At 63.2% G+C, this 56,635-nt stretch carries 48 protein-coding genes and 1 other RNA gene (1 of these 49 cut by a window edge); 24 read left to right on the top strand and 25 right to left on the bottom strand.

Features of this window, described 5'->3' with window-relative positions:
* Positions 1 to 8 precede the first annotated feature (8 nt).
* The 3 genes from Cth01_RS05735 (at position 9) to Cth01_RS05725 (ending at position 3,122) form a co-directional block, all read left to right on the top strand.
* The gene (locus Cth01_RS05735) at positions 9 to 1,088 is read left to right on the top strand and encodes a Rieske 2Fe-2S domain-containing protein (protein ID WP_045838722.1); all 1,080 of its coding nucleotides are present in this window, start codon (positions 9 to 11) and stop codon (positions 1,086 to 1,088) included.
* A gap of 30 nt (positions 1,089 to 1,118) precedes the next feature.
* Positions 1,119 to 2,087, top strand: a complete 969-nt coding sequence (locus Cth01_RS05730) for a PDR/VanB family oxidoreductase (RefSeq protein WP_034404245.1) — start codon at positions 1,119 to 1,121, stop codon at positions 2,085 to 2,087.
* Between the two features lie 93 nt (positions 2,088 to 2,180).
* Positions 2,181 to 3,122 (top strand): 2-hydroxyacid dehydrogenase, encoded by a 942-nt coding sequence (locus Cth01_RS05725; RefSeq protein ID WP_045838721.1) that lies wholly within the window; start codon positions 2,181 to 2,183, stop codon positions 3,120 to 3,122.
* A gap of 288 nt (positions 3,123 to 3,410) precedes the next feature.
* On the opposite strand, the gene Cth01_RS05720 is transcribed toward Cth01_RS05725, so the two are convergent.
* The 3 genes from Cth01_RS05720 to Cth01_RS05710 all read right to left on the bottom strand — a co-directional run bounded on the left by Cth01_RS05720 (position 3,411) and on the right by Cth01_RS05710 (position 6,490).
* Positions 3,411 to 4,448 (bottom strand): DctP family TRAP transporter solute-binding subunit, encoded by a 1,038-nt coding sequence (locus Cth01_RS05720; protein ID WP_003068083.1) that lies wholly within the window; start codon positions 4,446 to 4,448, stop codon positions 3,411 to 3,413.
* 183 nt (positions 4,449 to 4,631) lie between these two features.
* Positions 4,632 to 5,930: a TRAP transporter large permease gene (locus tag Cth01_RS05715; protein WP_045838720.1), complete on the bottom strand. Its 1,299-nt coding sequence runs from the start codon at positions 5,928 to 5,930 to the stop codon at positions 4,632 to 4,634.
* The gene (locus tag Cth01_RS05710) at positions 5,927 to 6,490 is read right to left on the bottom strand and encodes a TRAP transporter small permease (RefSeq protein WP_003068089.1); all 564 of its coding nucleotides are present in this window, start codon (positions 6,488 to 6,490) and stop codon (positions 5,927 to 5,929) included. The genes Cth01_RS05715 and Cth01_RS05710 overlap by 4 nt, the downstream gene beginning before the upstream one ends.
* 424 nt (positions 6,491 to 6,914) lie before the next feature.
* Between Cth01_RS05710 and Cth01_RS05705 the strand changes: the two genes are divergently transcribed.
* The 5 genes from Cth01_RS05705 to Cth01_RS05685 all read left to right on the top strand — a co-directional run bounded on the left by Cth01_RS05705 (position 6,915) and on the right by Cth01_RS05685 (position 11,615).
* A complete protein-coding gene (locus Cth01_RS05705) occupies positions 6,915 to 7,865 on the top strand; it encodes a LysR substrate-binding domain-containing protein (protein ID WP_034354456.1) in 951 nt (316 codons plus the stop codon).
* 430 nt (positions 7,866 to 8,295) lie between these two features.
* A complete protein-coding gene (locus Cth01_RS05700; protein ID WP_003051113.1) occupies positions 8,296 to 9,195 on the top strand; it encodes a transporter substrate-binding domain-containing protein in 900 nt (299 codons plus the stop codon).
* Between the two features lie 113 nt (positions 9,196 to 9,308).
* Positions 9,309 to 10,061, top strand: a complete 753-nt coding sequence (locus tag Cth01_RS05695) for an amino acid ABC transporter permease (RefSeq protein WP_003068095.1) — start codon at positions 9,309 to 9,311, stop codon at positions 10,059 to 10,061.
* 1 nt (position 10,062) lies between these two features.
* Positions 10,063 to 10,734: an amino acid ABC transporter permease gene (locus Cth01_RS05690; RefSeq protein ID WP_003068096.1), complete on the top strand. Its 672-nt coding sequence runs from the start codon at positions 10,063 to 10,065 to the stop codon at positions 10,732 to 10,734.
* A gap of 143 nt (positions 10,735 to 10,877) precedes the next feature.
* A complete protein-coding gene (locus Cth01_RS05685; RefSeq protein WP_034354453.1) occupies positions 10,878 to 11,615 on the top strand; it encodes an amino acid ABC transporter ATP-binding protein in 738 nt (245 codons plus the stop codon).
* Positions 11,616 to 11,686: 71 nt separating this feature from the next.
* Here Cth01_RS05685 and rocF read toward each other — a convergent pair whose 3' ends face one another.
* Together rocF and ocd are read right to left on the bottom strand one after the other, a co-directional pair.
* Positions 11,687 to 12,640 carry an arginase gene (gene rocF, locus Cth01_RS05680; RefSeq protein ID WP_045838719.1) on the bottom strand — a complete coding sequence of 318 codons (954 nt, stop codon included), beginning with the start codon at positions 12,638 to 12,640 and terminating at the stop codon, positions 11,687 to 11,689.
* A gap of 13 nt (positions 12,641 to 12,653) precedes the next feature.
* A complete protein-coding gene (ocd, locus tag Cth01_RS05675) occupies positions 12,654 to 13,760 on the bottom strand; it encodes an ornithine cyclodeaminase (RefSeq protein WP_045838718.1) in 1,107 nt (368 codons plus the stop codon).
* Between the two features lie 162 nt (positions 13,761 to 13,922).
* On the opposite strand from ocd, the gene pyrC reads away from it, so the two are divergent.
* The 6 genes from pyrC (at position 13,923) to Cth01_RS05645 (ending at position 19,153) form a co-directional block, all read left to right on the top strand.
* Positions 13,923 to 14,969, top strand: a complete 1,047-nt coding sequence (gene pyrC / locus Cth01_RS05670; RefSeq protein WP_045838717.1) for a dihydroorotase — start codon at positions 13,923 to 13,925, stop codon at positions 14,967 to 14,969.
* Positions 14,970 to 15,118: 149 nt separating this feature from the next.
* Positions 15,119 to 16,000: an NYN domain-containing protein gene (locus Cth01_RS05665; protein ID WP_045838716.1), complete on the top strand. Its 882-nt coding sequence runs from the start codon at positions 15,119 to 15,121 to the stop codon at positions 15,998 to 16,000.
* Between the two features lie 14 nt (positions 16,001 to 16,014).
* The gene (locus Cth01_RS05660) at positions 16,015 to 16,833 is read left to right on the top strand and encodes a DUF3025 domain-containing protein (protein WP_082085638.1); all 819 of its coding nucleotides are present in this window, start codon (positions 16,015 to 16,017) and stop codon (positions 16,831 to 16,833) included.
* A 73-nt stretch (positions 16,834 to 16,906) separates the two neighbouring features.
* Positions 16,907 to 17,779, top strand: a complete 873-nt coding sequence (htpX, locus tag Cth01_RS05655) for a protease HtpX (RefSeq protein WP_003068113.1) — start codon at positions 16,907 to 16,909, stop codon at positions 17,777 to 17,779.
* Positions 17,780 to 17,903: 124 nt separating this feature from the next.
* Positions 17,904 to 18,272, top strand: a complete 369-nt coding sequence (locus tag Cth01_RS05650; RefSeq protein WP_003068115.1) for a YXWGXW repeat-containing protein — start codon at positions 17,904 to 17,906, stop codon at positions 18,270 to 18,272.
* A gap of 86 nt (positions 18,273 to 18,358) precedes the next feature.
* On the top strand, positions 18,359 to 19,153 hold the full coding sequence (locus Cth01_RS05645) for an oxepin-CoA hydrolase, alternative type (RefSeq protein WP_045838715.1): 795 nt from the start codon (positions 18,359 to 18,361) through the stop codon (positions 19,151 to 19,153).
* Between the two features lie 18 nt (positions 19,154 to 19,171).
* Here Cth01_RS05645 and Cth01_RS05640 read toward each other — a convergent pair whose 3' ends face one another.
* The 5 genes from Cth01_RS05640 to Cth01_RS05620 all read right to left on the bottom strand — a co-directional run bounded on the left by Cth01_RS05640 (position 19,172) and on the right by Cth01_RS05620 (position 25,658).
* On the bottom strand, positions 19,172 to 19,741 hold the full coding sequence (locus Cth01_RS05640) for a hypothetical protein (RefSeq protein ID WP_034354426.1): 570 nt from the start codon (positions 19,739 to 19,741) through the stop codon (positions 19,172 to 19,174).
* 173 nt (positions 19,742 to 19,914) lie between these two features.
* Positions 19,915 to 21,699, bottom strand: a complete 1,785-nt coding sequence (locus tag Cth01_RS05635; protein ID WP_045838714.1) for an NAD(P)/FAD-dependent oxidoreductase — start codon at positions 21,697 to 21,699, stop codon at positions 19,915 to 19,917.
* Positions 21,700 to 21,919: 220 nt separating this feature from the next.
* Positions 21,920 to 23,857 (bottom strand): TRAP transporter large permease, encoded by a 1,938-nt coding sequence (locus Cth01_RS05630; protein WP_045838713.1) that lies wholly within the window; start codon positions 23,855 to 23,857, stop codon positions 21,920 to 21,922.
* The gene (locus Cth01_RS05625; protein WP_003068125.1) at positions 23,854 to 24,426 is read right to left on the bottom strand and encodes a TRAP transporter small permease subunit; all 573 of its coding nucleotides are present in this window, start codon (positions 24,424 to 24,426) and stop codon (positions 23,854 to 23,856) included. Before Cth01_RS05625 ends, Cth01_RS05630 begins: the two co-directional genes overlap by 4 nt.
* A 116-nt stretch (positions 24,427 to 24,542) precedes the next feature.
* Positions 24,543 to 25,658, bottom strand: a complete 1,116-nt coding sequence (locus Cth01_RS05620) for a TRAP transporter substrate-binding protein (protein WP_034354417.1) — start codon at positions 25,656 to 25,658, stop codon at positions 24,543 to 24,545.
* Between the two features lie 339 nt (positions 25,659 to 25,997).
* Between Cth01_RS05620 and Cth01_RS05615 the strand changes: the two genes are divergently transcribed.
* Positions 25,998 to 26,963, top strand: coding sequence for a dioxygenase family protein (locus Cth01_RS05615; protein WP_233425112.1), 966 nt, complete (start codon positions 25,998 to 26,000; stop codon positions 26,961 to 26,963).
* A gap of 8 nt (positions 26,964 to 26,971) precedes the next feature.
* Here Cth01_RS05615 and Cth01_RS05610 read toward each other — a convergent pair whose 3' ends face one another.
* From Cth01_RS05610 to Cth01_RS05595, 4 genes are all read right to left on the bottom strand, one after another.
* The gene (locus Cth01_RS05610) at positions 26,972 to 30,403 is read right to left on the bottom strand and encodes an AAA family ATPase (protein ID WP_045838712.1); all 3,432 of its coding nucleotides are present in this window, start codon (positions 30,401 to 30,403) and stop codon (positions 26,972 to 26,974) included.
* Positions 30,400 to 31,644, bottom strand: coding sequence for an exonuclease subunit SbcD (gene sbcD, locus Cth01_RS05605; RefSeq protein ID WP_045838711.1), 1,245 nt, complete (start codon positions 31,642 to 31,644; stop codon positions 30,400 to 30,402). The genes Cth01_RS05610 and sbcD overlap by 4 nt, the downstream gene beginning before the upstream one ends.
* Before the next feature lie 30 nt (positions 31,645 to 31,674).
* Positions 31,675 to 31,851, bottom strand: coding sequence for a hypothetical protein (locus Cth01_RS24230; protein ID WP_233425111.1), 177 nt, complete (start codon positions 31,849 to 31,851; stop codon positions 31,675 to 31,677).
* A 103-nt stretch (positions 31,852 to 31,954) separates the two neighbouring features.
* Positions 31,955 to 32,221 (bottom strand): DUF2164 domain-containing protein, encoded by a 267-nt coding sequence (locus tag Cth01_RS05595; RefSeq protein ID WP_012839864.1) that lies wholly within the window; start codon positions 32,219 to 32,221, stop codon positions 31,955 to 31,957.
* A 241-nt stretch (positions 32,222 to 32,462) separates the two neighbouring features.
* On the opposite strand from Cth01_RS05595, the gene Cth01_RS05590 reads away from it, so the two are divergent.
* Together Cth01_RS05590 and Cth01_RS05585 are read left to right on the top strand one after the other, a co-directional pair.
* Entirely contained in the window at positions 32,463 to 33,437 is a 975-nt protein-coding gene (locus tag Cth01_RS05590) for a quinone oxidoreductase family protein (RefSeq protein ID WP_045838709.1), read from the top strand.
* Positions 33,438 to 33,452: 15 nt separating this feature from the next.
* A complete protein-coding gene (locus Cth01_RS05585) occupies positions 33,453 to 34,397 on the top strand; it encodes a LysR family transcriptional regulator (protein ID WP_045838708.1) in 945 nt (314 codons plus the stop codon).
* A gap of 78 nt (positions 34,398 to 34,475) precedes the next feature.
* On the opposite strand, the gene Cth01_RS05580 is transcribed toward Cth01_RS05585, so the two are convergent.
* From Cth01_RS05580 to cysK, 3 genes are all read right to left on the bottom strand, one after another.
* Positions 34,476 to 35,717, bottom strand: a complete 1,242-nt coding sequence (locus Cth01_RS05580; RefSeq protein ID WP_233425110.1) for a helix-turn-helix transcriptional regulator — start codon at positions 35,715 to 35,717, stop codon at positions 34,476 to 34,478.
* 386 nt (positions 35,718 to 36,103) lie between these two features.
* The gene (locus Cth01_RS05575) at positions 36,104 to 37,948 is read right to left on the bottom strand and encodes an ABC transporter ATP-binding protein (RefSeq protein ID WP_045838706.1); all 1,845 of its coding nucleotides are present in this window, start codon (positions 37,946 to 37,948) and stop codon (positions 36,104 to 36,106) included.
* Between the two features lie 256 nt (positions 37,949 to 38,204).
* On the bottom strand, positions 38,205 to 39,125 hold the full coding sequence (gene cysK / locus Cth01_RS05570; protein WP_012839856.1) for a cysteine synthase A: 921 nt from the start codon (positions 39,123 to 39,125) through the stop codon (positions 38,205 to 38,207).
* Positions 39,126 to 39,281: 156 nt separating this feature from the next.
* Here cysK and Cth01_RS05565 point away from each other — a divergent pair, with 156 nt between their 5' ends.
* Positions 39,282 to 40,223: a LysR family transcriptional regulator gene (locus Cth01_RS05565; protein ID WP_003068150.1), complete on the top strand. Its 942-nt coding sequence runs from the start codon at positions 39,282 to 39,284 to the stop codon at positions 40,221 to 40,223.
* 174 nt (positions 40,224 to 40,397) lie between these two features.
* On the opposite strand, the gene Cth01_RS05560 is transcribed toward Cth01_RS05565, so the two are convergent.
* From Cth01_RS05560 to Cth01_RS05550, 3 genes are all read right to left on the bottom strand, one after another.
* Entirely contained in the window at positions 40,398 to 41,762 is a 1,365-nt protein-coding gene (locus Cth01_RS05560; protein ID WP_045838705.1) for an amidase, read from the bottom strand.
* A gap of 15 nt (positions 41,763 to 41,777) precedes the next feature.
* Complete coding sequence (locus Cth01_RS05555) at positions 41,778 to 42,455, bottom strand: DUF2848 domain-containing protein (RefSeq protein WP_034377128.1); 678 nt, start codon at positions 42,453 to 42,455, stop codon at positions 41,778 to 41,780.
* Between the two features lie 74 nt (positions 42,456 to 42,529).
* Positions 42,530 to 43,849 carry an MFS transporter gene (locus Cth01_RS05550; RefSeq protein ID WP_045838704.1) on the bottom strand — a complete coding sequence of 440 codons (1,320 nt, stop codon included), beginning with the start codon at positions 43,847 to 43,849 and terminating at the stop codon, positions 42,530 to 42,532.
* 405 nt (positions 43,850 to 44,254) lie between these two features.
* Here Cth01_RS05550 and Cth01_RS05545 point away from each other — a divergent pair, with 405 nt between their 5' ends.
* Positions 44,255 to 44,419, top strand: a complete 165-nt coding sequence (locus Cth01_RS05545) for a hypothetical protein (protein WP_223305621.1) — start codon at positions 44,255 to 44,257, stop codon at positions 44,417 to 44,419.
* Here the strand turns inward: Cth01_RS05545 and Cth01_RS05540 are convergent.
* Positions 44,403 to 45,317: a DMT family transporter gene (locus Cth01_RS05540; RefSeq protein ID WP_034391330.1), complete on the bottom strand. Its 915-nt coding sequence runs from the start codon at positions 45,315 to 45,317 to the stop codon at positions 44,403 to 44,405. The genes Cth01_RS05545 and Cth01_RS05540 overlap by 17 nt on opposite strands.
* Positions 45,318 to 45,408: 91 nt before the next feature.
* Here Cth01_RS05540 and Cth01_RS05535 point away from each other — a divergent pair, with 91 nt between their 5' ends.
* Positions 45,409 to 46,233, top strand: coding sequence for an AraC family transcriptional regulator (locus Cth01_RS05535; protein WP_045838703.1), 825 nt, complete (start codon positions 45,409 to 45,411; stop codon positions 46,231 to 46,233).
* A 21-nt stretch (positions 46,234 to 46,254) separates the two neighbouring features.
* Positions 46,255 to 46,615, top strand: an RNA gene (gene rnpB, locus Cth01_RS05530) — RNase P RNA component class A.
* A gap of 44 nt (positions 46,616 to 46,659) precedes the next feature.
* Here rnpB and Cth01_RS05525 read toward each other — a convergent pair.
* The 4 genes from Cth01_RS05525 to Cth01_RS05510 all read right to left on the bottom strand — a co-directional run bounded on the left by Cth01_RS05525 (position 46,660) and on the right by Cth01_RS05510 (position 53,223).
* Entirely contained in the window at positions 46,660 to 49,128 is a 2,469-nt protein-coding gene (locus tag Cth01_RS05525) for a TonB-dependent siderophore receptor (RefSeq protein WP_045838702.1), read from the bottom strand.
* A gap of 153 nt (positions 49,129 to 49,281) precedes the next feature.
* Positions 49,282 to 50,598: a sigma-70 family RNA polymerase sigma factor gene (locus tag Cth01_RS05520; protein ID WP_045838701.1), complete on the bottom strand. Its 1,317-nt coding sequence runs from the start codon at positions 50,596 to 50,598 to the stop codon at positions 49,282 to 49,284.
* Positions 50,599 to 50,694: 96 nt separating this feature from the next.
* Entirely contained in the window at positions 50,695 to 51,462 is a 768-nt protein-coding gene (locus Cth01_RS05515; RefSeq protein WP_045838700.1) for a pseudouridine synthase, read from the bottom strand.
* A 66-nt stretch (positions 51,463 to 51,528) separates the two neighbouring features.
* Positions 51,529 to 53,223 (bottom strand): MBL fold metallo-hydrolase, encoded by a 1,695-nt coding sequence (locus Cth01_RS05510; protein WP_045838699.1) that lies wholly within the window; start codon positions 53,221 to 53,223, stop codon positions 51,529 to 51,531.
* A 159-nt stretch (positions 53,224 to 53,382) separates the two neighbouring features.
* On the opposite strand from Cth01_RS05510, the gene Cth01_RS05505 reads away from it, so the two are divergent.
* The 3 genes in view from Cth01_RS05505 to Cth01_RS05495 are tightly spaced (at most 60 nt apart) and all read left to right on the top strand, a layout consistent with a single transcriptional unit that may run on beyond the window.
* Positions 53,383 to 54,165, top strand: a complete 783-nt coding sequence (locus Cth01_RS05505; protein ID WP_003069038.1) for a crotonase/enoyl-CoA hydratase family protein — start codon at positions 53,383 to 53,385, stop codon at positions 54,163 to 54,165.
* A 38-nt stretch (positions 54,166 to 54,203) separates the two neighbouring features.
* Positions 54,204 to 56,108: a feruloyl-CoA synthase gene (locus Cth01_RS05500; protein WP_045838698.1), complete on the top strand. Its 1,905-nt coding sequence runs from the start codon at positions 54,204 to 54,206 to the stop codon at positions 56,106 to 56,108.
* Between the two features lie 60 nt (positions 56,109 to 56,168).
* Positions 56,169 to 56,635, top strand: partial view of an SDR family NAD(P)-dependent oxidoreductase gene (locus Cth01_RS05495; RefSeq protein WP_045838697.1) — the 5' portion only. It continues 301 nt past the right edge of the window; 467 of the gene's 768 nt are visible here — the first part of the coding sequence; its start codon is at positions 56,169 to 56,171; the stop codon falls past the right edge of the window.

Raw genomic sequence — 56,635 nt, 5'->3', positions numbered from 1 at the left:
AGACTTCGATGAACCAGATTTCTCAACCCATGAGCGCGGCCCTGCCGGCCTTTCCGCTGGATCAATGGTATGTAGCGGGCTTTGCCTGGGAGCTGAAGGACCAGCCGGTGGCGCGTACCTTGCTGGGCCAGCCGGTGGTCCTGTTCCGCACGGAAGATGGCCGGGTCGCGGCGCTGGAGGATCGCTGCTGCCACCGCGAGCTGCCGCTGTCCTGCGGCACGGTGGAAGCTGCGGGTCTGCGCTGCGGCTACCATGGACTGCTCTTCAGCCATGAGGGGCAGTGCCTCGAAATACCGGGCCAGGAACGGATTCCCGCCAAGGCCTGCGTGAAGTCCTTCGAGCTGCGCGAGCGCGACCAGATTCTCTGGATCTGGATGGGCGCGACGCCGGATTCCGTGCCGGGAACGGAGCCGCCGGCCTATGCCGTGCACAGCGACCCGCAATATCGTTTTGGCGGCGGCGTGTACCACTACGACGCTCCGTATCAGCTGATTCACGACAACCTGCTGGACCTGAGCCATCTGGGCTATGTGCACCTCAAGACCATAGGCGGCAACGCCCGCGTGCATATGAACGCGGATCTCAAGGTCAGCCAGGACGGGGACAGCGTGAAGGTGGTGCGCTGGATGCCGGATTCGGACCCTCCACCTACTTATGCACAGGCCTGGCCTTTTCAGGGCCGCATCGACCGCTGGCAGGAGGTGGAATTCCACCCCTCGCATGTGCGTATCTGGACCGGTGCCATGGATGCGGGCCAGGACAGGCTGGACAACCCGGAGCGCGAAGGATTCCATATGCGCGGCTTTCACGGCGTGACGCCGGAGACGGAGACCAGCGCGCATTACTTCTGGACGATTGCGACCAATCCGCATCCGCAGATGCAGGACACGACACAGCTGGTGATCGATCAGACGGCGGCCACTTTCGAAGAAGACAAGGTGGTCATCGAAGCCCAGTTCCGCAACCAGCAGCGGTTTGGTTCACGCGCCGTGGTGGATATCCACGTGGATGTGGGGCCCAACCGTGCGCGGCGCGTGATTGAGCGGTTGCGCCAGGCCGGCGCGCAAGCCTCGCAGGCGGTGGCCTAGCGGCGCACAAGCAAAAGAGAAGTACCCGAGATGAAGACTGAAACCACGTTCGAGGTGCGCATTGCGCACAAGCAGGAGCAGGCTGCCGGTATCTGCAGCCTGGAATTGCGAGCTCTGGAAGGCGCCAGCCTGGCGCCGTTCAGCGCCGGCTCGCACATCGATGTGCACCTGCCTGGCGGGCTGGTGCGCCAGTATTCGCTGAGCAACGATCCCGCCGAGCTGGATCGCTATGTGATTGCCGTGCTGCGCGAGCCCGCTTCGCGCGGTGGCTCGGCGGCCGTGCACGAACAGCTGCAGGCCGGCCAGCAGATCACCATCAGCCTGCCGCGCAACCATTTCGAGCTGCATGCGCCGGCCCGCAAGCATTTGCTGCTGGCAGGCGGCATAGGCATCACGCCGATTCTGGCGATGGCGCGCAAGCTGGCGAGCGACGGTGCGGATTTCGCACTGCACTACTGCGGCCGCTCGCGCGAGCGCATGGCGTTTGCCCAGACCATCGAGACTGCGCAATGGGCTGACAAGGCGCAGATCCATGTGGATGACGTGAATGGAAAGTCTTCGCTGGGATTGAGCGAATTGCTGCAGCAAAGAGAGCAGGGGCAGCATCTGTATGTGTGTGGGCCCAAGGGCTTCATGGACGCCGTGCTCGACACGGCGCGAGAGTCGGGCTGGCCTGCCGAGCAGCTGCACTACGAGTTCTTTGCCGCCGAAGTGGAGCACCGCGCCGACGACGAAAGCTTCGAGGTGGAAGTCGCCAGCAGCGGGCAGGTGGTGCGCGTCACGCCGGCGCAGACCGTGGTGCAGGCGCTGGAGTCCATCGGCGTCTGCGTCCAGACCTCGTGCGAGCAGGGCGTCTGCGGCACCTGCCTGACACGCGTCATCTCGGGTCAGCCCGATCACCGCGATATGTATCTGACCGAAGACGAGCAGGCGGCCAATGACCAGTTCCTGCCTTGCTGCTCGCGTGCCAGGTCCGGCCGTCTGGTGCTGGATCTGTGAGAAGCGGATCGGGCAGGCTTTGACCATGCGCGGGCAGGGCTGGCGCAGCCTGCTCAAAATAGGCGTTTTCCATGAAAGCGCCGCGTTCCCGCCATGAAGCCTGCCCTGCTAGTTCTGAATCTCCAGGTCCCCGCCCATCTGCAGCAGATGGAGCAGACCTTTGCCGACTTTGATGTGATCTATGCGCCCGAGGCCGATCAGGCCGAGGCCGCAATCGCCGCCCACGGTGCTCGCGTGCAATGCGTGTGCACGATTGGCGCGACGGGCCTGTCGGCAGCGCAGATGCAGCGCATGCCCGGGCTTTCTCTGGTCTGCGCCATGGGCGCGGGTTACGAGAACATCGACGTGGCCTATGCCAAGGCGCACGGGATTGCCGTCGGCAACGGCGTGGGGACCAATGACGACTGCGTGGCCGACCACGCCATGGGTCTGCTGATCGCCGCAGTGCGCGGCATCGTCAAGCTGGACAAGGCCACGCGTGCCGGCATCTGGCGCTCGGCCCTGCCGCTGCCGGCCAATGTCTCGGGCAAGCGCCTGGGCATCGTGGGGCTGGGCCAGATCGGCGCCAAGATCGCCAGGCGCGCGGCCGCGTTCGATATGTCCGTTGGCTATCACAACCGCAAGCCCCGCGAGGGAGTCGAGCACCAGTACTTCGACGATCTGCTGGCGCTGGCTGCCTGGGCCGATGTGCTGCTGGTGGCCACGCCGGGCGGCGCGGGCACGCGCCATCTGATCAATGCCGAGGTGCTCGATGCACTGGGCGAAAAAGGCGTGCTGGTGAATATCGCGCGCGGCTCGGTGGTCGATACCCAGGCGCTGGCCGACGCCGTGCGTGCAGGTCGCCTGGCCGGTGCCGGGCTGGATGTCTACGAAAGCGAGCCGTTGCCGCCGCAGGAACTCATCGATCTGGACGCCGTGGTGCTGACGCCCCATGTGGGCGGCTGGTCGCCCGAGGCGGTGCAGAACTCGGTGGATCGCTTCATCGCCAATATGCGCTGCCATCTGGATGGCAAGCCCTTGGTCTCGCCCATCTGAGTGCTATTGAATTGAAAGCTTCTTGCGCTTGATGTTGTTGTATTTCAATACGATCTGGCATTGAAAATTCCTTATATCAAGCGCTTGTAGCTTTGATATTCATAGCAATAAAAATCCCCGCCACGGCAAGCCGTGCGGGGATTTTTACTATCTGCGGCGCCGTGCAGCTGGCGCGGACCAAACCAGTGACACCAAGCAAGGGCCGCCCCGCAGCGAGGGTGTCGTCCCCCTCCCGAAGAGAGAGGGGGAAGCCGCGGGGCTGCCTAGGCGTAGCGGCTCAGGGGGAGTTTATTTCTGACTAGCGGCAATGGCCTTTTCGGCCTTGTCGACCAGCGGTGCGCCGATCTGGCTCTTCCACTTGTCGAACACGGGGCGCGTGGCCTTCACAAAGGCTTCGCGCTCGGCAGCGTTAGGCGTGGTCACGGTCACGCCCAGGCCGGCCAGGTCCTTGAGCAGGGGCTTGTCGGCTTCGACCAGGCCCTTGCGAGCGATGGCGATTTCTTCCTTGGCGGCATCCAGCGCGGCTTGCTTGACGATGGCCTGGTCAGCCGGTGTCCAGCTGTTCCAGATGTCCTTGTTCACCACAAAGATCAGCGGATCGTTCATGTAGCCCCACATGGTCAGATGCTTCTGGCCCACGGACTGCAGCTTGGCTGCCATGTACACGCCGATGGGGTTCTCCTGGCCGTCCACGGCGCCGCTGGCCATGGCGGGCTGGGCATCGGCCCAGCTCATCTGCGTGGGATTGGCGCCCAGGGCCGTGAAGGTGTCCAGGAACAGGGGCGAGCCCACGACGCGGATCTTCATGCCCTTGAGGTCGGCAGGCGTCTTGATGGCGTGCTTGGAGTTGGAGATTTCGCGGTAGCCGTTCTCACCCCAGGCCAGAGGCACGACGCCGCCTTTTTCCAGGGTCTTGAAGATTTCCTGGCCCACTTCGCCCTGGGTCACGGCATCCACGGCCTTGAAGTTGGGGAAGAGGAAGGGCATGGAGAACAGGTTCAGCGACTTGACCTGTGGCGACCAGTTGATGGTCGAGCCCACGGCCATGTCGATCACGCCCTGGCGCAGCGCGGAGAACTCGCGCGTCTGGTCGCCCTGCACCAGCGAGGTGCCGGGGTAGAGCTTGATGTTGATGCGGCCCTGAGTGCGCTCGCGCACCTTGTCGGCCCACAGCTCGCCGCCCTTGCCCCAGGGAAAGGCCGTGCCCAGCACCAGGGACATGCGGTATTCGCTCTTGTACTTGGTCTGTGCCATGGCCATGGGCGATGCAAAGGCCAGAGCGGCGGCAGTGGCCACGGCGGATGCGAGGAAGGTACGAAGTTTCATTTGGTTTGTCTCCCTTTTAGAAACGAAAAAATGCTTTGCTTGTTGGATGCATTGCACATGGAATCAATACGGCTCATCTCAGCGGACACCGCGCAAGGGCCGAAGCTGGCCGCGCCGCCCCCTCCCGCGAAGCGAGAGAGGGGGGGAAGTGGTGGGGCCGCCTAGTCATAGCCGCTCAGGGGGTCAATAGCCAAGTCTTGCGGGCAGCCAGAGCGCCAGCTGCGGGAAGGCAATGACCAGAATCATCACGGCGAACATGGACAGCAGCATCCAGCCTACCCAGCGCACGGTGGACTCCATGCGCACGCCCGCAATGCGGCAACTGACCATCAGGTTCACGGCCAGCGGCGGTGTGAACTGGCCCAGTGCCACCTTGAGTGTGAGGATCACGCCAAACCAGACAGGATCCCACTGGTAGTGGTTCATGATGGGCAGCAGCAGCGGCACAAAGATCAGGAAGATCGAAATGCCGTCGAGGAACATGCCCACGGTGATCAGCAGCAGGATCAGCAGGCCCAGCACGCCGTATTCGCCGAGACCGGAGCTCACGATGGCATTGGCCACGGGATCGATCACGCCCAGGGTGGACAGCGAGAAGGCAAAAATGCCGGCCAGCGACACCACCAGCAGGATCACGGCCGACAGCTCGCCCGCTTCGCGCAGAATCGGGAACAGGTCGCGCACGCCGATGGTGCGGTGAATCACCATGCCCACGAACAGCCCGTAGAACACGGCAACCACGGCGGCTTCGGTGGGGGTGAACCAGCCCATGCGCATGCCGCCCAGGATCAGCACCGGAGCGGCCAGGCCCCAGGAGGCCTCGCGCAGGCTTTTCCAGAACGGCGGGCGGGGCATGGAGGCTTCGAGCGCACCCATCTTGTGCTTGCGCGACATCCACACGGCGGGAATGATGAGTGCAATACCCGCCAGCACGCCGGGAATCATGCCGGCCGCGAACAGGGCCGGCACCGAAGCGCCTGGCACCAGTACCGAGTAGATGATGAAGGCCACCGAAGGCGGAATCAGAATGTCCGTTGCTGCGGCTGCTCCGACCACGCTGGCGGAGAAGCTCTTGGGATAACCGGCGCGGCTCATGGCGGCAATCATCACGCCGCCCACGGCCGCTGCATTGGCCGGCCCGGAGCCGGAGATGCCGCCCAGGAACATGGCCACGGCAATCGCCACCAGCGGCAGCATGCCGGGGCCGCGGCCCACGATGGCCACGGCAAAGTTCACCAGCCGCAAGGCAACGCCCGAGCGATCGAAGATGGAGCCCACGAGCACGAACATGGGAATGGCCAGCAGCGGATATTTGCCCAGCCCGGCATAAAAATTCTGCGGCACGGCCAGCAGACCGAACCACTGTGTATCGGCATTGGCCAGGGCAATCGCGGCCGCACCGGCCAGACCGAGGGCGGCGCCTATGGGCACGCCAATGAACATCAGGCCCAGAAAGGCCACGAACAGCAAGGTGGCGATCATGCGATCTCCTTGCTGTGGTCTTTTTCCACGGGTTCGTCAGGGAAGGCGCCGGGCTTGCCCTGGCGGATGAACAGGCCGATGGCGCGTGCAGTGATCAGTGCCGAGACCACGGGCAGCCAGATCGAATACCACCATTGGGGCAGGCCGATGCCGGGCGAGGTCTCCTCGAAACGGAAGTCGTCCCAGACCACGCGCACGCTGAGCACGGCAATGATGGCAAACAGCAATGCCACCATCAGAGAGCCGAACCGGGCCAGTGCCTTGCGGCGCTGGACGGAGCCGCTGTCCGAGAAAAACTCGATGCGGATATGCTGATTGCGCGCCACGGCGGCAGAGCCTGCGACCAGGGCCAGCAAGATCATCAGAAAGACCGAGATTTCCTCGGTCCAGGCGAAGGAGGAGTTGGTGAAGTAGCGCACCAGCACATTGGCAAAGGTGATCAGGGCCAGAGCGGCCATGATGATCACGGTCAGCCAGTCTTCAATGCGCAGGGAACGAGGCTCGTCCGGGCGCGCGCCGGCATCGGCTGCACCATCGGTCTCGGGAGGAGTGGAGGACATGAACGCGGAAAGTCAGAAAAACACACAGGAGTCAGGGCAGCTCGCCTGAATGGCGTGATCCGCGCGCACTCGATGAGAATGCCCTTATGTTCACGACTTACGCAAAACGGGTTCCGGCAAGACGATTGCCTCAGGAGGCAGGCCGCGTTGCATTCTTGTTTGCGTAAGTCCTTATGTTGTTCCTTGACCTTCACGGCGTTGTGCGCCGGGATGGCTTGGAGCGAGTAGACACACCGGATAGATGTGAACAAATATTATCAAGGTATCTATGTCGCAGGGCTTACGTCCGGCGGCAGGCATTACCCTAGGGTCTGGCGACCAAGGCATGACTCATCGTTGAGTCTGTGTTTTGTCCCGTTTACTAGCCAACAAGGATTACCTCCGTTGCACAGCTTTGGTGCAGGGCAGCGGATAATGAGAGTCTATGGAAACCAAATGGCTTGAAGATTTTGTCAGCCTTGCTGAAACCCGCAGTTTCAGCCGCTCGGCCCAGCTGCGCCACGTTACGCAGCCTGCGTTCTCGCGCCGCATCCAGGCGCTGGAGGCCTGGGCGGGCACGGATCTGGTCGACAGAAGCTCGTATCCGACGCGTCTGACGCCAGCAGGCAAGACCATGTACGAGCAGGCGCTGGAGATACTGCAGTCCCTGCAGAGCACCCGCACCATGTTGCGTGCCCACGTCAGTGCGGGCAAGGGCATGGTGGGCTTTGCCGTGCCGCATACCTTGGCGTTCACGTTCTTCCCGAACTGGGTTTCGGCCGTGCACGAGAAGTTCGGTCCCTTCCGCAGCCGTCTGTTCGCACTCAATGTGCATGATGCGGTGATGCGTCTCGTGGAAGGTGGCTGCGATCTGCTGATTGCCTACTACCACTCTTCTCAGCCCTTCCAGCTGGACCCTTCGCGCTATGAGATGGTGAGCCTGGGGCATGAGGTGCTGGCTCCGTACTCCAAGCCGGACGAGAACGGCAATCCCATCTTTGCCCTGCCCGGCCGCCAGGGCCAGCCCTTGCCATACCTTGGCTATGCCGCTGGCGCTTATCTGGGGCGGGTGACGGAGCTGATCCTCAAGGAGGCGGCCGAGGCCGTGCACCTCGAGCGCGTCTATGAAACCGATATGGCCGAAGGCCTCAAGGCCATGGCACTGGAAGGTCATGGCGTGGCCTTTCTACCCTACAGCGCGGTACGCGGCGATCTGGAGTCCGGTCGACTGGTGCGTGCAGTGCCCGAAGGCGTGACCGGTTTTCAGATGGACATGGAAGTGCGGGCCTATCGGGAAAAACCCACGGGCGATGCCCCTCAGGGAGGAGCTGCCGCGCTCTGGAACTTCCTCAAGGAGCAGGGCGAGATTGCGGGTGGCGAGGTCAAGGCTGTGTAACCTGATCGAGTGTTGCTTTTCTTCCAAAAGGGCCAGTTGGCCCTTTTTTTGCTTGTGTGACCAGCTTGCCGTGATTTCAGGTGTTTTACTGGTGAAAACCCTAATGTTATGCATCGGGTTAATACTGAATATGCAAGTTGTGCATAAGGATTTTTGCCATCGGCATTGGCTTGTGAAATCACGAAAGCATTAGAGTTCGCAGCTTGCACAAAAAGAGGCGCTGCTTTGCAACACAAGATTGAGGCGGTAAGTAGGTGGTTGCCTTCCTGAATCACCTACGGGAAAAGTCTTAGAAATGATTGCATTTCAGCCATCTTCATGACTGCACAATGTGTGCAGTACATTTGTTAACGCAACCTGTCCACCCTCACAAAGGGCGATGCGTTAAGGAGTGGCAAGCGTTTTTGGTCCTTACCAATAGGAGATCCGTATGAAGAAGCATTTGTTGGCCATCGCCGTAACCGCACTGGCAACTGGCACCGTGTTTGCCCAGGCCAATGACACCTTGGCCAAGATCAAGTCCACCGGCAGCGTCACTCTGGGCGTGCGTGAATCGTCCGGCCTGGGCTATACGCTGGGCAATGGCAAATATGTAGGCTTCCATACCGAAATGGGTGAGCGCATCCTCAAGGACATCCAGAAGCAACTGGGCCTGACAGCGCTGGAAGTGAAGTACCAGCCCGTGACCTCGCAAAACCGTATTCCTCTGGTGCAGAACGGCACCGTGGACATCGAGTGCGGCTCCACCACCAACAACACGGCTCGTCAGAAGGATGCAGCCTTTGCCTTCACCACCTATGTGGAAGAAGTGCGCATTGCCACCCGTGCCAACTCCGGCATCACCGGCATCAAGGACCTGAACGGCAAGACCATCGTGACCACGACGGGTACGACTTCCGTGCAGACCCTGCGCAAGAACAAGCGCGCTGACGGCCTGACCTTCAAGGAAGTCATGGGCAAGGACCACGCCGACAGCTTCCTGATGCTGGAAACCGGCCGCGCCGATGCCTTCATCATGGACGGCTCCATCCTGGCTGCCAATATCTCCAAGTCCAAGGCTCCCAACGATTACAAGATCGTGGGTGAAGTGCTGTCGGTGGAACCCATCGCCTGCATGATGCGCAAGGACGATCCCGCCTTCAAGAAGGCTGTGGACGAATCCATCGTGCGTCAGATCAAGGATGGTTCTCTGACCAAGCTGTACGACAAGTGGTTCCTGCAGCCCATTCCTCCCAACAACGTGAAGGTGGGTCTGCCACTGTCGGCAGCGACCAAGGATGCGTGGGCTCACCCCAACGACAAGCCCATGGAAGCTTACGAAGTCAAGTAATCCCGCCTATAGGTGTACCGCCCCTTCTGCCAAGCGGTTAGAAGGGGCTTTTTTGTTGCGAGGGCCGGTGTGAGCGTTTGCCCTCATAAACCAAGAATGAAAGAGGTGCTCGTATGAGTTGGGATTGGCAGGTGTTCTGTCAGGACACCATTACCCAAGAGGTCGGGCAGAGTTGTTTTGGCAAGAACGGTGACATCACCTATCTGGATTGGATGATGTCGGCCTGGGGCTGGACCGTGTCGGTGGCATTGCTGTCGCTGGTCATCGCTCTGGTGCTGGGCGCAGTCATCGGTACCTTGCGTACCTTGCCCGATCGTCCGTGGATAGTGCGCCTGGGCAATGCCTGGGTGGAGTTGTTCCGCAATATTCCCTTGCTGGTCCAGGTGTTCATCTGGTACCACGTGGTTCCGGCCATCTTCCCCGCAATGAAGTCCCTGCCGGGCTTTGTGCTGGTGGTGTTTGCGATCGGTTTCTTCACCTCTGCCCGTATTGCCGAGCAGGTGCGCTCCGGTATTCAGGCTTTGCCGCGGGGCCAGCGCTACGCCGGCATGGCAGTAGGTTTCACGACCTTCCAGACCTACCGCTATGTGCTGCTGCCGATGGCGTTTCGCATCATCATTCCGCCGCTGACCAGCGAGGCCATGAACGTGTTCAAGAACTCGTCCGTGGCGTTTGCCGTGTCCGTGGCCGAGCTGACCATGTTCGCCATGCAGGCCCAGGAAGAGACGGCTCGTGGCGTCGAAATTTATATGGCTGTGACAGGTCTGTATGTGATTTCTGCCTTCATCATCAACCGCATCATGGCCTTCATCGAGAAGCGTTCTCGCGTGCCCGGTCTGATTGCAGCCAGCGGTGGAGGCCACTGATATGAATCTCAACCTCGACTGGTCGTTTTTCTCGTGGGACCTGTTCAGCAACTTTGTGCTGAAGGGGCTGTATTTCAGCGTGTCCTTGACCGTGATCGCCACGCTGGGCGGCATCTTCTTCGGCACCTTGCTGGCGCTGATGCGCCTGTCGGGCAAGAAGTGGCTGGACCTGCCTGCCACCATCTATGTCAACGGCATGCGCTCCATCCCGCTGGTGATGGTGATCCTGTGGTTCTTCCTGCTGATGCCCATGCTGATCGGCAAGCCCATCGGCGCGGAGACTTCGGCCATCATCACCTTTGTGGCGTTCGAAGCAGCATATTTCTCTGAAATCATGCGCGCCGGCATCCAGTCCATTCCACGTGGACAGGTGTTTGCCGGCCAGGCACTGGGCATGACCTATGGTCAGAACATGCGTCTGGTGGTGCTGCCTCAGGCCTTCCGCAACATGCTGCCCGTGCTGCTGACCCAGACCATCATCCTGTTTCAGGATACCTCGCTGGTCTATGCGATCGGTGCCTACGACATGCTCAAGGGCTTCGAAATCGCCGGCAAGAACTTCGGCCGACCCATCGAATCCTATCTGGCGGCTGCCGTGACCTATTTTGTGATCTGCTTTGCACTGTCTTGGTTCGTCAAGCGTCTGCACAAGAAGATTGCCATTATTCGATGAAACACCCCCTGAGTCGCTTCGCGCCCTCCCCCTCAAGGGGGACGACGGCCTCGGCTGCGGGACGGCCCTTGCTGGCTGTCCCAGGCCTGACCGAGCCCGCTGCAGGCGCTGCGATGGATCACTGACAAAAGTCGGAGTGAAAAATGATTGAACTCAAGAACGTTTCCAAGTGGTACGGCAGCTTTCAGGTGCTGTCCGATTGCTCCACCAATATCAACAAGGGCGAGGTGGTGGTGGTGTGCGGCCCTTCGGGCTCCGGCAAGTCCACGCTGATCAAGACCATCAATGCTCTGGAGCCTTTCCAGAAGGGCGAGATCTTTGTGGACGGCACGGCAGTGCACGATCCCAAGACCGATCTGCCCAAGCTGCGCAGCCGCGTGGGCATGGTGTTCCAGCACTTTGAGCTGTTCCCCCACCTGTCGGTGACGGAGAACCTGACCATCGCACAGATGAAGGTGCTGGGCCGCAGTGCTGCAGACGCCAAGACCCGTGGCCTCAAGATGCTGGACCGCGTGGGCCTGACCGCTCACAAGGACAAGTTCCCCGGCCAGCTCTCCGGCGGTCAGCAGCAGCGCGTGGCCATTGCGCGCGCTCTGTCCATGGATCCCATCGTCATGCTGTTCGACGAACCCACTTCGGCACTGGACCCCGAAATGGTCGGCGAAGTGCTGGACGTGATGATGGGCCTGGCCCATGAAGGCATGACCATGATGTGCGTGACCCACGAAATGGGATTTGCGCGCAAGGTGGCCAGCCGTGTGATCTTCATGGACGTGGGCGGCAAGATTCTGGAGGACTGCAGCAAGGAAGAGTTCTTCGGCCATCCCGAAAACCGTCAGCCGCGTACTAAGGAATTCCTCAACAAGATCCTGCAGCATTGATACCGCAGGCAAGCCGCAAAAAGGCGCTCGCAGGAGCGCCTTTTTTCATGGCGGCCGGGCCGGACTGCCGGTCAGCATTGCAGCACGCCGCGGGGGGCGCGCATCAGCGTGCTTTGACCAAACAGGCTTTGCACCAGGTCCACCACCAGCTCCGCCGTCTGGTTGCGCAGGTCCAGGGCCGGGTTGAGCTCCACAATGTCCAGCGAGGCAAGACGGCCGGAGTCGGCAATCATTTCCATGCACAGCTGGGCCTCGCGGTAGGTGGGGCCGCCGCGTACCGGCGTGCCGGTGCCGGGAGCAATGTCAGGATCGAGAAAGTCCACGTCAAAGCTCAGATGCAGGTGGATGTCCCTGTCGTTGCTTCCCAGCAGGCTGACCAGGGCGCGGCGCATCACTTCACGCATGCCCAGTTCGTCGATGGCCCGCATGTCGTAGACCTCCAGCCCCAGCTCTCGGATCATGTGCTTTTCGCTCTCGTCCACGCTGCGCAGGCCGATCTGGCAGAACGATGAGGCGGGCAGGGCGGGAGTCGTGCCCGACAGCGAGGCCAGTTCCGTCGGTCCCAGTCCGCAGAGGCTTGAAACCGGCATGCCGTGCAGATTGCCCGTGGGCGAACTTTCGGGGGTGTTGCAATCCGAGTGGGCATCCAGCCAGAGCACGCGCAGCTGCTTGCCCGTGGCGCGGCAATGGCGGGCCACGGCGCTGATGGAGCCTGTGGCCAGCGTATGGTCGCCACCCAGCAGTATGGGCAGCCGGTGTTGCTGCAGCACCTGCAGCACCGCGTCATGGGCGATCCGGTTCCAGCTCAGGCATTCGGCCAGATTGCGCAGACCCTGGGCATCGCGCGCGCCACGCGGGTTGGCGGGGCCGCTCAGATTGCCCAGATCGTTGACCTGCACCCCCAGCCGTTCAAGGGCTGGACCGAGCTGGGCCACACGCAGGGCATCTGGCCCCATGGCCGCGCCAAGGCGCGAGGCACCGATATCGGTGGGCAGACCGATCAGTGTGGACGATGTGTATGCCATGAGCCGCTCCGCTTCAGGCCGTCTTACGGGCCGCAAGATTGATGATCTGGGGACTGGCTGCCTGTCTCACCATGGCAAACAGATCCTTGGGGTCGGCGAGCTCCGGCACCAGCTCGATCTGTGACAGCAGGCCTGCGCCTTGCGCCAGGCTATGCATGGTGCGCAGCGCCGAGTAGTCCTCCAGCGCGAAGCCCACGGAGTCGAACAAGGTGATCTGGGCGTCCGATGTCCGGCCCGGCGCCAGCTTCTGCAGCACGCGCCACAGCTCGGTCACGGCAAAGTCGGCGGGCATTTGCTGCAGCTCGCCCTCGATGCGCGTCTGCGGCTCGTACTCGACAAAGACCTGCGCACGCTGCAGGGCGCTGGCATCGAACTCTGTCTTGCCGGGGCAATCACCGCCCACGGCATTGATATGCATGCCGGGCTCCAGCAAATGCCCGGGGATGATGGTGGCGCGGGTCTTGTCGGCGGTGGCGGTGGTCACGATGTCCGTGCCGGCCACGGCGTCTCGCACGCTGGTGCAGACGATGGCCGTAGCGGAAAAATCGGGCAGGAACGGCTGCAGGTTGTGCAGCAGCTTTTGCGAGGCCGCAGGGTCGATGTCGAACAGGCGCAGCTCGCGCACGCCCAGCAACTCCATGAAGGCCAGAGCCTGGAATTCGCTTTGCGAGCCATTGCCGATCAGCGCCATGCTGCGGTTGCCGGCGCGCGCCAGATGGCGCGCAGCCATGGCGGATGTGGCGGCGGTGCGCAAGGCTGTGGTCAGCGTCAGCTCGCTGACAAAGCGCGGCATGCCGGTGGCGACATCGGCCAGCGCGCCGAAAGCCATCACGGTGGGAAGGCCCAGGCGTGGATTGTGCGGGTGGCCGTTGACGTATTTGAAGGCGTAGTCTCGCGCATCGGCCACCGGCATCAGCTCGATCACGCCGCTGGCTGAATGGGCGGCTGTGCGCGCGCTTTTGTCGAAGTCCTGCCAGCGGCCGAAGTCGGCCTCCAGGGCTTGGCTGATCAGGCGCAGCACCTGGGTGATGCCGATGCGCGCGACCAGCCGGGCTGCGTCGCTGGCGCTGAGAAAGTCGGTCCGGAATGGTGTGCCGGCCAGAGCTTGAGGAACAGACATGAGACTTCCTCCTTGACCCCATTTTTGAGGATTTCAGCGCCAAATGCCAGAGGAATGCCTGGGAAATACCCAAGAACTGGACCCATGACCGCGCTGTGCGCAGGTCCAGGACAGGACCCGCATGGGTTTGAGTGCGGGCCTGTCGCCAGCGAAGATGGGACAATGTCGGCCATGACTCAGACCATCACGATTACCCGCCCCGATGACTGGCACTTGCACGTGCGCGATGGCGATGCCATGCGCTGCGTGGTGCCGCACACTGCCCGCCAGATGGGCCGTGCCATCATCATGCCCAACCTCAAGCCTCCGGTCACCACGGCGGAGATGGCTGCGGACTACCGCGCCCGCATTCTGTCGGCCGTGCCTGCAGGCAGCCAGTTCCAGCCGCTGATGACGCTGTATCTGACGGACAACCTGGGCCCTCAGGAAATCGTGCGCGCCAAGGAGGCCGGCGTGGTGGCCTGCAAGCTCTATCCCGCAGGTGCCACGACCAACTCCGACCATGGCGTGACCGATCTGCGCAAGATCTACCCGACGCTGCAAGCCATGCAGCGCGAAGGCCTGGTGCTGCTGGTGCATGGTGAAGTCACCGATCAGAGCATTGACCTCTTCGACCGCGAAGCCGTGTTCATCGAGCAGCAGCTCAAGCCTCTGCGCAAGGATTTCCCCGAGCTCAAGATCGTCATGGAGCATGTGACGACCAAGGAAGCCGCCGAGTACGTGGCTGAGGCCGATGATTTCCTGGCGGCCACCATCACGCCCCAGCATCTGCTGTTCAACCGCAACGCCATCTTCCTGGGCGGCGTGCGCCCGCATTTCTATTGCCTGCCGGTCCTCAAGCGCGAAACCCATCGCCTGGCCCTGGTGCAGGCCGCGACCAGCGGCAGCCGCAAGTTCTTCCTGGGCACGGACAGCGCACCCCATGCAGCGCATCTGAAGGAAGCCGCGACCGGCTGCGCCGGCTGCTACAGCGCCCACGCCGCCATCGAGATGTATGCCGAGGTGTTCGACGGCGTTGGCGCCCTGGACAAACTGGAAGCCTTTGCCTCCTTCAACGGCGCCGACTTCTATGGCCTGCCCCGCAACACCGACACCATCACCCTGGTCAAGGAAAGCTGGACACCGCCCGTGAGCTTTGAATACGGCGAAGGGGCGCAGCTCAAGCCGCTGCGCTTTGGCGAAGCGCTGCCCTGGAGGATGCTGGATTAAGAACAGTAGCTGCAAGCGCCTGTATTCGCTTGAATTGCGGCGTTTTAAAGTCTGAAATCAAGAAAGGAGTTGCGCAAGCTGCTCCTTTTTTAATTTGGCTTTGAGCATGGCCTCGGTTAGGCTTGGCCAAACAGCGCTCAGGAGATTGCATGCCCAACGATGTCCAGCCCAGGATTGCCTTGCTGATCGATGCGGACAACGCGCCCGCAGAGATGATTGACGAGATATTGACCGAGCTGTCCACCTTCGGCCTGATCAATATTCGCCGTGCCTATGGCAACTGGACCAAGGCCGGTCTGCATGGCTGGCAGAGCAAGCTGCTCGAATATGCCGTGCGGCCCATGCAGCAGTTTGACTACTCCAAGGGCAAGAACGCGACCGACATGGCCATGACGGTGGATGCCATGGAGCTGCTCTATACCGAAAAGCCCGATGCCTTCGGCATCGTTTCCTCGGACGCCGACTTCACGCCGCTGGTCATGCATTTGCGCGCCAAGGGCGCTGCTGTCTATGGATTCGGTGCGGAGCAGACGCCCAGGGCTTTCGTCAACGCCTGCTCGCGCTTTCTGTATTTCGATGCGCTCAAGGAACTCGGCGACGGCATTGTCAGCCGCAGCGAACGCCGCGAGGCGCTGGAGGCCGATGCAGTGTCACGTGCAGTGCCTGCAGCAAGCCAGCCATCCGAGCAGACCCTCCCTGTCAGCAATGGCAAGGTGGCAGGTGGCACGGGCGCTGCGGCCCCGGCATGCACCACGTTGCGCGTGCCTTCGCACATGCTCAAGGAAGACAGGCAGCTCATTGCCATGCTGCGCGATGCCGTCAAGGCGACGCAGGACGAAGCCGGCTGGGCACGTGTGGCTGCGGTGGGTACGCATATCGGCAACAAGCTGTCGTTTGATGCGCGCAACTATGGCTATGCCTCGCTGACCAAGCTCATGGCCGCGACCCAGGTGTTCGAGTTGCGTGACGAGGGCACGGCCAGGGTGGCGGTGCGCGATCTGCGTGGGCATCAGGACGAGGTGCTGCCTTGATGCAGCCAGCCGCAATGCAGTCAGTGGATTGGGCCATTGACTGGCAGGCGCCCTGGCTGGCACCGCTGCAAGCGCTTGGACGTCAGGTTCATGACCGGGTGCTGGGCGGTGCCGGCGTGGCCCGGGCCTTGCAGGAGGTGGCTGCCGCCCAAGGACTGCTGCCGGGCTGGCAGTTTGTCGATCAGCTGCAGCTGCCTGCCGGTCAGGCCTATGAGGCATTCATCCACAGAGAGCGCAGCATTCCCACGCGCGACAATATGCATGACTTCTTCAACGGCCTGATCTGGCTGCACTGGCCGTTGCTCAAGCAGCGGCTCAACGCGCTGCAGGCGGCCGAGATAGAGCGCCAGGGCGTGGGGGCGCAGCGCGGGCGCCTGCGCGATTCGATCACGGTGCTGGACGAGAACGGCGGCTTGCTGCTCGCGCCGCAGGCACTGTGCGATGCGCTGCGCGACAAGCGCTGGCAGGAGCTGTTTGTGGGCCGGCGTGCGCTGTGGGAGCAGTCGCGCTTTCTTCCCATAGGCCATGCTCTGCTGGAAAAGCTGGTTCAGCCGCGCAAGGCCATCACCGCGCATGTGATCTGCGTGCCGCTGGGGCAGGCTCCAGGGCTGGCATCGCTGGCCGAGGCCGATGGCTGGCTGGACCATCAGTTGCGGACCCAGTCTTGCAATCTGGCCGGCAAGCCCTATCTACCAATTCCCATATTGGGAATCCCGGACTGGTGCCTGCAAAACCAGAACTTTTCCTTCTATGATGACTCTCTAGTTTTCCGAGCCCCACGTACCGCACAAACAACACAACAACGGGTACTGCCAGAAACAGAACTGGCTTGATGCGCATTCGTCCTGCACAGGCGGTGCCTCAGGGGTTCTGGTCATTTTGTCCCCTGTGTGGAGTACACCCTCGATGAAACGTATTGCCTTATTTCTACTGACCAATATCGCCGTGGTGGCGGTATTGGGCATCGTCGCCAGCCTGCTGGGCGTCAACCGTTACCTCACTGCCAACGGCCTCAATCTGGGCGCCCTGCTGGGTTTTGCCTTCATCATGGGCTTTGGCGGCGCCATCATCTCGCTGCTGATCTCTAAGCCCATGGCCAAGTGGACATCGGGCGTGCAGGTCATCAACGAGCCGCGCAACGCCGACGAGGCCTGGATCGTCAACACCGTGCGCGGCTTTGCCGAAAAGGCTGGCATCGGCATGCCCGAGGTCGGCATCTATGAGGGCGAGCCCAACGCCTTTGCGACTGGCGCCTTCAAGAACTCGGCCCTGGTGGCCGTGTCCACAGGTCTGCTCGAAGGCATGACGCGTGAAGAGGTCGAGGCCGTGATCGGTCACGAAGTGGCCCACATCGCCAATGGCGACATGGTGACCATGACGCTGATCCAGGGCGTGATGAACACCTTTGTGGTCTTCCTCTCGCGCGTGATCGGCTATGCGGTCGACTCCTTTCTGCGCCGCAACGACGAGCAAAGCTCCGGCCCAGGCATCGGCTACATGATCACCACCGTGGTGCTGGATATCCTGCTGGGCTTTGTCGCCGCCATGATCGTTGCCTGGTTCTCGCGCCAGCGCGAGTTCCGTGCGGACGCGGGTGCCGCGCAGCTCATGGGTCGCAAGCAGCCCATGATGAATGCGCTGGCCCGTCTGGGCGGCATGCATCCGGGCGAGCTGCCCAAGAGCGTGGCGGCCATGGGCATTGCCGGTGGCATCGGCCAGTTGTTCTCTACCCACCCGCCCATCGAGCAGCGCATTGCTGCACTGCAGAACGCCCGCTAAGCGTACGCATGTGTAAACGGCAGTAGCCGGTCTTTACCGCTGCTTCACAAGCCCCTGTCAACAACCGGCAGGGGCTTTTGCGTTGTAGGAGCATATACATGTCCCCGGACTTTCAGGAGTTGCGATGTCCTTCATCTCTCAAACCATGACCCGCCGACTGCTGCCGGTCTTGCTGCTGGGCGGCTCCGCTGCCCTGCTTACGGGCTGCGTGGTGGCCCCGGCCTATCCGGCTTATGGAACCGAGGTGGTTGCGGGCGACGTCTATGCACCCATGGCCCCGCCTCCCCTGATCAACGAGGTGATCCCGGTGGCTCCCTCGCCGGCTTATGTCTGGATCGGCGGCTCCTGGGGCTGGGGCGGCGGGCGCTACAACTGGCGTCCCGGCCGCTGGGCCATGCCGCCACGTCCCGGCTACGGCTGGCATGAGGGTGGGTGGAATCATGGTCCTGGCGGCTGGCATCACGGCGGCGGCCATTGGGGACCGCGCCGCTGAGGGCGTCCGCTAGGTGACAAGAGAGGGCATCCGCCCGCTAGGCGGGCCGTGCCTGCATCGCTAGAGTCGGATGCAGGAGGTTTGCCGTGAATCCTGCTCTTGTCACCCGCCGCGAAGGCGCTGTTCTCATCCTCTCCAATAACAACCAGGCAGCGCGCAATGCGCTGTCGCCCGAGTATTACCACGCGGTCATGGAAGCGCTGCGTGCGGCCGGCACCGATGCCTCGGTGGCCGCCGTGATTCTGACGGGCGAGGGCGGTCATTTCTGCGCTGGCGGCGATCTGAACCAGCTGGCAACGAGGCGCGAGATGCCGCTGGCCGAACGCCGCCTAAAGCTTGAGGATCTCAACCATCTGATTCGTGCCATACGCGACTGCCCCAAGCCTGTGATCGCGGCGGTGGAGGGCGCTGCCGCTGGTGCAGGCCTTTCTCTGGCCATGGCATGCGACATGCTGGTGGCGGCAAGGTCGGCGGTTTTCTCGGTGGCCTATGTGAAGGTCGGCCTCACACCCGACGGTGGCGCGACTTCGTTTCTGGCCGAGTTCATGTCCCGTCAATTGCTGACCGAGCTCTGCCTGACGGGCGAGCGCATCAGCGGCGAGCGCATGCATGCGCATGGCTGCATCAACCGTTTGACGGAGCCGGGCCAGGCCCTGGCTCAAGCGCTGGAGCTGGCGCGGCAACTGGCCCAGGGGCCGGAAGTGGCGACTGCGCGTATCAAGGCACTGTGCCGGGTGGCACACCGCCACAGCCTGGAGCAGCAGCTGGCGCTGGAGGCCGACCATATGGTCGAGGCCCAGGGCAGCGAGGAGTCTCGCGAAGGCATTGCGGCCTTTCTGGAAAAGCGTGCGCCTGATTTTGCCAGGCTGCGCGGAGCCTGACAGGTCGTTCCCTGCGGCCTAGCGAACCGTGTAGTTGAGCTGGAACATCACGCCGGCATTGCCCAGCACATTGATCTGGGTGCCCCAGTTGCTGTTGAAGTCATAGCCCACGGCCGGAATGGCCGTGATGCCCCAGCCATGCCTGTTGTTGAACGGGATCTTCTTGTTGTACGGAAACTTGTAGCCGTGAATGATGCCGCCCGTGACCTTGAAGAAAAGGCCTGGCACGCTGTCAAAAGGCCTGAATCGCCAGCCGTAATAGGCGTACTGGCTGGGCTGGCCGAATGAGTTCCTGAAATAGGCAAATCCCGCGATATGGCGCTCGTCCAGCTCCTTCTCGGCCTGGATCAGCCAGACATAGGCGTGCTTTTGTTCGTCGGGCTCGAAATCGTTTTCCTTTTTGGCATCGGAGAAATGCCAGTCCAGGGGGGCGTAGCCGAGCATCCAGCCCGATAGTGCCGAGGGCTTGTCGGCGCTCTTGTCCGCCGCAGCAGCGGGATCACTGGTTTGTGCGCCGGCACTGGCGGCTGCCAGCCAGCAGGCCAGTCCCAGGGACACGGAGGCAGGGGCAGGTCGCAGAGGTTTCATGGAGACGCTTGGCGTGCAATGAAGTCACCAGCGTAGCGATGCCAAACCTGGTGCATTGTCAGTCAGCGTCCAAAAACTTGTGAAGCCATGACGTCTGGTATGGACGCACCCATCAAAGGCAGCCAGCAGCAGGGCTGGCATGCCTGGGGGGCAGCGCGGCTGCCTGCCCCCGATTAGAGGGCGCCGCCCGAGCCGCGCGCGCCCGAGGAGGGCACCTCGACGCCGAGAATCGCGGCTGCAACGGCCTCGCCGACCTTGATGCCGTCCACACCGGCCGACAGAATGCCGCCCGCATAACTGGCACCTTCGCCGGCCGGGTACAGACCGCGCGTGTTGTCGCTCTGGAAGTCGGCGCCGCGACCGATCTTGACTGGGGACGAGGTGCGGGTTTCCACACCGGTCAGCACGGCATCCTTCATGTCGTAGCCGCGAATCTTCTTGCCAAAGGCGGGCAGGGCCTCGCGCATGGCTTCGATCGCATAGGCGGGCAGGGCCTGGTGCAGATCGCCGAGGCTGATGCCGGGCTTGTACGAGGGTTGCACCTCGCCAAATTCGGTGGAGGGCTTGCCAGTCACAAAGTCGCCCACGAGCTGGCCGGGCGCACTGTAGTTCTGGCCGCCGAGCACATAGGCTTGGGACTCCAGCTGGCGCTGCAGCACAATGCCGGAGAGCGGGTGATGCTCGCCTTTTTGCAGCTTTTCGACGCCGAAGGTCTTGCCGTCGAAGGCCCAGGCAAAGCTCTCGGCGTCTTGCGGGTAGTCTTCGGGGCTGATGGCACAGACCATGCCGGCATTGGCATTGCGCTCGGCGCGCGAATACTGGCTCATGCCGTTGGTGACGACGCGCCCGGGTTCGCTGGTCGCTGCCACCACGGTGCCGCCCGGGCACATGCAAAAGCTATAGACGGCGCGGCCATTTTTGGCATGGTGCACCAGCTTGTAGTCGGCAGCGCCCAGCAGCGGGTGGCCGGCATCCTTGCCCCAGCGGGCGCGGTCGATCACGCTTTGCGGATGCTCGATGCGAAAGCCCACGGAGAAGGGCTTGGCCTCCATGGCCACACCGCGCTCGTAGAACATGGCAAAAGTGTCGCGCGAGCTGTGGCCCAGAGCCATCACGGCATGATGGGTGGGCAGCGCATAGCTTTGGCCTGTGGCCTGGTCGAGCACCTGCAGGCCGACCAGCTGGCGCTGGCCGTCGACTTCTTCGATCTGTACATCGGTCACGCGCTGCTCGAAGCGGATTTCTCCGCCCAGGCGCACGATTTCCTCGCGAATGCCTTCGACCAGCTTGACCAGCTTGAAGGTGCCGATATGGGGGTGAGCCGCGTAGAGAATTTCGGGCGGCGCGCCATAGGTCACGAACTCGGTCAGCACCTTGCGGCCCAGATGGCGCGGGTCCTTGATCTGGCTGTAGAGCTTGCCGTCGGAGAAGGTTCCGGCGCCGCCTTCGCCGTACTGCACATTGGACTCGGGCGTCAGCTCGCGCTTGCGCCACAGGCGCCAGGTGTCCTTGGTGCGCTCGCGCACGGTCTTGCCGCGCTCCAGCACGATGGGCTTGAAGCCCATCTGGGCCAGCACCAGTCCGGCAAACATGCCGCAGGGTCCAAAGCCCACGACCACGGGGCGCTCGTTCATATCCGCCGGGGCCTGGCCCACGGGTTTCCAGCTCATGTCGGGCGTGGGATTGACATGGGGGTGGTCGGCAAACTGCGTCAGCAGCGCGGCCTCCTGGCTCTCGTCGGCCAGCGTGATATCGACAATGTAGACGGCCAGCAGCTCCGCCTTGCGCGCATCGAAGCTGCGTTTGTGCACATGCAGCTTTGCAATGGCGGCGGCCGCAATTCCCAGGCGCTCGGCCGCAAGCTGCGTGAGCTTGTCCGTGGGCTGGTATTCGGTGTGGTTCTCGGGGTGGTATTCAACCGCCGAGAGAGGGAGTTTGAGTTCTGCGATCCGGATCATGGCTTGTACCTATCAAGCAAGGGTCTGGATGGTACGGCAAAGACCTGATGACTGCGCGACAAGGCCATGGTGACCTCGGCTTTTGTTGTGCTTATTGCTTCTAGGAAGATAGCGGTTTGCGCTTGATACAGCTCATGTTCTCATCTCTTTGAACACGAAGTCGCTATGGAACAGGCGCAGTCAGCTATGCATTTGATAGTGATGTGCTGGTGGCCTTTTGTTATTTGTAGAGCAGTTGCGGCAGCCACAGACCGATCTGCGGCCAGATGTAGAGCAGCACGATGGCCAGGATTTGTATGCCCATGAAGGGCATCATGCCCACGAAGATCTGGTTGAGCGTCACCGAAGGCGGTGCCACTCCCTTGAGGTAGAAGGCAGACATGGCCACGGGCGGAGAGAGGAAGGCCGTCTGCAGATTCAGCGCCACCAGCAGGCCGAAGAACAGCGGGTCAACGCCAAAGTGGTTGAGCAGGGGGATGAAGATGGGCATGAAGATGACGATGATCTCCGTCCATTCCAGCGGCCAGCCCAGCAGAAAGATCACGACCTGAGAGAGGATCATGAACTCTATCTTGCTGAGGTTCATGGACAGTACCCAGCGCTCTATGAGCTCCTGCCCGCCCAGCAATGCAAAGGCGGCGGAGAAAATGGCCGAGCCCACAAACAGCCAGCAGACCATGGCCGAGGTTTTGGCAGTCAGGTACACGGACTCCTTGACGACATCGATACTCAGGCGCTTGTAGGCGGCTGCAAGCACAAAGCCGCCCAAGGCGCCCATGGCAGCCGCTTCGGTCGGCGTGGCCAGGCCAAAGACAATGGAGCCGAGTACGGTCAGGATCAGCACCACCAGCGGAAAGAACGAGCCCAGCAGCATCTTGAAGATTTCCAGCCGCGCAAAACTCAGAAACAGATAGAACAGTGCGGTGCAGGTCCCCAGCAGTGCAAAGCCAATCCACCACCAGGTGGGGGCTGGCTGGGTTTCAGCCTGGCTGGCAGCAGGCACGCCCGGTGCGTTGCCGCCTGTTTCAGGCTCTGTCGGCGCCGTTGCTGCCACCGGGGCGGAGGACTCTGAGCCGGGCGGCTCCTGCAGCCCTCCTTCGGTGGGTGGTTCCTGCAAGCCACCTTCTATGGGCGGCTCGGCAAGGCCTGTGCCGGAGCTGGAGGAGCTGCCGCTTTCCATGCCTATGGGCTGGATCTCGAACTGTTCCTGCACCTTCGGCGTCGTCACTGCCTGCCAGCTGCTCGCAGCCAGCAGCAGGAACAGCATTCCGGGCAGAACCACCACGGCCAGCTGGCGCAGCAGGTAGCCCGTGGGAACCTGTGCATTGCGCTGGCCTTTGAGTGCGGCCAGCAGGCGCATGGGGGCGTATTGCTGAGCGGTGGCGGGCAGCTCGCGAGTCAGGGGCGGTAGAGCTACCTGGCGCTCGGCGGCTGACAGCGGTGGTGCCCAGGCCGGCTTGATCTTGGCCATGAGAACCACATAGCCCACGTACAGGCCGGCAAGCATCAGGCCAGGGAAGAAAGCGCCGGCATACAACTGGACGACGGAAACGCCTGCTGTCGCGCCATAGAGAATCAGCAGCACCGAAGGCGGTATCAAGATGCCCAGGCAGCCACCCGCCGTGATGGCCCCTGCCGCCATGGACGTGCTGTAGCCGGCACGCAGCATGGTGGGCAGTGCCAGCAGGCCCATGAGCGTGACCACGGCGCCCACAATGCCGGTGGCCGTGGCAAACACGGTGCAGGTCACCAGCGTGGCCACAGCAAGCGAGCCCGGCACGCGGGCCATGGCCAGGTGCATGCTTTTGAACAGCTTTTCGATCAGGTTGGCGCGCTCGACTAGATAGCCCATGAAGACGAAAAGGGGGATGGCGATGAGCACGTCATTGGTCATGCTCTTGTAGGCTGACTGCACCATCAAATCCAGTGTGCGTGTGGTATCGCGCTCATAGGCCAGCCAGGTGAAGATCATGCCCATGCCCATCAGCGTGAAGGCAGTGGGAAAGCCCAGCATGATGGCGACCACCACCAGCGACAGCATCAGCAGGCCCAGATGGCCGTTGGTGATGTTTTCTACGCCCAGCAGCAGCGCGATGGCCGAGAGCACGACCAGGGCCATGATGGAAAAGCCGAACCACAGTTCCTTGCGCATCTTCATGCTTTGCCCTCCTGCACCATTTCCTTGAGCTTTTCCACATCCACTTCTTCCACGTCTGCGCCGCGACGGGGCCATTGGCCGTCGCGCAGGCACAGCATGCAGCGGGCGATTTCAGCCAGGCCCTGAAGCAGCAGCACGCCACCAGCCAGCGGAATCATGAATTTGAATGGATACAGCGGCAACGGATGGGCAGAGAAGGTCTGCTCGCGAATGTCCAGCGATTCGTGGGCATAGGTCCAGCCGGCCCAGGTCAGCGCCAGTACGCCAGGCAGGAAGAACAGGATGTACAGGCACAGATCCACGGCAGCCTGCGCACGCGGGCTGAAGAAGCCGTAGAGCACATCGCCGCGCACATGGCCGTTCTTGGACAGGGTGTAGGCGCCGGCCAGCATGAACATGGTGCCGTAGAGCATGATCTGTGCATCCAGCACCCAGGCGTGAGGTTTGTTCAGTGCGTAGCGGGAGAACACCTCCCAGCTGATCAGCATTGTCAACAGCACCACGGCCCAGGCCGCCACCTTGCCGATAAAGGTCGAGAACGCATCGACAGCAAGCAGAATTTTTTGCATGGCAGTCTCCGCTGCATGATGCAGCGAGGTGCGAAGAGGATGGGATGCCCGCCTGCCGGGGCGGGGTTGCGGGAGGCAGACAGGCGCAGCCCCTTCTGGGCTGCGCTGTGTCGGCATCAACTGCGTTTTTGCGCGAAGTAGTGGTTCCAGGCCATCTTGAAGTCGAGGTCGGTATCGTTTTGCCAGCGCCCGCTGCGCTGGGCAAACGTGCGCATGGAGTCCATCACCCGCTTGAACATGGGGTTCTCGGCGGCCTTCTTGGATGTCACCTTGTCCCAGGCGGCCAGTTGGGCGCGCAGGATGGCGTCGGGTGTCTTGTAGAACTTCACGCCCTGCTTGGACTGCATCTCTGCATAGTCCTTGGCATAGCGGTCGGTGGCCTTCCAGCTCATGTCGGCGCTGGCGGCCTGGGTGGCGTACTCGATGATGGACTTGATCTCGGCCGGCAGGGCGTTGAACTTGGTCTTGTTGAACAGCACCTCAAACTGCTCGCTCGACTGGTGAAAGCTTTGCAGCATGCAGTTCTTGGTCACATCTGGAAAGCCCAGCACGCGGTCGCTGGATGCATTGTTGAACTCGGCGGCATCCAGCAGGCCGCGATCCAGGGCTGGAACGATCTCACCGGCAGGCAGCGGGTTCACTGCCAGACCCATTTCCGTAAACACATCCACGGCAAGGCCGACGGTGCGGAATTTCAGTCCCTTCAGGTCCTCCACCTTGGCCACGGGTTTCTTGAACCAGCCCAGCGGCTGGGTCGGCATGGGGCCGTAGAGTTTGGAGACCACATCCATTTTCAGGCCGCCGTAGATCTCGTCCAGCAACTCCTTGCCTCCGCCATAGTTGTGCCAGGCCAGCACCATATTGGCATCCATGCCAAAGGCCGGTCCGGACCCCCACAGCGCTACGGCCTGGCTTTTGCCATACCAGTACGCAATCACGCCGTGTCCGCCATCCAGCGTGCCTTTGGATACGGCATCCAGCAACTGGAATGCAGGCACCACGGAGCCGGCAGGCAGCACCTCGATCTTGAGGCGGTTGCCAGTCATGTCGTTGACTTTCTTCGCGAAGTCCTGGGCAAACTCGTGAAAAATGTCCTTGGCCGGCCAGGTACTCTGAAAGCGCCAGGACGTGGTCTGGGCCGTGCTTATCATGGGCACGGACATGGCGGAAGCAGCCACCGCGGCACCTTTGAGTAGGTTGCGGCGGCCGGCTTTCTGGGTCTCCTGTGTCATCTACTTCATCTCCTCTGGGTGGTTATCCTGGCCTTCCGCCAGTGCATGCATCTTTGAAGCGAGTGACAGGCCGGCGCAGAGGGTTAACACCAGACTTGATGGGTGGATGGCGGCTTGAAGTCTTGATGTTTCTTTAGTGAAATCAATCTATTACGCCCGCAATTAAAGTGGTGTTTGCTATGGATTGGTGAGTGTTTGGCAGTGCTGGAGATCTGCCGGTTAAGGGTAATTTGGGGGGCGCTGCGTAGATGTATCGTTGCGGTAAAGCTCGCAAAGCAAGCGCCTGAATGACTTGCCGTGCACTAGCATGCAGCCAGTCTGACTTGACGCCAAAGCTCCATGCCTCATTCATCCTCCGACTCTTTCCTGCCGCTTACCCGCAGACATTGGCTGCAGCATTCCGGTGCTGTGCTGGGGGTGCTGCCCGTCATTCCCTTGCTCGGCTGCGCAGCTCCCGCTGCGGAGTCGGTGAGGAGCGTGGGGAAAGCGGCTGCTCCATGGCTCAGCGGTGGTACGGCGGCCATCACAGCCGCTGTGCGCGGCATCAACCCGTTTGCCAGTGCCGGGCTGGCGGGCAGTTGCCGCCTGACCTGCGAGGCCACCATCGGCCCCTGCCACACGCTGTCTCCCGAGCGCATGGATGTCAGCGATGGCTGGGACGGCCTGCCGCTGCATATGCAGATCCGCGTGGTCAACGAGCGCTGCGAGCCGGTGTCGGGCACGATTGTGGAGATCTGGCATACCAATCACACGGGCGGTTACTCGGGCCAGATTCACCGCATGTGCAACAACGATGCCGCCGATGTGAACAAGCAGTTCTTTCGCGGCTATCAGCGCACCGACGGCCATGGCGTGGCGCGCTTCGACAGCTGCTACCCCGGCTGGTATCGCGGCCGTGCCGTGCATGTGCACTTTCGCATTCTGCAAGGTAGCTACGACCCGGCGGACAGCGCTGCATCGTGGCTGACCAGCCAGCTGTTGTTCAGCGATGCGCTCAACAGCGAGATCTTTGCGCAGGCGCCGCTTTACAAGGACAAGGGCCAGCCCGATACCCGCCTGGATGTGGACAACGTGGTCGGGCAGGAGCCGGACAAGACGCCTTATGTCTTCGATGTGCAGAACCTGGGAGGGGTGATGCTGGCATCGAAGACCGTGGTGGTGCGCAGCGACAGTGCCGACAAGCTCTGCCAGGTCAAGGGCTCCATGCCGCCAGGCGGCCCGGGTGGGCCAGGAGGTCCGGGGCGGCCCGGCGGCATGCGGCCGCCGCGCCCGGGCATGATGCCGCCACCTCCGCCTGGCACCTGAACCAGACTTCAGATCACCAGTCTGGAGTAGCCGATTCCGGCCGCTTTTTCCACGCGGATCTGCGCCGGAATACGCTCCTTGAGGGCTTCCACATGGCTGATGACGCCAATCATCTTGCCGCTGGCGTTGAGTGCATCGAGCGCGGCGAGGGCCATCTCCAGCGTATCGCCGTCCAGCGTGCCGAAGCCTTCGTCGAGGAATAGCGAGTCAATCGAGGTCTTGCTGCTGACCAGATCGGACAGTGCCAGTGCCAGTGCCAGGCTGACGAGAAAGGCCTCGCCGCCGGAGAGCGTGCGCGTGTCGCGCGCCACATCGCCCTGCCAGCCGTCCACAATGTCCAGCTCCAGCTCGCCAGTGGGCTTGCGCCGCAGCAGATAGCGACCGTGCAGGCGCTCCAGGTGTCGGTTGGCCAGATGCAGCAGATGGTCTAGCGTCAGCCCCTGTGCGAACTTGCGGAACTTGTCGCCTCTGGCGGAGCCTATCAGGCTGTCCAGGTGTTGCCAGAGATCGCTGTCCTGTTCCTGCTCGGCAATCCGGGCCAGCAAGGCTTGCTGGCCCGCGCGGCGGTCATCGTCATCTTTGAGGCGGGCGCGGTGGGCGCCCAGTTGCTCGGCCTGCTGGGCGCGTTCGGTCTCCAGCTGGGTAATCTGCTCGGTAATGGTTTCGGGTGCTTCATCGCTGAGCGCCTGTGTCTGCAGTGCGGTCAGGCGCCGGCTGGCGTCTGCCTGCAAGGCGGCTGCGCGTTGTGCCGCGCCCTGAAGCTGGTTGCTCAGTGCCTGCAGACCTTGCTGTTCGGCATCGGACAGCAGGGCTGCGGAGTACTGCGCCTCGTCGGAGAACGGGCTGGCCTGCAGCGCCTGCTGCCATTCGGCCTGGGCCTGCCGCGTCGATTGCTGCAGCTGCTCGAGCGTGGCTTGTGCCTGGCTTGCCTGACCTTGCAGCGTGGCCAGCTGCTGCGCAGTCTGCTCGAGCAGGGTTTTGCAGTCATGCAGCGTGGCGGCGGCTGGCGCTGTACAGGCGGTGGCGTCGGCGGGCAGATCGGGCAGGGCCTGGCTGCGTTGCAGCCAGTGCTCGGCATCCTCTGCGGCTTGTTCGACCTGGCGTTGCAGCAGGTCGATCTGCTGGGTCAGCTCTTGCATTGCCTGTTGCTGGCGCTGCCATTGCTGCCATTCCTGCTGACGCGCATCTAGCCAGTCTGCGGTGTCCGCGCTCTCGGGCAATGCGTAGCCTGCCGTCTGCAGGGCAAGCTGCAAGCGAGTTTGCAGGTCGCCGGCCTGCTGCATCAAGGCTTGCAGTGCCTGAGCGGTCTGCTCCTGCTGCGTCAGATTGTTCTGCAGAGCCTGCCGGGTGCTGGCCTGTGCATGCTCGATCTGCTGCTGGTGTTGCAGAGCCGCCTGGCAGGCGTCCTTGGACTGTTGCAGCTGGCGTTCGGCAGTTTCGGCATCGGCCAGGTTCTGCTGCAGCTGCGCAATCTGCTGCCCGGCTTCAGCGCAAGCGGTGCGCAGTGCTTCGGGCTGCTGCCATGCCGCCTCATCCAGCGGCACAGCGCTCTGTGCGCGCAAGTCAGCCCAGCGTGACAGCCATTTTTCAATCTGCTGGGCAATGGCCTGGTGCTGCTCCTGCTGCAGCTGCTGCTGACCCTGGGCAGTGGCCAGCGCGGTGTTCAGCTGCTCGCCCTGGCGTTGCAGAGATTCCAGCGCGCTCTGCGCCTGCTGCAGAGCAGCGGCAGTGGCTGATACATCCAGCGCCGCGTATTCGGTGATGGCTGGGTGATCCTGAGACCCGCACAGCGGGCAGGCTTCGCCGGGCTGCAGCGCGGCGCGGTGCTCTTGCAGGCTTTGGATGAGGCGCTCCTGGTCAAGCAGGGCTTGCTTGTCGGCCACCTTTTCCTTGAGCGCCTTGTACTGCGCACGCAAGTCATCGCGTTGCGCCAGCTGCTCTTGAATGCGGGAATCAACGGAGCTCAACGCCTGCGAATTGCGCTGCTGCTGCACGTCCAGGGGCTGGCGCAGTGCGGCATGTTCCTGCAACTGCTGCCAGTGATGCAGCTGGCGCTCTGCGTTTTGCCAGTGGCTGCGCAGCTGAGGCAGGCTGCCGTGCGTGGCCAACTGCTGCTGCAGGGCTTGCTCTGAGGCCTGCTGCTGTTGCAGCGTCTGGGAGACTTGCCGTGTCGACTGCGTGGATTGCTGTGTCTGTGCATCTGCTTGCTGCTGCAGTTGCCGGGCGAGCTTCTGCAACTGCGTCATCTGGCCTTCTGCCTGGACGGTTTGACGTTGCAGTTGCTGGCCTTGCTGCAGCTGCTCGCGCCAGCCGCTGAGGTTTTCACCCAGCAGGGCGTGGCTGGCATGGGCCTGTTGCCATGCCGTCAAGTCGGCCTGCCGGGCCTGTGCAGACTGCAGCTGCAGCCTTGACTGCTGCAGCTGATCGCCAGCCAGTTGCCGGGCCTGTTGGTGTTGATGCCATTGCGCGCTTTGGGCTTGCAGCCGCAGGGTATGCAGTTGCTGCAATTGCGCGGCCTGTTCGCTTTGCTGGTCTTGTGCCAGCTGCCAGCGATGGTGCATGGGCTGGATTGCCTGCGCAGGTCCGTGGGCCTGCAGGCGCAGCAAATCGTGCGCGGCATCACTCAGCGCTTGCTGGGCGTTTGCTTGTGCATTGCGTGCCTGCTCCACGTTCTCCATGGCCTGCATGGTCTGTGCCTGCCAGCGTTGTACGGTTTGCAGCTGCTGATGGCGTGCCTGCAGATCCGTCAAGCCGGTCTGCAGCAGTACTGCCTGGGACTGCAGCTGCTCGCGTGTGCCTGCATCCAGCAGTTGCATGCCCTGTGCCTGGGCCTGTTGCTTCTCCAGGGCCTGGCGGGCGTCGCGCGCTCTTTCGAAAACGGACTGCGAGATGCGACCGTAGATATCGGTGCCGGTCAGTTCTTCGAGCAGCTCGGCGCGCTCATTGGCCGTGGCCTGCAAGAAGGCGGCAAAGCCTCCCTGGGCCAGCAGCATGGACTTGGTAAAGCGCGCAAAGTCCAGTCCGGTGATTTCGGCGATGCGCCGGGTTTTGTCCTTGATATGGGTGGTGAGTATGCTGCCGTCCGCCACCAGTGCCAGCTCCACCCTGGGAGCTTGAAGGGCTGCATCCGGCTTGCCGCGCGCGCGGCGCTGGCTCCAGAAGGCGCGGTAGGCCACGCCCTTGACTTCGAACTCCACCTCGGCTTCGCACTCACCGGTGTGGCGCGTCATGATGTCGTTGCTGCCGCTGATGCTGTCGAGGCGCGGCGTCTGGTGATAGAGCGCAAGGCAGATGGCATCGAGCAGCGTGGATTTGCCAGCGCCCGTGGATCCGGTGATGGCAAACAGGCCGTTGTCGGCAAAGGGGGCAGCGGTGAAGTCGATGTTCCACTCGCCCTTGAGCGAGTTCAGGTTCTTCAGCCGCAGTTTGAGAATTCTCATGCGACAGCTCCCAGCTGGTCATGGAGACCGTGTAGCACCTGTTGATAGCGCTCGGTCAGCGCCGATTGCAGTGGCGGCTCCAGGCTCTCCTGGGCCAGTCGGCGCGCAAATACATCGAGCGGGGTGAGTTCATCGAGCGACTCGCGGGCCTCGCCGGACAGCTGTGCCGCAGCTTGGCTGCGCTGGCGCTTGATGCGCAGAATCTCCACGGGCAGCGACTCGGCCATGGCCTGCACGCGCGCCGTGAGGTCGGAGAGATAGTCGTCTTCCTGTACCGTCACCTCCAGCCAGACCGGTCGATCGGCTTGTGCCTGGGCCGAGGCAGATTTCAGCAAGGCAGGCATCTGCGTCAGACTGCCGGCGATGGAGGCCATGGGCTGGAACACCGGCACGGGCAGGGCGGTGACGGCCTGCAGCCCGCCGGCATTGAGATCCACCAGGTGTACCTGCTTGGTCTGCCTGGCTTCGTCAAAGCCCAGCGCGATGGGCGAGCCACTGTAGCGGATGTGATCGAGCCCGCCGACGAGCTGCGGCTTGTGGATATGGCCAAGGGCGATATAGCAGGCTGGCGGGAAAGCATTGGTCGGAAAAGCCTCCAGTGCGCCTACATAGATTTCACGCACCGATTCATTGCTGCTGGCACCCACCGTGGTCAGATGGCCGGTGGCAATGATGGGCAGCAGTTCGCCCTGGCTGGCCTGTATCTCATTCTGCGTTTGAAGGGCTGCGGCATACACGCGCTGGTAGGTGAATGCAATCGCGGCTTGCAGTGCCTGCTGCTTGTCCTGTGCGCTTTGTCCGGCCTGACTTTGCTGCACATCACGCGGGCGGATGAAGGGCAGTGCGCAGACGATGCAGCCAGGCTCCCGCGCTGTGCCACGTCGCGGCAACGTGACGACATGCCGGGCCTCATCACCGGTCGAGCTGACCACCTGGGCGCCCAGGTAGGTCAGCAGTTCTCGGCTTTCATCGAGCACGCTGACCGAGTCATGATTGCCCGCCAGGATCAGCAAGGCCGTGCCCGCGTCGTGCAGGCGCACGATGAGCTGGTTGTACAGCTCGCGCGCATAGCTGGGCGGGGCTCCGGTGTCGAAGATGTCGCCGGCGATCAGCACGGCATCCACGGCATGGGCCTGCACCTGGGTGAGCAACCAGTCGATCAGGGCCTGATGCTCGGCCTGACGGCTGCGGCCCATAAAGTGCTGGCCCAGATGCCAGTCGGAGGTATGGAGAAGACGCATGCGGCGATGGTATGCCAGCCGGCCCCCGTCTTACTCGCTGTCCAGCCGTTCTTGCGATAGCTCCTGCTCGAACAAGGCATGGCCTTTGGCCCAGCCGCCACCCCAGATCAGGTCCATGGTCCCGGCCAGCGCCTCCAGGCGCGGTTCATCGAGGTCCGAGCGCGAATGCTCGGCCTGGAACAGGCGGTAGAGCGCGGCCTGGCTCATGCCTTCGTCCCTGAGGGCATGAGCCAGTTTCTCCAACGCCGCCGCAGTCGGTGCCGGCTGGTCTGGCCGCAAAGCTGTTTGCAGGCGTCTGGCTGGAAGCATTTCAGCGCTTGCCAGCGCGCTTGGCCGTCCAGTAGCTGAATTCTTCCTTGCCGACCTCATAGTCCAGCTCCTGCAGCCTGGCCTGCAGGTTTTCCTGCACATCGGCCACGGCACGGTTGTAGATGCTGGGGCCTATTTCCGCGAGAAAGAAATTCAGCAGGGCACCGGATTGCATATTGCCTATGGGTTCGTCCATGTTTTCGCGGAAATAGCGTTCTATGGAGGCAATGGCCTGCTGCTGCGCGTGTTTGGGGAGTTCTATGCTCATTGATCAAGCTTTCTTGTAAATCTTCTTTCGCTTCAAGCGTCTGATTTCGCTTTAGCTGACTGGCTACCTTGTCTCGCAACTGGCGGTGTGTCAGTGGCAGTCCGCTTCATGGCTTCGGCCAAGCACGGAGCGTCATAGGGTGATTGCTGCACCACATGCACTTATTATGTGCATGTGCTCATGTTGATGCACGCAGGTGGCATGAATACGATGGTTTCTTCGTTATTCACAAGGAAAAGTCATGGCCCTCGCCATTCGAATCTACAGCTCAGGTGCGCCCGAAGTGATGCAGCTCGAAGAGCTGGATCTGCCGTCACCGGGGCCGGGCGAGGTTCTGCTCGAGCAGACCGCCATCGGTGTCAATCCTCTGGATGTCAATCAGCGCAAGGGCCTGGTGCCGATTGCATTGCCTTCGGGGTTGGGTCTGGAGGGCGCGGGAACAGTGGCCGCCGTGGGCTCGGGAGTGTCGGGCCTGAAGTCAGGGGACCGTGTTGGCTACGCAACCGGGCCGCTGGGCGCGTATGCCAGTGCGCGCTTGTTCCCCGCTGATCGTCTGATCCGGCTTCCGGACGGTCTCGCGGATGATGCCGCCGCGTCGGTCCTGTTCAAGGGCATCACGGCTCAGTACCTGCTCAAGACCACCGGCCAGGTGAGTCAAGACAGCCGAGTCCTGATTTATGGCGCTGCCGGGGCTCTCGGACAGCTGATGTGCGCGTGGGCCAAGCATCTGGGCGCCCAGGTTCTGGGCGTCGTCTCCAGGCCCGCCAGCGTGGAACGAGCCAAGGCGGCAGGCTGCGATCAGGTGTTTGTCTTTGATGCGCAGACACTGGCATCCCAGGTGATGCAGGCCACGCAGGGCCGAAAGGTGGACGTGGTCTACGACTCCATCGGAAAAGACACTTTCCTGGCTTCGCTGGACTGCCTGCGACCCAGAGGGCTGATGGTGTCGTTTGGTGCCACATCGGGCCTGCCGCCTGCCATTGAGGTCGGCGTGCTCAATGCCAAGGGCTCGCTGTTTCTGACCCGTCCGTCTCTGGCCGCGCATACGGCAACGATAGAGGAATATCAGAGCCGTGCGCAGGACGTGCTTGACGCCATCGCAGCCGGCATACTCACGCCTCGCATATGGAAAAGCTACGCGCTCAGGGACGTAGCCCTGGCGCACGCAGACCTGGAGCAAGGACGCTCGCAAGGCTCGATCATCCTCACCCGCTGAATCGCTACAGACACCATGGAGATATTCGACAGCCAGCACACGGATGAGCTCGCCACGCTGGTCGCACTGGCAGACCAGGGCTCGTTTGCCGCTGCGGGACGATTGCTGGCGCGTCACCCTTCGGTGCTCTCCAAGCGCATGCAGGCGCTCGAGCGAAGACTGGGCGTGCGTCTGGTGGAGCGCACCACGCGCCAGCTGCATTTCACCAGCGAGGGCTGGCGACTTGTCGAAAAGCTGCGCCAGGCTGCCCATCTGATTCGGGATGCAGAGCAGGAAGCGGCGCAGGGAGCGCAGGAAATACGGGGGCGCCTGCGCTTGTCCATGCCCGCGACGATGGGGCGGCGGTGGATCAGCCCCATGCTGGCGGATTTTTCCCTGGCCTACCCGGAGGTAGCGCTCGAAGTGGAGTACAGCGAGCGCATCGTGGACATTGTGGGAGAGCGTTTTGACGCCGCCATACGTATCGGCAATCTGGCGGACAGCCGGCTGGTTGCCACGCGGCTATGCGATCAGTACCGCCTTCTGTGTGCATCCTCCAGCTATCTTGAGCGCCATGAAGCGCCAGACAGGCCTGCGGATCTCGCTCATCACAACTGCCTGGGCTACACCGGCCTCCTGGATTTTCCGCAATGGCGACTGGTTCAGTCGGCAGGAAAGAGGGCTGCGAAGACCGTCGAATCGGTGCGCGTCAGCGGCTCCATTCTCAGCAACGACAACGAAGCTTTGCTTCATGCGGCAATCAGAGGGGTGGGCATCATTGCCGGCAGTGACTGGCACCTCATGCCCTCCATCCATGCTGGAGAGCTGGTCCGCATATTGCCGCAATGGACGTTGGGAGATACCGGGGGCATCTACCTGCTACGACCTTCGGGGCAGTACAACACGGGCGCCATGAAGGCGTTCAAGCAATGGGTGACGGAGGCTTTCGCGGCGGCTCCCTGGCGGCCCTCAGACCGCTGAGGAGCCCTGCCTGCCCTGCTGCTTCAGGGCGATGAGTACAGGTCGCTCAAGGCCTGGAACTCGGTTGCCGCGCGAGGATCAGGTGCCGCTCTTGCTTCCCAGCCAGGCAGCGCTATTGAGAAAAAAGCGTACCAGCTCGCTTTGACGGCGGGCGCCGGTCTTGGAGAAGATGGAGCGCAGGTGAGCTCTTGCGGTATTGAGGCGAATGCCCAGCGCTTTGGCAGCCTCCTCCAGCGTCAGGCCATGGGTCAGCTGTATCACCAGCGAGGTCTCTGCAGACGTGAGCTGAAACAGCTGCTGCGCCAGGTGCGCTGACGGATCGGCCTTGTCATCGGTGTTGCGCATGAACACCGCGACGCAGGGACGGCTCTTGGCTTCTGAGTTGTCACCCGAGGAAATGCTCTGGACCACAAGCCCCCAATTGAGCTGACCCGAAGGACGGGCAATCGAGATGCCTTCGGTCATGACGGACGCGGATGCCAGGGAGGACAGCAAGGCATCCTTGACCAGTCGCTGGAGCTTTCGGTTGTCGCTTGCATATTCAGCCTCCAGCATGCCTCCGGAGATCCGAATGCCATCCTGAGCATCGAGAATGCCTTTGGCCGCAGGATTGCTTTCCAGCACTTGGCCATTCTGGTCCAGGATGACGACACCCACCATCAAGCGAGCCGTGACGGTGCTGTACAGCGACATGACCTGACGATCATGGTGCAGTGCCAGATGCATATTCAGCGCACGGCGGATATGCGGCATGATCATGCGGCCCAGATCCAGATCCCGCTGGCTGAAGGCCGGTTCTGATTCGGGGCGCGTGATCCGCAGGCCGTAGACACTGCCATCGGTAGTCACGATATCGGCAGCCATCACATGGAAGATATTGTGCACACGGCACCAGTCCTTGTAATAGACGCTGCTGCGCCATTCGCTTTCGGACATCAGGTCGGGAATGGTCTTGAATTGCTCCTTGGGCATGCCAAGGAAAGGACTGTGCTCGCTGTAGACGTCGTGCGTAAGCAAGCCTTCGAGCCCTCCGGATGCGGTGATCGTCAAACCGATATTGTCTCCCTCGGTCTGGCGGATGATCAGCACTGCAAAATTGCTGCGCATATGCGTGCGAATCACCTCCAGGCAGGGAACCCAGGCCTCCGGCAAGGAAGCAGCGTCGTAGAGGTGATTGATGAATTCGCTGAAGCGCTCCGCACCGATCAGCTCTGTTGTCTCCGGGTTCTGAACTCCGGATGTCGAGCCATCTTTGAGAGCAAAAGTCATTGAGGCTTGTGCGTAATCGATGGGTTTCAGTTTGCCGTAGGTGGTGCTCATTGCGTTGACCTCTTGCTGTCTCGCATTATCAGTGCCCCTCATTGGCCTGCTTCGTTCAATGCCGTCGTATGAACGACACAAAGCCATCTGGCAGCTCTTGATCGGGCCGTTGTGCAGTACTTGCTTCAGCAAGCTGAGCATCGAATGTGCAATGAACCTGTCCAGCCAATAGTTCAACGCGCCCCTTTGTGATGCGATCCATGGCGGAGAGGCTCGCACTCTTGCAGGCTGGAACTGAAACCTATTGCTGCGTGTGGGATGGATGCATGCAAAAGGGGAGCGATGCTCCCCTTCTGTGATCTCTGGCGCACGCATGCGATGAGCGGCGTGCACCCTTGTGCCAGGCGCTATGGGCGATTGTGGCTTGAACTCACGACAAGACTGGCTTATTGCACGGCTTCGTCCTGGTCGGCCAGGAAGCCGCCGCTCTGGTGCGCCCAGAGCTTGGCGTAGATGCCACCGCGCTGCAGCAGTTGCTGGTGCGTGCCTTCCTCCACGATATGGCCTTCGTTCATCACGATCAGGCGATCCATGGCTGCGATGGTGGACAGACGGTGGGCAATGGCGATCACGGTCTTGCCGTCCATCAGCGAATCCAGGCTTTCCTGGATGGCGGCTTCCACCTCGCTGTCCAGCGCACTGGTGGCTTCGTCGAGCAGCAAAATGGGAGCGTCCTTGAGCATCACGCGTGCAATCGCCACGCGCTGGCGCTGGCCGCCCGAGAGCTTGATGCCGCGCTCGCCCACCTGGGCGTCATAGCCGCTGCGGCCCTTGAGGTCGGTCAGCGTGGCAATGAAGTCCGAGGCCTCGGCCTTGTCGGCCGCGGCCTGCATCTCGGCTTCGCTGGCGTCGGGGCGGCCATAGAGGATGTTGTCGCGCATGGAGCGGTGCAGCAGCGAGGTGTCCTGGGTCACCATGCCGATGGCACTGCGCAGGCTGTCCTGCGTCACGCTGCGAATGTCCTGGCCGTCGATGGTGATGCGCCCGCCTTGGGGCTCATGAAAGCGCAGCAGCAGGTTGACCAGCGTGGACTTGCCCGCGCCCGAGCGTCCGATCAGGCCGATGCGCTCGCCGGGACGGATGTGCAGGTTCAGGTGGTCCAGCACCTTTTTGCCGCCAGCCTTGTAGGCAAAGCTCACATCCTCGAAGGCAATCGCTCCTCGCGTGACCTGCAGCGGCTTGGCGTCGGGTGCATCGACGATGGTGCGCGGCTTGGTCAGAGTGGTGATGCCGTCCTGGATGGTGCCAACGTTCTCGAACAGGCCCGTCATCTGCCACATCACCCAGTGCGAGTAACCCATCAGCCGCAGCGCCATGGCAATCACGGCAGCCACCACGCCCGCAGATGCCTGAGCCTGCGTCCACAGATAGAGCGCCGTGCCTCCACTGGCCAGCAGCAGCAGGGCAATCATCAGGTGGTTGGTGATCTCGAACAGACTGACCAGACGCATCTGCGCATAGCCCGTGGCCTTGAAGGCTTCCATGGCATTGCGCGCATATTCGGCTTCGCGGCGCGTGTGGGCGAACAGCTTGACGGTCGCGATATTGGTATAGGCATCGGTGACGCGGCCCGTCATCATGGAGCGCGCATCGGCCTGCTCCTTGCCGATCTGGCCCAGGCGCGGCACAAAGTAGAAGCAGGCGGCGGCATAGGCAATGAACCACAGTGCAAACGGAATCATCAGCCGCCACTCGAAGCTGGCGGCCAGAATCAGAATGCCGATCATGTAGACGCCCACGCCCACAAACACATCCACCACCATGAACACCACTTCTCGCACCGACAGCGCGGTCTGCATGATCTTGGTGGTGATGCGGCCGGCAAACTCGTCCGCATAGAAGGACATGCTCTGGCCCAGCATCAGCTTGTGAAACACCCAGCGCAGCCGCATGGGGAAGTTGATGGCCAGCACCTGGTGCATGACGGTGGTGTGCAGGGCCAGCAGCGCCACGCTGCCCAGCAGGATGGCGGCGATGCCCAGCACCGTGGCTTGCTGTTCGGCCCAGAAGTTGGCGGGCGAGACCGTGCCCAGCCAGTCCACCACGCGGCCCATGATGGCGAACAGCACTGCTTCGTAGGCGGCCAGCAGTGCCGAGGTGAGGGTCATCAGACCAATCCAGCCGCGCATGCCCTGGGTACAGGCCCAGACAAAGGCAAAAAAACCTTTGGGCGGGACCTTGGGCTCCTGTGCTGGATAAGGTGGAACCTGTTTTTCAAAAAATCGGAACAAGATGGAAATTCTCCCGGTTCATGCTTGTGGCATATCTTGTCCCCATGGTAGGGGAGTGCCCTGGATTGGTGTCAAGCGTACGGGATGACCGCTTGTCCCATGGGCCATTGGTGCGGGCCTGATGAACGCATGGCGCGCTCGGGCTATAGCGGGCTGTAGCGGGTTATGGCGGGCCATATAGCGTGCTGTTGCGGAGGCCTGCGCGGAAAAAAAACGCCGCATCTTGTGCGGCGTGGCAGGAAAGCGCGCGGCGCGATCAGGCGTTGGGCAGGAAGCCTTCCACCGACAGGTAGCGCTCGCCCGTGTCGTAGGCAAAGCCCAGCACCCTGGCGCTGGGTGGCAGCTCGGGTAGCTTCTGCGCAATAGCGGCCAGCGTGGCGCCCGAGGAGATGCCGACCAGCAGGCCTTCCTCGCGAGCGGCGCGGCGCGCGTATTCGCGTGCGGGCTCGGCCTCCACCTGAATCACGCCGTCGAGCAGGCTGACGTCAAGATTCTTGGGCACAAAGCCGGCGCCGATACCCTGGATGGGGTGGGGCGCGGGCTGACCGCCGGAGATCACGGGCGATGCCGCGGGCTCGACCGCATAGACCTTGAGATTGGGGAACTTGGCCTTGAGCACCTTGGCCACGCCGGAGAGGTGACCGCCCGTGCCCACGCCGGTGATGAAGGCGTCGATGCCGTCGGGGAAGTCGCGCAGGATTTCCTGGGCCGTGGTGGCCTCATGCACGGCCACGTTGGCGGGGTTCTCGAACTGCTGGGGAATCCAGGCACCGGGCGTCTGTGCGGCCAGTTCCTGGGCGCGGGCGATGGCGCCCTTCATGCCTTTTTCCTTGGGAGTCAGGTCAAAGGATGCGCCATAGGCCAGCATCAGGCGGCGGCGCTCGATGCTCATGCTCTCGGGCATGACCAGGATCAGCTTGTAGCCCTTGACGGCCGCGACCAGGGCCAGGCCCACGCCGGTGTTGCCGCTGGTGGGCTCGATGATGACGCCACCGGGCTTGAGCGCGCCGGATTTCTCGGCGTCTTCCACCATGGACAGGGCAATACGATCCTTGATGGAGCCGCCCGGGTTGCTGCGCTCGGACTTGATCCAGACGTTGGTATTGCTGCCGAACAGACGGTTGATGTGAATGACGGGCGTGTCGCCAATCGTTTGCAGAATGTTGTCAGCTCTCATCGGACCTCCGCGAATAAGGGATGGTGGGACAGTGGATCGCAGCGCAGGCTGTCTGCGCAGACACAGAGCATTGTGCACGCAAGCGTTGTGCGAATGGGCTATATCGATATGACCCGAAAAGTGGGCAAGGCCGCGGGCGATGATTAACATCGACCCATGAATCTACGGTTTCTGGAAACCTTTGTGCTGCTGGCCGAGCTGCGCAACTTCCGCATGACGGCCGAGCGGCTGTTCACCACACAGGCAGCTGTCTCCAGCCGCATCGCCACGCTGGAGCAGGAGTTCGGCGTGCGCCTGTTCGACCGCGGCGTGCGCGAGGTCACGCTCACGGCCGACGGCGCCAAGGCCCTGGTGCATGCCGAGCGCATGCTCCGGCTGATGCGCGAGATGCGCGAGGACATGCTGGACAAGCAGGCCTATGCGGGCGTGATCCGCATCGGCGCCATCGAATCCATCGTGCACAGCTGGTTCCCCGACTTTCTCGCGCTGCTGCAGCAGCGCTATCCGCGCCTGCAGGTGGAGATCGCCTGCGACACCACCATCCATATGTCGGAGCAACTGCTCAAGGGGCAGCTCGATGTCTCGCTGCAGGCCAAGCCCGTCTCCGGCGGCGCCATCGCCAATCTGTCGCTGGGCGAGTTCGCCATGGCCTGGGTGGGCAGCCCCAAGCTGGGCATAGGCGACGAGACCCTGAGCCTGGCCGAGCTGGCGGCTTTTCCCATCATGAGCTTTGCGCGCGGCTCCGAGCCGTATGCGGTGATCGAGCAGCTGTTCAGCGCCGAAGGCAGCGCCTCGCCGCACATGAACTGCATTGCCTCGGTGGCGACCATGATCCGCGTGGTCTGCGACGGCCTGGGCGTGGCGGCCGTGCCGCCGGCCATCATCCAGCGCGAGCTGGCCGAGCAGCGCCTGCGCCTGCTGCGCGTGGATCGCGAGTTCCCCTCGCTGCCGCTGGTGGCCTGCTGGCGCAACGATCATCAGAACCCGCTGGCCGAAACCGTGGTGCGCGCCGCCGAAGAGGTGGCCACGGCCTTTGCGCTGAACCATGGCCAGGCCGTGGCGCGGCTGCCCGGCACCCGTCTGGCAGGGGACGCATAAAGCGCAGGAGCAGGCACAAATGGTGCGGGCGCCAATGCCTGCCGTGCATTGGGGTGTGCCTCAGTACTGAATAAAAAAGGAGCTGCTAGCGCCTGATGAATATCGATTTCAGAGTGTTTCCTATCTGAAATCAATTGCAGTCAAGCGCTAGCAGCTCCTGTTTTTTCTCTGCAATCAGGCCTGGGCCAGCAAAGCCTCCACGGCCAGCGCCACCGACAGCAGGCGCTGGTCCTGACCGGCCGTGCCGGCCAGGCTCAGGCCCACGGGCGCTTCGCCCGCGCGGTGGCAGGGCAGGGACACCGCACAGCCGTCGAGGAAGTTGATCAGCGTGGGATTGCGCAGCATCAGCCCGTTGGCCGCGAAATAGGCTTCGTCGCTGGCCTCAAGCTCGGCAATCTTGGGCGCGATCACGGGCACCGTGGGCATGAGCATCAGGTCGTGGTCGGCCATCTGCGCCTGGACCAGGGCAATCCACTGCTGGCGGCGCGCCAGCAGCTCGATGTAGTCGGCCGCGCTGATGTCCTTGCCGCGCAGAATGCGCGTGCCCACGCGCGGATCGTATTCCGCCAGGCGGCCGGCGCCGTCGATATGGCTGCGGTGCCAGGCCCAGGCCTCGGCGGCGGTGAAGCCGCCCTTGGCATTGATCTGCGCAAGCTCGGCAAAGGGCGGCACCACGGCCTCGGTGATCTGCACGCCGGCCGCGTACAGCAGCGACAGCGCACGCTGCCAGGCTGCGGCCACGGTGCTGTCCATGCCGTCCATCACCACATTCGTGGGCGCCAGCAGGCGCAGGCCCTGCAGCGAGGCCGCGCGCAGCTCGCCATGCGACTGGCCCGACAGCACTGCGTCCAGCGCGGCGCAGCAGCGCACGCTGGGCGCCAGCGGTCCGATGGAGTCGAGGTTGGCTGACAGCGGCAGCACGCCCTGCATGGAAACGCGCCGCGCCGTGGGCTTGAAGCCGGTCAGGCCGCACAGCGCCGAGGGAATGCGCACCGAGCCGCCGGTGTCCGAGCCGATGGCGGCCAGCGCCATGCCGTCGGTCACCGAGATGGCCGCGCCCGAGGACGAGCCGCCGGGAATGCGGCCGCCGTCGATGTCACGCTGCCAGGGATTGCGCGGCGTGCCGTAGTGCGGATTCAGCCCCAGGCCCGAGTAGGCGAACTCGGTCATGTTGGTCGTGCCCACGATGACCGCGCCTGCGCGGCGCAGACGCTGCACGACTTCGGCCGTCTGCGTGGCGGGTGCGGCATCGGCCAGCAGTCTGGAGCCGCCCAGCGTGGGGTGGCCCGCGATATCGAACAGATCCTTGACCGAGATGGGCAGGCCTTCGAGGGGCGAGCGTGCCAGGCCGGCCGCGCGCAGCGCATCGCTGGCGCGGGCTTCGGCCAGGGCCTGCTCGCGCAGCACGCGCGTGAAAACGCGCGGGCCTTCGCCTTGCGCGGCGCGCTCCAGTGCCTGCTCGGCCAGTTGCACGGCGCTGGTCTGGCCTTGGGCCAGGCGGTGGGAGACCTGGTCCAGGCGGGGAGAGACTGAAGTCATGGGCAGCTCCGGTGTTCAGGCGACGATATCCAGCAGTTCGCTGCGGTAGCGGTGGCGGATGCTGCGCTGGCTGCGCGGGTCGTACAGCTCCATGGCGAACTGCGTGGCAGGGCGTATGCCGCCGATGGCGGCCATGGTGCCGCAGGTCATGCCGCTGCCTTCGGGCAGCTGGCTCTGGCCGCCGGTGTAGCCTGCGATCAGGTCCTGGGGCGTGCGCAGGCTGGCCAGCGTGCCTTCCTGGTACAGCACTTCGCGGCCGTCCTCCACGATCCAGGAGCGCAGGATCAGCTCGTCCCAGTGGCCGGCCACATCGGCAAAGCGCCAGGCCTGGGTGGCCACGGGCTTGATGCAGGCCTGCTTGGAGAAAGCCACGCTATAGGCTTCGAGCTTGCGATCGGTGTGGTCCGAGGCCAGGCTCACGAACATCTCGCCGTCATGGCTGAAGACGAAGACCTCGGCCTCGCCCGAGGAGTCCGGGCCCAGCACCTGCAGCGTGCTGCTCTGGCTCAGCTGGTTGCTGGCGATGCGGTAGTACAGCGGAACGGCGCTGGGGCGCGGAATGCCGAGCGCGGCCAGCTCCTCGATGTGGTGCTCGATGGCCGCATGGTCGCGTCCGGCCCAGCCGGCGACGATCAGGGTGTCGAAGATGGGGGCCAGGGTCTGGCCTTCGGGGGTGGTGAATTGCAGTTGCATGGCGGAAAGCTCAAAAAGGGGAAGGCGGGGCCGTGGGCCCCGCATGGCGGCGCTGCGCAGGCAGCGTCAGGAGGTCACTGCTTCTTGACGAAGAGCACGACCAGGAAGGCGGCGAGGAACTCCAGCGCGGCCACGAAGTACAGCCCCGAGGACAGCGAGCCGGTGCTGGTCTTGAGCGCGCCGATCATGTAGGGCGCCACAAAGCCGGCCAGGTTGCCGATGGAGTTGATGAGGGCGATGCCGCCTGCGGCCGCCGTGCCGGCCAGAAAGGCCGAGGGAATGGACCAGAACACGGGGAAGGCGGCGAGGATGCCGATGGAGGCCAGCGTCAGCGCGCACAGGGCCAGCACGGCGTTGTGCAGGAACATGCCGGTCAGGATCAGGCCTGTGGCGGCGATGAGCGCGGGGATGGCGCTGTGCATGCGGCGCTCGCCGGTCTTGTCCGAATGCATGCCGTTCCAGACCATGGCCAGCGTGCCGGCCAGGAAGGGAATGGCCGAGATCAGGCCGATCTGCAGATTGTTCTGGATGCCGATCTCCTTGATGATGGACGGTGACCAGAAGGCGATCGTGGCGTTGCCGCTGACGATGCAGAAGTACACGGCGGCGCACAGCCAGACACGGTAGTGGCGGCAGGCGTCGGCGAAGGAGTGCTGCTTGTGGCCTTGCTGGCTCTCCTGGGCGACGGCGGCGGTGACGGCGCGCTGCTCGGCGGCGCTCAGCCACTTGGCGTTCTCGGGCTTCTCGGGCAGCCAGGCCAGCACGAAGAAGCCGGCGATCACCGAGGGAATGCCTTCAAGAATGAACAGCCATTGCCAGTTGGCCAGATGGCCCACGTCCTGCATGCCGTTCATGATGGCGCCCGCGATCGGGCCGCCCACGGCGCCGGCGATGGCGAACGAGGTCATGAACAAGCCGTTGATGCGCGCGCGGTGGCGGGCCGGGAACCAGTAGGTCAGATACAGCACCACGCCGGGGAAGAAGCCCGCCTCGACCACGCCCAGGATAAAGCGCAGCACATAGAACATGGTGGGCGTGGTCACATAGGCCATGGCCATGGAGGCCGCGCCCCAGAGGATGGTGATGCGCGCCAGCGTCTTGCGCGCGCCGATCCTCTCCAGCAGCAGATTGCTGGGCACTTCGAACAGGAAGTAGCCGATGAAGAAGATGCCGGCGCCCAGGCCGTAGACGGCCTCGCTGAACTGCAGGTCCTGCAGCATCTGCAGCTTGGCGAAGCCGACGTTGACGCGGTCTATCCAGGCCAGGACAAAGAGAAAGACCAGAAAGGGGATCAGGCGCCAGGTGATCTTGCGGTAGGTGGCGTCCATGTCGGGGTGCGCGTGCGCACCGGCATGGCCGGCAAGAGGGTGGGTGGCGGAAGCCGGGCTGCTCATGGGGAGTCTCCTGTATGCGAAAGTGCAGCGGGCACATGGGGCGCTTTTGCCGGCGCTCCTGTGTGTCTTGGAACATGGGGGTGCGGCGCGGGCCGGTGTTCCTGTGGCGGCAGTATCGAAAGGCAGCGAGGGGCTGTCCAACAAGAAATTCTGAGCGGCCCTGAATGCAAATTCTTATGAGCAGAGATGGTGCGGGCTGTGCACCGGCATGAGGCAGGCGCGCATCGATAAAACGCGGGAAAACCCTAGGTGATGCACGCGACCGATGGCAGCGCCGGGCAGGCCGATGGCCCGGCGCTGCAGGGCTTGTGCTTGATTCAGGTCAAGCCCAGGGGGAGATGGTGTTTCCCCTTGGGCCTGCAATCGGGAACAATGGGGCAAAGTCTGTTTGAGGGAGGACTGCACTTGCTCACGTTCAACACAATTCTGGTGCTGCTGGGGGTCTGTTGCGTAGGCCTGCTGGTCGGTTTTTCCTGGCGCGAGCAGCGCTGGGGCCCCTGGGTCATGCTGGTGTTCGTGGTCAGCCTGCTGTCGCTGATGAGCTACGCGATTCTCAATCTGCTGCTTTAGCACCGCAGGCGAGGGCCGGGCGGGTACGCAGCGGGGCCTTCCACAGCTCGGCCAGCAGCAGACCGGCAATCGTCATGATGCCGCCCACGGCGTGGTAGGCCGCCAGAGGCTCGTTCAGGGCGAAAGCCGCGATCAGGGCGGTGAAGACCGGGATCAGATTGAAGAACATGCTCGATCGCCCGGGCCCCAGCGTCTGCACCGCCTTCATCCACAGCAGCGGCGCGGCGATGGACGCCATGATGCCGGCGTAGCCCACCAGCGGCAGGTTGCTGGCGTCAAGCCCGGTCTTGGGCGAGAAGAGATAGAGCGGGAACTGCACGACCACGGCAACCAGCACCTGCAGATACAGCAGTTGCACCGTGGCCAGGCGCGGCATTGGCCAGCGCTTGAGCAGGATGTTGTAGACCGCGTAGGCCAGCATGGCCAGGAACATCATGGCATCGCCCAGATTCAGTCCCTCGGACGCCAGATGGCTGAGCCGGCCCGATGAAACCACCAGCGCGACCCCCGCAATTGCCAGCAACGAGCCCCAGATGCCGCCATGCGTGAGTGGCTGGCCCAGCATGAACACGGCCAGGGCCAGCACCAGCATGGGCGTGAGCGAGCCGATGATGCCCATATGCGTGGCCGTGGTGAAGTGGGCGGCGTAATAGGCCAGGCTTTGGTAGATGACCATGCCCAGCACGCCCAGCACGAAGATCCGTGGCAGCAGGGGCTTGATGTCGGCGCGCTGGCGCCAGATCGAGGGCAGGACGAAGGGCGTGAACAGTACGGCGGCCACCAGCCAGCGAAAGAACCCGATCTCTGCCGCGCTGATGCTGTCTGCGGCCAACTTGCTGACCACGGTGTTGACCGACCAGATCAGCACCGCGCCCAGTGGTAATAGGTATGCACCCATATGAAACTCCTTGAGGTGCTTATGATGCGCTTGACGTATTTGAAGCGCATTGCTGATTTCAGACATTTCATAACTCAAGCCGGACGAACCCATGCCTGCCTCAGCCCCGACTCCCGGCCCGGTCGCCAAGCGCCATGCCGTACAGATACTGGACACCGACAAAGTGCCTGGCAGCTATTACTTCCGCTATGACGAGTTCGGCGAACACAGCGAGGCTCCGCCGCACAGCCACCGCTGGGGGCATCTGAACTATGCGGCCCACGGCAGTCTGAGCATGGACGTGCCCACGGGTCATATCCTGTGCCCGCCGCAGCACGGGGTGTGGATTCCGCCGGGCGTGGTGCACAGCTGCTATCTGCAGCATGCGGTGCAGTACCGCTCCGTCTATCTGGCCCCTGATCTGTGTGCGGATCTGCCGCAGACGGCGGGCTGCATGCGCCTGGGGCCGATTGTCAAAGCCGTGCTGGCGGACTTCGGCGCCAGGGGCGTGCAGATCCCGGTGACTGACGCAGACCTGCGTCTGGCACGGGTGGTGCATGACCAGCTGCGAGCCACGCCGTTGGAGTTGAGCTTTCTGCCCGTGGCCCGGCATCCGGCGCTGGTGCAGGTGCTGGATGCCATGCAGTCGCGCCCCGACGACCACCGCAGCCTGGCCGAATGGGCCGAGACCGTGCACATGACGGAGCGCACGCTGGCCCGCCACTGCCAGCGCGAGCTGGGCATGAGTCTGGGCGAATGGCGCCAGCGCATGCGTTATCTGCAGGCCATCGACGCGCTGGAGGCCGGCCACACCGTGCAGCGCATTGCCTACGACCTGGGTTACAGCACGCCCTCGGCCTTTATTGCCATGTTTCAGCGCGAGTCCGGCCTGCCGCCCGAGCAGTTCAGGCGCGAGTTCTGTGCAAGTTCTTTCTGAACGCGGGATAATGCGCGCCGTGAAGTGCGCCAGACCGCCGCTGGTACTAGCCGAAAGGCCAACGCTTGCGTTGGGTCGAAAGACCGTACTGGAGGAACGTCCGGACTGCATAGGGCGGCGTAGCAGCTAACAGCTGTCCACCGTGAGGTGAGGATCAGAGCAACAGAGACGAGTCTGGCAGGAGTGCCGCAAGGCAGACCAACCAGGGTGAAACGGGCAATCTCTACGCGCAGCAATACCAAGTAGGCACACGTTGACGGGGCCCCCGGAGTGTGCGGGTAGGTAGCACCGAGCCATCAGGCGACTGATGGCCAAGATTAATGGCGGTCACATGGCGGGCAACCGTTGTGCACAGAATCCGGCTTATCGGCGCACTTCACACCTTCTTCCATGCCCCGCCATTGGCGGGGCATTTTCATTGGCGGGTCAGAACTGGTATCGCGCGGTCAGCAGAGCCTTGCGCGGCAGGCCGAAATAGTTGCCGCCGTTGTTTGTGCCCAGAGTCTCGAAATAGCGACGATCGAACAGGTTGCTGATGTTCACCTGCAGGTCCAACTGCTGGTTCACGCGCCAGCCGACCACCAAGTCGGCCACAGCATAGGCCGGTTGTCGGATGACATAGCCCTCAGCGCTGGTCAGCGACTCGGACGTGGTGCGGGTCTGGTAGCGCAGGCCGCCGCCCACGCGCCATGCGCCCAGCTCGCCGCCCAGGTGGTACATGGCGGACAGCTTGAGCTGGTGGCGCGGCGTGTAGCTGGCATAGGGCGCACCCTTGACGCCTTCGGTGCTGTCGCTGGCGATCTGGGCCTGGGTGAAGGTGTAGCCAAAGCCGGCATTCAGGCGCGGCAGGATCTCGCCGCTGATGTCCACGTCCAGCCCCTTGCTCTTGACCTTGCCGACGGAGCGGTAGCAATTGGTCTTCACCGTGCAGGAGTTGATGTCCGCAATGGCCTGAGGCAGGTTGTCCTGCGTGGTGTTGAACATGGCAACGGCCAGGTTCACGCGGTCGTCCAGATAGCTGCCCTTGAGGCCCAGCTCGAAATTGCGGCCTTCCACCGGCGGCAGCATGCTGCCCGAGACATCGAGAAAATCCTGTGGTCGGAAGATGCTGGTGTAGCTGGCATAGGCCGAGTAGGTCTTGTTGATGTCATAGGTCAGCGCCACATAGGGTGTGGCGCGGGCTTTCTCGCTGAATTCGCGTTCGCGGCTCCAGCTACCCTGGCGCTGGGCGTTGGTGAAGTCATACCAATCCAGGCGTGCACCGGCGATCAGGTTCAGCGGCTCGGCCAGCAGGAAGCGGCCCGTGGCGTAGGCCGAGGTCAGTGTGGTCTTCTGGCGGCGGGTCCACAGGTCTTCGGCCAGCATCGTGGACCGGTCCAGCGAGTCCGGGTTCCAGGTGATGGGATCGACGCCATTGGCGATCAGCCACTCGCCGGTGGGCGACAGGTAGCTGTAGCCCTGGTCGCTCCAGCGGATGCTGCGGCGGCTGACACCGAAGGCCAGGTCGTGCTCGCGGCCGAACAGGCGCACGGGGCCCTGGGCCGAAGCATCGAGGCTGAGTTGGCGCTTGTCGTAGTCGTAGAGGCCTCCAGCCACGTCGTAGCGCGTACGGCCCAGTTCGTCGAGGCCGCCCGAGACTAGGTAGGCGCCATCCAGCGCAGACTTGGCCTGCAGGGCGCGAGCGGCCAGCTTGGCTTTCCAGCCGCTGTCGAAGCGGTGCTCCAGGTCGGCGAACAGGCTGACTTCCTTCTTGTCCCATTTGCTCCAGGAGGGCGAGAAACGCCTGGATCGCGCAATGTCGAGGAAGGAGCCATCGAAGCCCATCGGCACGCCCATCCATTGCGAGCCGGGGTTGTCTTCGTTGACATAGGAGCCGCCCACGCTCAGCGTGGTGTCGCGCCCCAGGTCGAATTCGGCGGTGCCGTACAGCAACTGGCGCTTGCTGCTGTAGCCATCGATGAAGTGGTCGCGCGACTGCAGCGAGGCCACGACGCGCCCGCGCGCCGAGCCGTCCTCGTTGAAGGCTCCCCCCACATCGATCTCCCCCACGGCCTGGTTCCAGCTGCCGACGCGCAGCGTGGCCGAGCGCTGGGTGGTGCGCGGCGCGCGCTTGCGCACGAAGTTGATCGTGCCCGAAGGATCGCCCACGCCCGTCATCAGCCCCGTGGGGCCGCGCACCACTTCCACATGGTCGTACATGGCCATGGTGTCGTAGGTGGAGGTATCGGTTTCATACGAGACGGGCACGCCGTCCTGCAGGAAGGAGCCGATCACGAAGCCGCGCGAGAAATAGCGCGCTCGGTCGTCGCTCCAGCGGTTGATGGTGATGCCGGTGGCGCTGTTGGCCACGTCGTCGATGGACAGCATGCTCTGGTCGTCCATCTTCTGGCGTGTGACCACGGTCAGGGACTGGGGCGTCTCGCGGATGGACAGCGGCAGCTTGGTGGAGGTGCTCATCAGTCCCGTGGTGTAGGAGCCAGAGCCTTCGGTGGTTGTGGTCTCGCCCACGGCGGACACCGTGACTTCGGGCAGGGCGACGGCGCCGGCGGGCTTTTCCACCACCAGCGTGCCCTGGTTCACATAGCCTTCCAGCCCGCTGCCGCGCAGCAGCCGGGCCACGGCGGCTGCGGTGCCCAGGCGCCCTTCCACGGCGGGTGCCCTGCGTCCCTGCACCAACTCGGGTGCGGCCAGCAACTGCAGGCCGGCCTGGCGGGCCAGTTGGGTCAGTGCCTGGCCTAGCGGCTGGGCGGGGATGTGGAAATCGGTGCTGGCGACCGGCGCAGGCGCTGTCTGGGCCTGGGCGCCAGGAGGCAGCTGCAGCGCCAGCAGTGCGATGGTTGCCGCGACCGCATGGTGGTGGGCAAGGCGGGAAGGTTTGGATGGGGATGAAGACATGGAAGGTCCCGTGATGGATCTGGGCAATGGTGATTCCCGGGCTGCGGATGATTCGCGTTCCGGGGTCTTCATACCTTTACGAACGGGCGCCGACATTCCCTCATGCCTGATGCGCACATGCCTAGCTTTCGGCGAGGCCGGGCCATCGGCGCATCAGCTGCGGCGGCGGATGATCAGGATGCGCCCGGTTCCCGGGCCCTGTTCCCCTTCCTCTTCCTGCACACTGACCGGCAGGGTGCGCGGCAGCATGCGCAGCCAGCCTTGGGTCGCTGCAATGCGCACGCGCCCCAGCACGGGCAGAGCGGATGCATCGGGCTCCACGCGCAGCGGTTGCGGGCTGTAGCGTTCCAGGCGCCGGGCCACGTCGGCCAGCGGCGTGTTCTGGAAGTCCAGCCAGCCTTCCCGCCAGGTTGCCACCGTGGCAGTGGTTTGTACGGCGGCTGTCTGTCCTGCCGCCAGGCGCAGCATCTGGCCTGCGCCCAGTTCATATTGGGTGCCGCTGCCATCGCGCACCTGCACGCGGCCTGCATCGACGGCGACCAGCACGGCATCACCCTCAAGCGCGACTTCGAAGCGTGTGCCCAGCACGGTGACCTGTACGTCTGCGGCCTGGACTACGAAGGGCCTTTCCGTGTCGCGCACCACGACAAAGAAGGCGCTGCCGGCCAGCAGGCGCACCTGCCGGCGCGTGGCGTAGAAGTCCACCTCGGCGCGGCTGGTGGCGTCCAGAGTCAAGCTGCTGCCGTCGGGCAGGGGCTGGTTCAGCATGCGACCGGTGGCTGTGGCCAGACGGATCTGGTATTGCGGCATCCACTGGAGCCAGGCCCGCCAGATCGCCGCACTGCTCGCACCCAGGCCTGCCAGGCCCAGCAGGCTGGACAGGGCACGGCGGCGGCCCGTGCGTGGAGCGGAGGATGCTGCAGCATCTCCGCGCCAGCGGCGCAGTGCGGCTTCCACGCAGTCCATGGCGCGCATGACGTCGCGCTCCACCGTCTTGACCGAGACGCCGTGGCGCGTCGCCAGTTCGGCATGCGAGGCGCCCTCGATGCGGTCGGCCAGGAAGATGTCGCGGCAGCGTGTGGGAAGCTGCGACAGTGCGCCTTCGACTTCGGCCAGGGCCTGGCGATAGGAGTGGGTATCGGCCACGTCGGGGCTGAGAGGGGAGGGCGGCTCTCCTTCGCGGACGCTGCTGTCAAAGCGCTCGGCCGTGCGCTGACCATGGCGCAGGTGGTCGATGGCGATGTTCTCCATCACCGCATAGAGATAGGGACGGCTGGCGTTTGGTGAATGGTCCGGTGCGGCGGGCGCATCGCTTTCACCGCGCTGGCGTTCGGCCAGGCGTATCCAGGCGTCATGCACTAGGTCACGCGCGGCCTGCGGGCCGGTGCGGCGTGCCACGAAGCGCACCAGCTCGTGGTAGCTGTCCTGGAAGGTACTCAGCAGGGAGGAGGAAGAGACGGGCGCGGGCATGCGGGAGGCCGGAAGGCAGCACAGGAATCCCTCATTTTATGAAATGATTCTCATTTGCCAATAGCGTGGCCCGCGACGCAGCTGGAGGGCAGGCGTCTAGAACCTTTCCCAGGGCATCAGATAGCGCCACTGGCCCTCGGGCACCTTGGCCAGCGAGACGCGGCCAAGGCGCAGCCGGCGCATGCTGACCACCGTCAGGCCGATGGCAGCGCACATCTTCTCGATCTCTTCGGGCGCAATGCCCTTGAGAGCGAAGCGCAGATGGTTTTCGCTCTGCCAGCTCACATGGCAGGGAGGCATGCGACGATGGCCGTTGCCGCCGGGAATGGGCAGACCTTCGTACAGAATTTCCAGGCCATCTTCAATGATCTGGCCCTCCACGCCGACGATGATTTCCTGTTCCAGCCACATGCCTTCCTCGGCCAGTTTGCGTGCCACGCGCTTGTCCTGGGTGTAGACGATGAGGCCGCTGGCAGGCAGGGGAATCGTCAGAAACGACTCCAGATTCCTGAAGTGATGATCCAGCACCAGCTGGGGCATGGGCGTATCCAGCTTGGCCTTGGTGTCTTCTCTCAGCAGCGAATGCGCGCTGCGCACGCGGCCATAGGCCGGGCCTTGGGTCATGCCCGCAGGCTTGTTCATCAGGATGGTGACGGGCGGAATGGCTTCAGGCTTGGCATCCTTGCGCAGGATCACTACCTGGTCGGGGCGCACGCGGGTTTCGGGCACTTGCACCACTTTGCCGTCCACCTGGACATTGCCCGCGACGATATGGAGCTCGGCTTCGCGGCGCGAGCATTGTTCTTGCTCCGCCACGCGTTTGGCCAGGCGGATGCTTTCTTGTTCAGGCAGGGATTCAGACATGGCGAGAGCTTAATGCTCCGGCCATGTCCTAGTTGTCCACAGGTCTAGCGCGACGGTCGCTGGGCGCTATCTGCCAAGGCAGAGCTTTTGAATGCGCTCCACATGCGCCAGCAGCGATTGCTGGGCCACGGGCCACAGGGCTTGAGGTGTGTCGGCGTAGGCAATCGCCACCCAGTCCTGAATGCTGCCGTCGGGCTTGGTGCGCATGGCCTGATGTACCTTGGCCTCGCGTGCCAGGCGGTGGGCCTTGAGGCGGGTGATCTGATGTCGCGCAAAGCCCAGCACGTAGCCATGGGCGGGCAGGATGTAGCGAATGTCGTGCTCCAGGCACATGGAGTGGAGCCTGTCCAGCGAATCGAGGTAATCGATCATATTGCCGTCCGGCGGGCTGATGACGGTGGTGCTGCCATTGAGGATGTGATCGCCACTGAATAGCAGCGCGTCCTCCTCCAGCAGAAAGCACAGGTGGTTGGCTGCGTGGCCGGGCGTGAAGATGGCTTGCAGCGTATGCGTGATCTCGCCTTCTGCCCCTTGTCCGGCAAGCGTGATGCGCTCTCCGTCCCGTAGCGTCACCTCGGGTCTGAAGCGACTGTTGGCACGCGCTGTGGGCGCCGACGGCAGGCCCATGATGGGAGGCCTGGCATGGCCGGAGAGCAGGACCATGGCCTGCAGCGGTGCGGCGCCCGGCGAGTGATCGGGGTGGGAATGGGTGCAGACGATGTAGCGGATATCGCCGCCGGCGGCATCGTGCAGGCGCTGCAGATGTTCGGCATCGTCCGGGCCGGGGTCGATGGCGATATAGCCGCTATGCGCATCGCCGACCAGATAGCTGTTGGTGCCGGGACCGGTCATCATGCCGGAGTTGGGGGCCGTCAAACGCAGCAGGTTCTTGCGCAGCGGCACGGCTTTTTCAGGCTGCCAGTCCAGATGGTGAATGCCGTGGCCGTCGGGCAGCACCATTTCCAGTTCGCCATAGGCCATATCGGTTTCGGTATGACGTGTGTCTTTGCCTTTCAGGTGGCCGCCACGGGGGCAGGCCTGCCACAGCGGCTTCTCGCTTAGCAGGGCATTGATCACGGCCTGGGTATCGGGCTGGTGAGCGATGCGCTGCAATGTACGCTGGGTGGGAAAGAGGATGAACAGCTTTTTCTCTTCAAAGCGCGCAATCGCATCCTGCGGAGAAATCCAGGTGGGCTCGAACTGCTCGGTTTCGTCGGCCACCGCCGTCTGGCCTTCGGGCATGCGGGCTACAAAGAACGGCACGTTAAAGCGCTTGGGCAGGTCCAGTGGTGCGGTCCAGTGGGCCAGATACCAGAGCTGGTCCACGGCCAGCGTCCAGCCGCGCGCGCGGCATTGCTCATACAGCGATGCCTTGCGGTCCAGTTGCTGAACCTGGGCCGGTGGAACGGGTTGGCCGGCCTGGTCATAGGCCAGCAGGATGCCCAGCTCCTCAAAAGTCTCGCGAATGCCTGCCAGAGCCTGGGTAATGCGTTCATCTCCCGCCTCGGCGATCATGCTGGGGCGCACGCGCGCCAGCGCATGACTGGCTGGGGCTGCATCTTCATCTTCCTGGCCGCCGCCGGGGAAAACATAGGCATTGGCAAAGATGCCTTGATCTGCACGCCTTGTCATCAGCACTTCAAAACCATTGCCATCGGCGCAGTCGCGCAGCAACAAAAGCGTGGAAGCATCGCGCGCGGGAACTGGCGCGCGCTGGGGCTGAAGCAACTGGCTGGGGCGGGGCTGGCTGGGTGATGTCATGAGGTCACATTATGCGAAGTCGCCGCGTTCGTGAATGTCACACCTGGACTAGTTGTGCACTCCTGCTGCGCGAATCGGGGAAAGCACTGAGAGCAAACGGCCGAGGATGTCTTGCATTTAGTTATTTGAAATAACAATAATGATGCAAAAGGAATGGTTATGACTCATAAAGAAATTGCAGTTGAGTTCCGTGGCGAAGCCGAACAGGTTGCCGTCATTCGCCTGATGCGTGCCGCCAAGCGCAACGCCTTGTCCGATGGGCTGGTGCTGGGTCTGCGCGATGTATTCATGAATCTGCCCGCCAGCGTGCGCGCTGCAGTGGTGGATGGCGATGGACCGCATTTCTGCGCCGGCCTGGATCTGAGCGAGCTCAGCGAACGCGATGCGGCCCAGGGCGTTCTGCACTCACGCATGTGGCATGAGGCGCTGCGCCAGGTGCAGTTCGGCGCGGTGCCCGTGGTCGCCGCCCTGCATGGTGCCGTGGTGGGGGGCGGCCTGGAGCTGGCCAGCGCCTGCCATATCCGTGTGGCCGACAGCAGTACTTTCTATGCCTTGCCCGAAGGTTCACGCGGCATTTTCGTCGGCGGTGGCGGCTCGGTGCGCATCCCGCGCCTGATCGGAGCCGCACGCATGGCCGACATGATGTTCACGGGCCGTGTGTACAAGGCCGAAGAGGGTGAGCGCATTGGTCTGTCGCAATATCTGGTGCCCGAAGGACATGCATTGGACAAGGCCGTGGAGCTGGCGCTGCGCATTGCCGAAAACGCCCCCATGACCAATTACGCCCTGATGCACGCGTTGCCCAGGATTGCCGATCAGCCCGCCGATCAGGGGCTGATGACGGAAGCTCTGATGGCTGCCGTGGCGCAGAGCGCGCCAGAAGCCAAGTTCCGTTTGCAGGAATTTCTGTCCGGGCGGGCCGCCAAGGTCAGCAAGGACTGAAAGCACTCTCAAAAAACAACGCTGTGGAGACAAAGACAATGCAGGAGACAAACACAGCCATGCAGGCCCTGGGCCAAGTGGTAGAGGGGGGCAGGCCCCGCTACCGTGAGCTGGAGTTCGGCGTGCGCAGCATCCAGGTCAGGGAGGCAGGCGACGGCACTTTCTACGTGCGCTCCGACCGGGAGCTGGCAGAGCACGCAGCACGCATGACTGACAGGCTGGTGCACTGGGCGCAGACCACGCCGCAGCAGACCTTCATCGCCCAGCGGCAACGACTGGCCGACGGCAGCACCGGTGATTGGCAGCGCATCGACTATGCCCAGACGCTGGCAGCGGCGCGCAGCATTGCGCAGTCCTTACTGGACAGAAAGCTCTCGGCAGAGCGTCCCGTCATCATCCTCAGCGAGAACGATCTCGACCATGCCATGCTGGCCATGGGTTGCCTGTATGCAGGCGTGCCATATTGCTCGGTTTCCACGGCCTATTCACTGGTCAGCACCGATTACGCCAAGCTGCGCCATGTGGTCGATACGCTCACGCCAGGCCTGATCTTTGCTGCCGATGCGGCGCGTTATGACAAGGCGGTACGCGCCGTGCTGCCCGAGGGCTGTGAGGTGGTTTACCGCAAGCCGGCCGTCGATGCCCAGACCTGCACCTTGTTTGCCGACCTGCTGGCAACCGAGCCTACAGCTGCGGTGGATGCCGCCATGCAGGCCACCGGGCCCGACACCATCACCAAGTTCCTGTTCACCTCAGGATCGACCAAGCTGCCCAAGGCCGTGATCAACACCCATGGAATGTGGTGCGCCAACCAGCAGCAGATTGCCCAGACCATGCCCGATATGGTCAAAGGCCCGCCCGTGCTGGTGGACTGGCTGCCCTGGAATCACACTTTCGGAGGCAACAAGAACATCGGCCTCGCGCTCTATCACGGCGGCACTGTCTATATCGACGAGGGCAAGCCTACGGCGGCGGGCATTGCCGAGACGCTGCGCAATCTGCGCGAGATCTCTCCTACCGTTTACTTCAACGTACCCACGGGCTTCGAATACATCGCCCGTGCCATGGAGAGCGATGCGCAGTTGCGCAGCAGCCTGCTCAAGCGCGTCAAGATGTTCTTCTACGCCGGAGCCTCTCTGGCGCAGCCCGTCTGGGATAGCCTGCACCGCACGCAGGAGGCCGAGTGCGGCGAGCGCATCGTGATGGGCACGGGCCTGGGCATGACCGAGTCCTCGCCCTCGGCCCTGTTCATCAACCGTCCCGATGTGCGCTCGGGAGACCTGGGCGTGCCCGTGCCGGGTCTGGAGCTCAAGCTGGCGCCTGTGGATGGCAAGCTGGAGGTGCGCTACCGCGGACCGAACGTCACGCCCGGCTACTGGCGCGCACCCGAAGCCACGGCAGAGGCGTTTGACGAGGACGGATTTTTCCGCACCGGAGACGCCGTGCAGTGGCGCGACCCGCAGGATCGCAACCAGGGTCTGCGCTTTGACGGCCGCATTGCCGAAGACTTCAAGCTGGCCACGGGCACATTCGTCAACGTGGGGCCGCTGCGGGCCAGGATCATCCATGCCGGCGCGCCCTATATCCAGGATGTGGTGCTGACCGGTCTGGATCGCAAGGAGGTCGGTGCCATCGTTTTCGGGACCCCGGCCTGTGCGGCCTTGAGTGGCCTGGACGCGGGGGCGACGCTGGAGCAGATCATGCACAGCCAACCCGTGCAGCAGCATCTGCAGACGGTTCTGAACCAGCTGGCGCAGACGGCCACCGGCAGTGCCACCCGCATTGCGCGGGCAGTGGCGGCGATCAGGGCGCCCTCGCTGGACCTGGGCGAAGTCACGGACAAGGGCTCCATCAACCAGCGTGCCGTGCTCCAGCATCGCGCCGATGTGGTGGCAGGTCTCTATGACGAAACGCTGGCCCTGATCCTGAAGCCCAATCGCTGAGCCAGAACAGGCTTGAGCCCAATGACAGAAAGCGCAAGCAGTTTTTAAAAGGATAGTGATATGCAAGTTCAGGATCAGATTGCCATCGTAACCGGAGGAGCCTCGGGCCTAGGCGAAGCCACGGCGCGTGCGCTGGCTGCCGCAGGCGCCAGGGTTGCAGTGCTGGATCGCCAGCTCGACAAGGCCAAGGTGGTGGCTGCCGAGATCGGCGGACTGGCGCTGGAGAGCGATATCTGCGATGCGGACAGCGTCACGGCCGCGCTGGATGCCGTTCGCGAGCAATGGGGCGGCGATGCGCGCATTCTCATGAATGTGGCCGGCATCGGCACGGCCAAGCGCGTGATCGGCCGCGATGGCGAGCCCGCACCGCTGGAAGACTTTGAGCGAGTGATTCGCGTCAACCTTGTCGGCAGCTACAACATGACGCGGCTGTTTGCCGCACGCTGCGCCAAGCTGGCGGCGCTGGAGGATGGCGCGCGCGGCGTGATTCTTTACACCGCCTCGGTGGCAGCCTTCGATGGCCAGGT

The organism is Comamonas thiooxydans, assembly GCF_000964545.1.
Taxonomy (GTDB): Bacteria; Pseudomonadota; Gammaproteobacteria; order Burkholderiales; family Burkholderiaceae_C; genus Comamonas; species Comamonas thiooxydans.
This window is presented reverse-complemented; position numbering and strand designations above follow the sequence as displayed.

Bases quoted from the DNA above. Each gene is read 5' to 3' on its own strand.
- Cth01_RS05735 (WP_045838722.1), top strand. From the start codon at position 9: ATGAACCAGATTTCTCAACCCATGAGCGCGGCCCTGCCGGCCTTTCCG.
- Cth01_RS05730 (WP_034404245.1), top strand. From the start codon at position 1,119: ATGAAGACTGAAACCACGTTCGAGGTGCGCATTGCGCACAAGCAGGAG.
- Cth01_RS05725 (WP_045838721.1), top strand. From the start codon at position 2,181: ATGAAGCCTGCCCTGCTAGTTCTGAATCTCCAGGTCCCCGCCCATCTG.
- Cth01_RS05720 (WP_003068083.1), bottom strand. From the start codon at position 4,448: ATGAAACTTCGTACCTTCCTCGCATCCGCCGTGGCCACTGCCGCCGCT.
- Cth01_RS05715 (WP_045838720.1), bottom strand. From the start codon at position 5,930: ATGATCGCCACCTTGCTGTTCGTGGCCTTTCTGGGCCTGATGTTCATT.
- Cth01_RS05710 (WP_003068089.1), bottom strand. From the start codon at position 6,490: ATGTCCTCCACTCCTCCCGAGACCGATGGTGCAGCCGATGCCGGCGCG.
- Cth01_RS05705 (WP_034354456.1), top strand. From the start codon at position 6,915: ATGGAAACCAAATGGCTTGAAGATTTTGTCAGCCTTGCTGAAACCCGC.
- Cth01_RS05700 (WP_003051113.1), top strand. From the start codon at position 8,296: ATGAAGAAGCATTTGTTGGCCATCGCCGTAACCGCACTGGCAACTGGC.
- Cth01_RS05695 (WP_003068095.1), top strand. From the start codon at position 9,309: ATGAGTTGGGATTGGCAGGTGTTCTGTCAGGACACCATTACCCAAGAG.
- Cth01_RS05690 (WP_003068096.1), top strand. From the start codon at position 10,063: ATGAATCTCAACCTCGACTGGTCGTTTTTCTCGTGGGACCTGTTCAGC.
- Cth01_RS05685 (WP_034354453.1), top strand. From the start codon at position 10,878: ATGATTGAACTCAAGAACGTTTCCAAGTGGTACGGCAGCTTTCAGGTG.
- rocF (WP_045838719.1), bottom strand. From the start codon at position 12,640: ATGGCATACACATCGTCCACACTGATCGGTCTGCCCACCGATATCGGT.
- ocd (WP_045838718.1), bottom strand. From the start codon at position 13,760: ATGTCTGTTCCTCAAGCTCTGGCCGGCACACCATTCCGGACCGACTTT.
- pyrC (WP_045838717.1), top strand. From the start codon at position 13,923: ATGTCGGCCATGACTCAGACCATCACGATTACCCGCCCCGATGACTGG.
- Cth01_RS05665 (WP_045838716.1), top strand. From the start codon at position 15,119: ATGCCCAACGATGTCCAGCCCAGGATTGCCTTGCTGATCGATGCGGAC.
- Cth01_RS05660 (WP_082085638.1), top strand. From the start codon at position 16,015: ATGCAGTCAGTGGATTGGGCCATTGACTGGCAGGCGCCCTGGCTGGCA.
- htpX (WP_003068113.1), top strand. From the start codon at position 16,907: ATGAAACGTATTGCCTTATTTCTACTGACCAATATCGCCGTGGTGGCG.
- Cth01_RS05650 (WP_003068115.1), top strand. From the start codon at position 17,904: ATGTCCTTCATCTCTCAAACCATGACCCGCCGACTGCTGCCGGTCTTG.
- Cth01_RS05640 (WP_034354426.1), bottom strand. From the start codon at position 19,741: ATGAAACCTCTGCGACCTGCCCCTGCCTCCGTGTCCCTGGGACTGGCC.
- Cth01_RS05635 (WP_045838714.1), bottom strand. From the start codon at position 21,699: ATGATCCGGATCGCAGAACTCAAACTCCCTCTCTCGGCGGTTGAATAC.
- Cth01_RS05630 (WP_045838713.1), bottom strand. From the start codon at position 23,857: ATGAAGATGCGCAAGGAACTGTGGTTCGGCTTTTCCATCATGGCCCTG.
- Cth01_RS05625 (WP_003068125.1), bottom strand. From the start codon at position 24,426: ATGCAAAAAATTCTGCTTGCTGTCGATGCGTTCTCGACCTTTATCGGC.
- Cth01_RS05620 (WP_034354417.1), bottom strand. From the start codon at position 25,658: ATGACACAGGAGACCCAGAAAGCCGGCCGCCGCAACCTACTCAAAGGT.
- Cth01_RS05615 (WP_233425112.1), top strand. From the start codon at position 25,998: ATGCCTCATTCATCCTCCGACTCTTTCCTGCCGCTTACCCGCAGACAT.
- Cth01_RS05610 (WP_045838712.1), bottom strand. From the start codon at position 30,403: ATGAGAATTCTCAAACTGCGGCTGAAGAACCTGAACTCGCTCAAGGGC.
- sbcD (WP_045838711.1), bottom strand. From the start codon at position 31,644: ATGCGTCTTCTCCATACCTCCGACTGGCATCTGGGCCAGCACTTTATG.
- Cth01_RS24230 (WP_233425111.1), bottom strand. From the start codon at position 31,851: ATGAGCCAGGCCGCGCTCTACCGCCTGTTCCAGGCCGAGCATTCGCGC.
- Cth01_RS05595 (WP_012839864.1), bottom strand. From the start codon at position 32,221: ATGAGCATAGAACTCCCCAAACACGCGCAGCAGCAGGCCATTGCCTCC.
- Cth01_RS05590 (WP_045838709.1), top strand. From the start codon at position 32,463: ATGGCCCTCGCCATTCGAATCTACAGCTCAGGTGCGCCCGAAGTGATG.
- Cth01_RS05585 (WP_045838708.1), top strand. From the start codon at position 33,453: ATGGAGATATTCGACAGCCAGCACACGGATGAGCTCGCCACGCTGGTC.
- Cth01_RS05580 (WP_233425110.1), bottom strand. From the start codon at position 35,717: ATGAGCACCACCTACGGCAAACTGAAACCCATCGATTACGCACAAGCC.
- cysK (WP_012839856.1), bottom strand. From the start codon at position 39,125: ATGAGAGCTGACAACATTCTGCAAACGATTGGCGACACGCCCGTCATT.
- Cth01_RS05565 (WP_003068150.1), top strand. From the start codon at position 39,282: ATGAATCTACGGTTTCTGGAAACCTTTGTGCTGCTGGCCGAGCTGCGC.
- Cth01_RS05560 (WP_045838705.1), bottom strand. From the start codon at position 41,762: ATGACTTCAGTCTCTCCCCGCCTGGACCAGGTCTCCCACCGCCTGGCC.
- Cth01_RS05555 (WP_034377128.1), bottom strand. From the start codon at position 42,455: ATGCAACTGCAATTCACCACCCCCGAAGGCCAGACCCTGGCCCCCATC.
- Cth01_RS05550 (WP_045838704.1), bottom strand. From the start codon at position 43,849: ATGAGCAGCCCGGCTTCCGCCACCCACCCTCTTGCCGGCCATGCCGGT.
- Cth01_RS05540 (WP_034391330.1), bottom strand. From the start codon at position 45,317: ATGGGTGCATACCTATTACCACTGGGCGCGGTGCTGATCTGGTCGGTC.
- Cth01_RS05535 (WP_045838703.1), top strand. From the start codon at position 45,409: ATGCCTGCCTCAGCCCCGACTCCCGGCCCGGTCGCCAAGCGCCATGCC.
- Cth01_RS05525 (WP_045838702.1), bottom strand. From the start codon at position 49,128: ATGTCTTCATCCCCATCCAAACCTTCCCGCCTTGCCCACCACCATGCG.
- Cth01_RS05520 (WP_045838701.1), bottom strand. From the start codon at position 50,598: ATGCCCGCGCCCGTCTCTTCCTCCTCCCTGCTGAGTACCTTCCAGGAC.
- Cth01_RS05515 (WP_045838700.1), bottom strand. From the start codon at position 51,462: ATGTCTGAATCCCTGCCTGAACAAGAAAGCATCCGCCTGGCCAAACGC.
- Cth01_RS05510 (WP_045838699.1), bottom strand. From the start codon at position 53,223: ATGACATCACCCAGCCAGCCCCGCCCCAGCCAGTTGCTTCAGCCCCAG.
- Cth01_RS05505 (WP_003069038.1), top strand. From the start codon at position 53,383: ATGACTCATAAAGAAATTGCAGTTGAGTTCCGTGGCGAAGCCGAACAG.
- Cth01_RS05500 (WP_045838698.1), top strand. From the start codon at position 54,204: ATGCAGGAGACAAACACAGCCATGCAGGCCCTGGGCCAAGTGGTAGAG.